Genomic DNA, 57,671 nt, shown 5'->3' with positions numbered 1-57,671 from the left:
CTTGCGGATCTTGCGGTCGTAGTTCCACAGGTAAATCGCCGGCGTGCTCAGCAGGGTCAGCAACTGCGATACGAGCAGGCCACCCACGATGGCCACGCCCAGCGGCTGACGCATTTCCGAACCGATACCGAAGCCGATGGCCAACGGCAGGGCTGCACCCATGGCCACCAGCGTCGTCATGGTGATGGGACGGAAGCGCACGAGTGCCGCTTCCCTGATCGCATCCGGCGGCGACAGCCCTCGCTCGCGTTGCGCCACGAGCGCGAAGTCCACCATCAGGATCGCGTTCTTCTTCACGATGCCGATCAACATCAGGATCGCGATGATGGCCATCAACGTAAGCTGCGTCTGCGTCACCAGCATGGCGAGGAACGCACCCATGCCGGCCGCGGGCAGCGTGGAGAGAATGGTCAGCGGATGACCCAGGCTCTCGTAGAGAATGCCCAGCACGATATACATGGCCACGATGGCGCCGATAAGCAGCACCATGCCATTGCTCTTGGCCTGCTGCAGGCGCTGGTTCTGGCCGGTCCACTCGATGCGCACGCCCTCGGGCAGGCCCACGATGATGCCCGCGTTCTCCACCAGCTTGGTGCCGATGTCCTGCGACACATCCTTGGCCAGGTTGTAGTTGATGGTGGAGGCTTCGAGCTGGTTGTGGTGGCGGATGCGCGTGGGGCTCATGTTGGGCTCGATGCGCGCGATGGCCGAGAGCGGAATCATCTCGCCCTGCGCATTGCGCACGCGCACGTTCAGCAGCGCGCCGGGACTCAGCGACGTGGCCGAGCTGGAGGTCAGCACCACCCAGTACTGGTTGATGTCCGAATAGATCACCGATACCTGGCGCTGGCCGAAGGAGTTGAGCAGCGCGGTGTCCACGTCGCCCATGGTGACGTTGAGGCGACCGGCGGCGTTGCGGTCCACCTTCAGTTGCTGCTGCTTGCCGACCAGGTCGAAGTTGCTGCCGACGTCGCGGAACTCCTTCATCTTGCGCATCTGCTGCACCATCTTCAGCGTCCACGGCTGCAGGTCTTCGCCGTTGCTGCCGATCAGCTGGAATTCGTAGGCGCCGCCCTTGTCGCCGCTGCCGCCGCCGCCGAGGAACTGCACCAGGCTCAGCGAGACGCGGATGCCGGGCAATGCGTCGTATTGCTTGGACAATCGGTCCATCACCACCTTGGCGCTCTCGTGGCGATCGTTGGGGCCGCTGCCCTTGGGCTTGAGGTCCACGAACATGGTGCCTGCGTTGCCCACCGCGCCGGTGCCGTCGTTGCCGCCCAGCGTGGTGAGCACGTCGAGCACGGCGGGGTCGGCCTTCATGATGTCCGCCGCGCGCTGCGCCTGCGTGGCCATCAGCGTGGGCGAGATGTTGGCGTCGGCGCGGATGTCGCCCTGGAGCATGCCGATGTCTTCTTCCGGCATGAAGTTGCCACCCGCGGTCGCCACCACCGCCCAGCCGAGCACGAAGGTGCCGATCAACAGCACCAGCGGCTGCCAACGCATGATGCGGCGATGGTGCATCGCCCAGTCCAGCGCGCGCTCGTAGACGCGGTGGAAGCCCTTGTCGAAGCGTTCCAGTGCCTGTTCGATGCGGCCCGGCGTGCGCTCGCCGGGCTCCTCGTGCTTGAGCAGCTTGCCGCACAGCGCGGGCGTGAGCGTGAGCGACACGATGGCCGAGATCACCACCGCCGCTGCCAGCGTCACCGAGAATTCGCGCAGCAGCATGATCAGCATGTTGTTGCCGAACAGCAGCGGCGCGAACACCGCCACCAGCGACAGCGTGATCGACACCACCGTGAAGCCGATCTCGCGCACGCCGATCAAGGCGGCCTGCAGCGGCGCTTCGCCCTTTTCCATATGGCGAACGATGTTCTCGATCACCACGATGGCATCGTCCACCACGAAGCCGATGCACAGCACCAGCGCCACCAGCGACAAGGTGTTGAGCGTGTAGCCCAGCGCCAGCATCACTACGAAGGCGCCCGCCAGCGACAGCGGCACGCTGAGCGAGGCGATCAGCGTGGGACGCATGCGGCGCAGGAACACCAGCATCACCAGCACCACCATCACGATACTGATCAGCAGCGCCACCTGCACTTCATGCAGCGCCGACTTGGTAGTGGTGGTGAGGTCGAAGATCGGCGTGATCTGCACGTCCGCCGGCATCCACTGGCGGAACTCCGGCAGGCGGCGGCGAATCTCGTCCACCGTTTCCACCGCATTCGCCTCGGGACGTTTGCTGATCTGCATCGCCACGGTCGACTGGCCGTTGAACCAGGCGCCCTGGTAGATGTCCTGCTGGCCGCTGGTCACCTTCGCCACGTCGGACAGGCGCACGGGCGAGCCGTTCTTGGAGGCGATGAGCACGTTGGCGAAATCGCTGGCCTCGCTCAGGCCGTCGTTCGCCGTCACCGTCATTTGCGTGCGGCCGTCGGTGAGGATGCCCTGCGGCGAGGTCACGTTCGCCGCGATCAGCGCGTTGCGCACGTCATTCGCAGTGAGGTTCTTCGCGGCCAGCGCATTGATGTCCAGCTCCACGCGCACCGCGTGCGGCGTACCGCCGAACACCTGCACCTGCGCCACGCCGGGGATCTGCGCCACGGCGGGCTTCAGCAGGGTATCGGTGAGGTCGTACAGCTTGTCCTGCGGCAGGCCCGTGGAAGTGAGTGACACCAGCAGGATCGGAATCTGCGACGTATCGAACTTGAAGTACTGCGGCGGGCTGGGCAGCGCCGGCAGGTCGGCCTGCGCGGCGTTGATGGCGGCCTGCACGTCGCGCGCGGCCTTGTCAGCCGTGCGGTCGAAGGTGAAGCGCACCTGGATCGACGCCGAACCCTCGGACGCATTGCCGTACATGTCGTCGATGCCGGGAATGCGGCCGATATGGCGCTCCAGCGGCGCCAGCACGGTAGACGCCATGGTCTGGGCACTCGCACCCGGCATCGACGCCACGATGTACACGCCGGGGAATTCCAGCGACGGCAGCGCGGCCACGCCCAGCAGGCGATACGCAAAAGCGCCCGCCAGCAGCAAGCCAAGCGCCAGCAGCGAGGTGCCCACGGGTCGACGAATCAGGGGGGCGAAAATATTCACAAGGTTTCCATACCGGTTAGGGCGCGTGCCCGGCACCCAGGCAGACCATCAGCGAGGGCGCGCGTTCACGTAAGCAGGGCGAAAAGCCTGCACATAGTGCCATTTATGCCTGCGGGGAAGGGTTCGGCGAATGTGCCTGAAGTCGGTCCGTGCCGGAAGGCAGGGGGTGGGATGTGTCATGGCTGACGTAATTGGTGGCGATGCGCGCATTTTTGCGTGAGACGCACTGGGGTTCTTGCTCGTCGTTCCTGTGCGCTTCCAAAGGGGAAAGAGTAGGAGGCGCCCTTCAACAGCCGGAGGTCTGCTAGCTCGTCATTCCTGCGAAGGCAGGAGGCGCTTTTCAACAGCCGAAGGCTGGTCATCCAGTGGCTTTGCTCTTGGTTGTCGCGACATCGCGGTCTGTTCTTTTGGGACGCTGCCGATGGCGTGCCGCCTGCGCGGCGGGCGTTTCGATCGGCTGCCGCCGCTCGAGTCACTTTTCTTTTGCTGGCCCAAAAGAAAAGTAACCCAAAGAAAATGGCCTTCAGAGCAATAGGCTCATAGCGTTCTGCAGGATACGAGCCTTGACGGTTTTTGGAGCCCGGAACGTCACGATCTCTCTATTCAGCGGTACGGCTACACCGCCACGCGTCGATGCGAAGAGGACTTAAAGCGGAGCCTCGCTTCGCATCGCATCGGCCTTTGCTCTGGCTTCGCTCTTCAAGGTCATACGCGATGCATCGCACTTCTCCCTCTCCCCTTGTGGGAGAGGGTCGGGGTGAGGGGCGGGTGCTCGCGGCAGCGTCGCGAAGGCGAGCTTTTGCTCTTGGCTCTTCGGGGTCCCCGTATGACAGCGGCGGGCGGGTGGAGGAAAGCCCGCAGGGTGGCCGCAGGGATGCGGCCAGTTTTTCGACAGGACAGGGATGTCCTGTCGAAAAACCCCGTAACCCGCACGCGAACCTTTCGTCCACAGGACGGAAGGCGCGTCATCCGGGGGCCTTTCTCTTTGGCATTGCCACCATCTCGGTGGTTACTTTCTCTTGGGCAAGCAAGAGAAAGTGACCCGGCCTCCGGCAGGAGGACGGAAGCCCGCCGCAGGCGAGCCAGATCGCGACCACGCGACAATGGAGCGAACGGAAACTGGATGACCAGCCTTCGGCTGTTGAAAGGCGCCTCCGGCCTCGCCCCCTTTTGGAGTGCACCGGGATGACGACAATAAAAACTAGCGCGTCGTCGCGGCAGCGCCCTGCACCTTCAACCCCCGCTTCGCCGCCCGCTTAGCGCGCCGCGCCTCCTTCCTCACCTTCCGGTCGTAGTTCCACAAATAAATCGCCGGCGTACTCAACAGCGTCAGCAGTTGTGAGACGAGCAGCCCGCCCACGATGGCGACGCCCAGCGGCTGTCGCAGTTCCGAGCCGATGCCGAAGCCGATGGCCAGCGGCAGCGCGGCGCCCATGGCTACCAGCGTCGTCATGGTGATGGGGCGGAAGCGCACCAGGGCGGCTTCGCGAATGGCTTCCGGTGGCGACAGGCCGTGTTCCCGCTGCGCCACGAGGGCGAAATCCACCATCAGGATGGCGTTCTTCTTCACGATGCCGATCAGCATGAGGATCGCGATGATCGCCATCAGCGACATCGGCGTGCCGGTCACCAGCATCGCCAGGAACGCGCCCGCGCCCGCGGCCGGCAGTGTGGAGAGAATGGTCAACGGATGGCCCAGGCTCTCGTAGAGAATGCCCAGCACGATGTACATCGCCAGGATCGAACCCAGCAGCAACACGTTGGCGTTGGAGCGTGTTTCCTCCAGGTTCTTTGCCTCGCCCGAATAGCCCAGCTGGATACCCGGCGGCGGGCGCGCATCGGCCACGATCTGCTCGATCAGCGCGGTGGCCTTGTCCTGCGGAAAACCCTGCTCGGTGTTGTAGTAGATCTGCGTGGCTTCGAGCTGGTTGGTGTGGATGACGAACGATGGCGTCACATTCGGCTCGATGCGCGCCACCGCAGACAGCGGCACCATGCTGCCGGTGTCGCTGCGCACATAGGTATTGAGCAGCGTGTCCGGGCTCAGCGAACGCTCGGAGGCCGAGGTGAGCACCACCCAGTACTGGTTGATGTTCGAATAGATGATCGACACCTGCCGCTGGCCGAAGGCGTTGTACAGCGCCGAATCGATATTGCCCATGCTCAGGTGCAGCCGCCCCGCCGCTTCGCGATTCACCGTGAGCATCTGCTGTTTGTCGATGTTGTCGTAGTCGCTGCTGATGTCGCGGAATTCCTTGTGTTTGCGCATCAGCTGCGTGACCTTGTACGACCACGGCTGCAGGTCCACGTTGTCGCTGCTGATGAGCTGGAAGCTCTGGCTGCCGCGATTGCTGTCGTTGTTGTCGTTGAAGAAGCCGATGGAATTGAGCGCCACGTGCAGCTCGGGCAGTTTCTCGTAGGCCTTGTTGAGCCGCGTGATGGTGTCCTTGATCGATTCGGCGCGCATGCCTGGGCCATGGCCGCGCGGCTTCAGGTCCACGAACATGGTGGCCTGGTTGCCCACCGCGCCGCCGGCGTTGTCGCTGCCCAGGAAGGTGGTGACGTCGAGCACCGCCGGGTCGGCGAGCATGATGGCGGCGGCCTTCTTCGCGCGCTCGGCCATCAGGGTGGGCGAGATATTGGTATCTGCACGCACGTCGCCCTGGATCATGCCGATGTCTTCGGACGGCATGAAGTTGAAGCCATACAACTTCACCACCGCCATCGCCATGCCGATGGTGAGCGCGAGCAGGATGAAGGGCTGCCAGCGCATCAGGCGCCGGTGATGCATGGCCCAGTCGAGCGCACGCGCATAGATGCGCTGGAAGCCCGAATCGAAGCGGGCCAGCGCCTGTTCCATCCGGTTCGGCTGGCGTCCGCCCGCATTCTCCAGCGAGAGATAGCGACCGCACAGCGCGGGCGTGAGCGTCAGCGAGATCACCGCCGAGATCACCACGGCGGCGGTCAAGGTGACGGAGAACTCGCGCAACAACATGGTGAACTGGTTGTTGCCGAACAGCAGCGGCGCGAACACCGCGATCAGCGACAGCGTGATCGACACCACCGTGAAGCCGATTTCCTTGACGCCATCGAGCGATGCCTGCAACGGGGGCGAGCCGTGTTCCATGTGGCGCACGATGTTCTCGATCACCACGATCGCATCGTCCACCACGAAGCCGATGCACAGCACCAGCGCCACCAGCGACAGCGTGTTGAGCGTGAAGCCCAGTATCCACATCACGGTGAACGCACCGGCCAGCGACAACGGCACGCTGAGCATGGCGATCAGCGTGGGGCCGATGCGGCGCAGGAACACCAGCATCACCAGTGCCACCAGCAGCACGCTGAGCAGCAGCGCCACTTCCACTTCATGCAGCGCCGACTTGGTGGTCTGGGTGAGGTCGAAGATCGGCGTGATCTGCAGGTCGGCCGGCAGCCACGCGCGCATCTGCGGCAGCTTGGCGCGTACCGCGTCGGCGGTGGCCACCGCGTTGGCTTCGGGGCGCTTGCTGATGCGGATGGCCACGGCGCGGTGGTTGTTGAACCACGCGGCCTGGTATTCGTCCTGCTGGCCGGTGCTCACTTTGGCCACGTCCGACAGGCGCACCTGCGAACCCTTCTGGATGGCGATGAGCAGGTTGCCGAATTCCTGCGGCGTGCTGAGCGCATCCGTCGCCGCCACGGTCATCTGCGTGCGTCCGTCGCTGAGCGCACCCTCCGGCGAGGTGACGTTGGCGGCGCGCAGCGTATTGGCCACGTCGTTGGCGGTGAGGCCCTTGGCCGCCAGTGCGGCCGTGTTGAGTTCCACGCGCACCGCACGCGGGCGTCCGCCGATCACGCGCACCTGCGCCACGCCGGGAATCTGCGAGATCGCCGGGTTGATCAGCGTGTCGGCGAGGTCATAAAGCCGGTCCGGCGGCAGCGAGTTGGAGGTGAGCGAGAGCAGCAGCACCGGGATGTTGGCGGTGTTGAACTTGTAGTAGCGCGGCGGTATCGGGATGTTGGCCGGCAGGTCGGCCATGCTCGCGTTGATCGCCGCCTGCACGTCGCGCGCCAGCTTGTCGGTGTTGTTGCCGAAGTTGAAGATGATGCGCACCGAGGTGGAGCCGTCGTTGCTCTCCGAGTGCATTTCCTTGATGCCGGGAATGCGGCCGAGGTGGCGCTCCAGCGGCGCGGCCACGGTGGACGCCATGGTCTGCGCGTTCGCGCCCGGCAATTCCGTATAGACCACCATGCCCGGGAATTCGAGCGACGGCAGCGCCGCCACGCCCAGCAGCAGGTACGCCCAGAAACCCGCCAGCGCGAGTCCGAAGGCCAGCACCGAAGTGCCGATGGGACGACGTATGAAGGGCGCGAACAGATTCACGGCATGCGTACCGTTGACGGCGGCGCGTCCCCGTCCGCGCCCCAGGACACGGGATGCTACCGATGCCAGCCATCCCGATGATCTTTATGCACGCAAAGCGTCGCCGACGAATGTGCCGTAAGTGCGTATGCCGAGGGACACATGCGTCTCGGCGCGCGGTGATCGTTCACGGCGCCGTGACTTCAGCGTCACGCAAGTGAGCGGCGATCAGTCCGTCTGCAGTTCCGCCACGAAGTCGTAGATGTCGCCGCGATACCACGAGGTGGTGAACTCCACCACGCGGCCGTCATCGAGAAAACTGCGTCGCTCGATGTTGAGGCCCGCACTGCCGGCCGGCACGTGCAGCAGGCGCGCCTGTTGCGCGCCCAGCGACACCGCGCGCAGGCGCTGCAATGCGCGGCGCGGGCGTGCACCCAACGTCTCCAGCACCTGGTACAGCGAGTCCTGCACGATGGTCGGGTCGGGCAGGATGCTGGCGGGCACCACGCTGCGCTCGATCGCCAACGGTTCTTCCTTCGCGTAGCGCACGCGATGCAGGCGCGCCACCAGCGCGCCCGGCGAGAGGTTCAGCGCCATCGATTCTTCCGGCGTCACTTCGCCGATGATGCGTTCGGAAAACTCGGAGCGCGGATTCAGGCCGCGCGCACGCAAGTCCTCGGTGAAACTGGTGAGGCGCGACATCGGCTTGATGATGCGCTCCGCCACGAAGGTGCCCGCGCCGTGGCGCTGGTTGAGCAGGCCTTCTTCCACCAGGCCGGAGATGGCCTTGCGCACCGTCACACGCGACAGCTGCAGCAGGCGCGAAAGATCGCGCTCGCTGGGCAGGGCCTGTCCCGGTTCGATATCGCGATGCTCCACCACGTTGCGAATCGCGCGACGCAGGCGCAGATACGCCAGCGGCTGGCTGGTGGCGGGGTCGCGGCTGAGCCGGCGATATTCGTTGACGAGGGCGGTTTCCATACCTTCACGATACCAATGACCATACCAGTCTGGCAATCAGTCGTTTTTTCGCGGCCTTGCGGGTGGTACCAATTTTGCTGGTGAATCCTTGCCCAGCGCGGGCTCGCCGGGTCTCTTCGGGGAACTGGTGTTGTCTGGTATGTCACTGGTACGATCAGCGGGCCGGGTGCGTGGTATGCATGCCACGCGCCCGTTCCCCGCATCGCCTCGAGGTGACTGAAGTGACTGCTTCTTCCCAGCCGGTCGAGACTTTCGACCTGGTGATTTTCGGCGGCACCGGCGATCTTGCCCTGCGCAAGCTCCTGCCAGCGCTGTACCACCGTTACGCGGACGGCCAGATTCCCGACGACAGCCGCATCATCGGCATCGCCCGCGAAGGCCTGGACGACGAAGGCTACCGGGACAACCTGCGTGCCGTGCTCAAGAAGAACGGCAACGGCAAGGTCGAAGACTTCCTCAAGCTGGTCGGCTACCGCTCGCTCGATGCGCGCAAGGACGATGGCTGGGACGATTTCGCCACGCTGATGGGCAAGGACGCGGAACGCATCCGCGTGTTCTACCTGTCCACCTCGCCCGACCTGTTCGTCGACATCTGCAACCGCCTGGGCAAGTACGAGCTCAACAAGGGCAAGTCGCGCGTGGTGCTGGAAAAGCCCATCGGCCACGACCTGAAGAGTGCCAACCAGATCAACGACGACGTCGGCCGCTTCTTCGACGAATCGCAGACCTTCCGCATCGACCATTACCTCGGCAAGGAAACGGTGCAGAACCTGCTGGCGCTGCGCTTCGGCAACGCGCTGTTCGAACCGTTGTGGAATGCCGAGCACATCGACCACGTGCAGGTCACCGTGGCCGAAACCCTCGGCGTGGGTCAGCGCGCGGGTTACTACGACCATGCCGGCGCGTTGCGCGACATGGTGCAGAACCACATCCTGCAGCTGGTGTGCATGCTCGCGATGGAGCCGCCCTCCTCGCTCGCGCCCGACGCGGTGCGCGACGAGAAGCTCAAGGTGCTGCGTTCGCTCAAGCCCATCACCGAAGCCAATGCGGCGCAGCTCACCGTGCGCGGCCAGTACCGCGCCGGCTCGGCCGAAGGCCAGGCGGTGCCGGGCTATCTCGACGAATTGAAGGACCACAAGTCCAACACCGAGACCTTCGTGGCGGTGAAGGCCGAGATCGCCAACTGGCGCTGGGCCGGCGTGCCGTTCTATCTGCGCACGGGCAAGCGATTGCCGGAACGCGTGTCGGAAATCACGGTGGTGTTCAAGGCCGTGCCGCATTCCATCTTCGATGCCTCGGCCGGTCCGCTCGCGCAGAACCGACTGGTGCTGCGCCTGCAGCCGGACGAAGACATCAAGCTGTGGCTCACCATCAAGCATCCGGGCCCGGGCGGCCTGCGCCTGCGCCACGTGCCGCTAGACATGAGTTTTGCCGAAGCGTTCGGCGTGCAGCAGCCCGATGCGTACGAGCGCCTGCTGCTCGACGTGGTGCGCGGCAATCCCACACTGTTCATGCGTCGCGATGAAGTGGAAGCGGCATGGCGCTGGGCCGATCCCATCCTCGCCGCGTGGGCGGACAGTGGCGAGGCGCCGCGTCCCTACACGTCGGGCACCTGGGGCCCGAGTGCTGCCGTGGCGCTGATCGAGCGCGATGGCCGCACCTGGAACGAGGATAGTGAGTAAGCCCGCGTCCGGTTTGGTGCAAGACGATGCACGGGCACTTCACCCGTGCATCGCGACTCGGTTCCTAGACTGCTCGTCTGTTCCTTCTTTTTGCGACGCGTGTGCTATCGCCACGCTTCCGTTGCACATTGGTCATGCCTGACACCCTCAACGTCACCACTCACAGTTTCACCGACTGCCATGCGCTGGCCGTCGCCTTCGCCGAACGCATCGCCGAGCGCCTGCGCGATGCCATCGCCGAGCGCGGCCATGCGCTGCTCGCCGTCTCCGGCGGCAGCACGCCGAAGCACTTCTTCGAAAAATTGTCGCGCCAGGCGCTGGACTGGTCGAAGGTGCAGGTGACGCTGGTGGACGAGCGCTGGGTGCCGGAGAGCAACGAGCGTTCCAACGCCGCCATGGTCAAGGCCATGCTGTTGCAACACGACGCAACCGATGCGCAGTTCGTGCCGCTCTACAGCGATGCGCCGACGCCCGAAGCGGGCCTTGCCGCGGTGCGCGCACGCGTCGCATCGCTGGAGCTGCCGTTCGATGCGGTGATCCTGGGCATGGGCAACGATGGACACACGGCCTCGTTCTTTCCGGGCGGCGATCGCCTGCCCGAAGCGCTCGACATCCACAACGCCACGCGCGTGCTGCCGATGCGCGCCGCCGGCGCGGGCGAGCCACGCATCACCTTCACCTTGTCGGCCCTGCTCGACACGCGCGCGCTGTACCTGCACATCGAAGGCGAGGCCAAGCGCCAGCTGCTGGCCGATGCGCGACTGGGCCTGGGCGAGGCTGCGAATTTCCCCGTGCGCTCGGTGCTGACCCAGCAACGCGTGCCGGTTGCCGTCTACTGGTGCCCGTAAGGCACCGACGGCTTCACCGATGAATCGATGCGCTGACCCGCGCATCGCCTGATGCTTCCGGAGTTCGAACATGACTGTGCTGCACCCCGTCCTCGTCGAAGTCACCGAACGCCTGCGCGAGCGCAGCCGCGAGTCGCGTGCCGAGTACCTGCGACGCATCGATGGCGCGAAAGGCAATGGCGTGCATCGCGAGCGCCTCTCGTGCGGCAACCTCGCGCATGGCTTCGCCGCCTGCGGCACGACGGACAAGGAACGCCTGCGCGAAGGCCACACGCCCAACCTCGCCATCATCAATGCGTACAACGACATGCTCTCGGCGCACCAGCCGTACGAGCGCTATCCGGAATTGATTCGCAACGTGGCCCGCGAAGCGGGCATCACCGCGCAGATGGCCGGTGGCGTGCCGGCGATGTGCGACGGCATCACGCAGGGTCGTGCCGGCATGGAGATGTCGCTGTTCTCGCGCGACCTCATCGCCATGGCCACGGCCATCTCGCTCTCGCACGACATGTTCGACGGCGCGATGTACCTGGGCATCTGCGACAAGATCGTGCCGGGCCTGCTGATTGGCGCGCTGAGCTTCGGCCACCTGCCCGGCATCTTCGTGCCCAGCGGCCCGATGCCCAGCGGCATCAGTAACGAGCAGAAATCCAAGGTGCGCCAGGCGTATGCCGAGGGCAAGGCGACCAAGGCCGAATTGCTGGAAGCGGAAGCCGCCTCGTATCACACGGCCGGCACCTGCACCTTCTACGGCACCGCCAACTCCAACCAGATGCTGATGGAGATCATGGGCCTGCATCTGCCGGGCTCGAGCTTCGTGGCGCCGGAAACGCCGCTGCGCGACGCGCTTACGCGCGAAGCCGTGCATCGCGTGGCTGAATTGAGCGCGCCGGGCTCGTCGTATCTGCCGCTGGGCCACATCATCGACGAACGCGCCATCATCAACGGCGTGATCGGCTTGCATGCCACCGGTGGTTCCACCAATCACCTGCTGCACCTGGTGGCCATCGCGCGTGCGGCGGGCATCGAGTTGCGCTGGGATGATTTCGATGCGCTGTCTTCGGTGATTCCGCTGCTGGCGCGCGTGTATCCGAACGGCTACGCCGACGTGAACCAGTTCCACGACGCGGGCGGCATGGGTTTCCTGATCGACCAGCTGCTGAGCGCCGGCCTGCTGCACGCCGATGTGCGCACCGTGTTCGGCACCGGTATGGACGGCTATACGCAGGTGCCGCACCTGGACGATCACGGCGCACTCGCATGGTCGCCGGTATCGAAGGAAAGCGGCAACCGCGGCGTGCTGCGCGGCGTGGCCGAGCCGTTCCGTGCCGACGGCGGCCTGCGCATGCTGGATGGCAACCTCGGTCGTGCGGTGATCAAGGTGTCGTCGGTGCCCGATGACCGTCTGGTGATCGAAGCGCCGGCCATCGTGTTCCACGACCAGGACGACGTGCGCAAGGCGTTCGAGCGCGGCGAACTCAATCGCGACTTCATCGCCGTGGTGCGCTTCCAGGGTCCGCAGGCCATCGGCATGCCGGAACTGCACAAGCTCACGCCCACGCTCTCGGTGCTGCAGGATCGCGGCCATCGCATCGCCCTGCTCACCGACGGCCGCATGTCGGGTGCATCCGGACGCGTGCCGGCCGCCATCCACGTGACGCCGGAAGCGCAGGACAACGGCCCCATCTCGCGCATTCGCGACGGCGACATCGTGCGCCTGGACGCGGTGCACGGCCGCCTGGACGTACTGGTGGACGCCGCCGATTTCGCCGCGCGCGTGCCGGCGACAGCGGATCTGTCCGCGCATCAGTTCGGTCTGGGCCGCGAGCTGTTCGGCATGTTCCGTCGCAACGCCACCACCGCCGATCTCGGCGCGGGTGTGTTCTGACCGCGCGCCTCATCCACATCGACTTTCACGGAACGCCATGAGCATCGAAAACAAGCAGAAGCAGGTCGAGTCCACGCTGCGCCTCGCGCCGGTGGTACCGGTGGTGATCATCGACGACGCCCGTCACGCCGTGCCGATGGCGCGCGCACTGGTCGCCGGCGGCATTCCCGCCATCGAAGTGACGCTGCGCACGCCGGCCGCACTCGATGCGATCAAGGCGATTGCCGAGGAAGTGGAAGGCGCCGTGGTGGGCGTGGGCACCGTGCTCAGCGCGAAGGATCTGCGCGCCGCGCACAAGGCCGGTGCGAAGTTCGCCGTATCGCCGGGCATATCGCCGGGCTTGCTCGATGCGGCCGACGACAGCGAACTGCCGTTGCTGCCGGGTGCCGCCACCGCGAGCGAAGTGATGACGCTACTCGAACGCGGCTATCGTTTCCTCAAGCTGTTCCCGGCGGTGCCGGCCGGCGGCCACAAGCTGCTCGGTGCGTGGGCCAGCCCGCTGCCGCAGGTGAAGTTCTGCCCCACGGGTGGCATCAGCCTGAGCAGCGCACCGGATTTCCTCTCGCTGCCCAACGTGGTCTGCGTGGGCGGTTCGTGGCTCACGCCTGCCGACAAGCTGCAGAGCGGCGACTGGGCGGGCATCGAGTTGCTGGCGCGCGAGGCGGCTGCCTTGCGCTGAGTACCACCAGCGCCTGGCGCAGCTCAGGCACCCATGGCACAGTGCGCGCACTCTCTATCGCGGAGGCGCGCAGTGCGTATCGGCAAAGCAGTTGGTTGGTTATTGTTCGGCGCGCTGGCCTCTTTCGCTGCCAGCTCGCAAGCAGCGGTTCCCGACGATGCCATCACGGCGTGTCCTGTGCGAAAACTTGACATAGACATCGAACGGTTGAAGTCCGCCGCCGATGTGCAGTCCGTCATACTTGACCCCGCTGGCTTGCGGCTCACCGTGTTGTACCGCAATGGCGATGTGCTCCGGGCCGGTACGATTGGCTGCATGACACCGATGATTGCGGCCCGTCTTTGGGTGGTGAACGACGAGGGCCGCACCGATCAAGGGTGGATTGCGCGGGCGCGTGAGCTCGCACAAATCGTGCTTACGGATAGTCAATTCTCGCGAGTTGATTCCGCACTGCAAAGCGATCGGAGCGTCACTCCCACGGACACTGGTTTTAAGGTCGAACACGCGCTGGCCGGCGGCGCCGGATACTCCGTCGCGGTGATACGCGCACCGCGCGACAGCCTCGGATTATCGCTATCTATCGTTTTCCGTAATCTTTGACGCACTGTGGCCCGCGCAAGGCGGGCCCTTTTGTAGCGCGCGCTTACGGCGCGGGAGCCGGCGTCTTGTCGACGCATTCCTGCACCTGCTGGAAGTACCAGGTGTCGTCTTCGTCGAAGTTCGAGTAATACGTGGCCACGGTGTGGTCGCTTACCGGCTTCACGTCCACCAGCGCCACGGCGGGACCATTTTCGGTCTGGTGGATCTCGATGGTGGTGCCGGTGTAGAGCACGTACGACTCCAGGTGCACGGGCTTGCTGCCCCACGCACCGGAAATGCACGAGGCGATGTCGCCTGCGCTGCCCGGCCCCGCATAGGAAGCCGTGGGCTTGGAATTGCGCAGGCTGCCTGCGCTGGAACAACCGGCGAGCAGCGTGGCTGCCATGGCAAGAACCACATATCGTTTCATCGAGCGTTTTCCGTCGGCGGGTGGGGGCTGTGCGGTCCATGGTACGAGGGCATCGCGTGGATGCGCACCTGGGCAGGGAACGTCCCGCACCCGTATTGCGCTGACGCGGCCGTAACGGCGCGAGGTGTTGAATGCCGGCACCTGACGGAGGGACACACATGAACAAGCGCATCGGCAGCATCGGTACGGCCTGCGTGGCCATCGGCCTGGCCCTGGCTTGCAGCACGACGGGCGCGCAGGACCTGGGCAAACTCGGCGGCATGATCCCCGGCGGCGGCTCCATGACATCCGGCAGCATGGGCAATGTGGCGGGCCTGCTCGAGTACTGCGTGAAGAATAATTACCTCGGCGGCGACTCCGGCGCTTCGGGCATCCAGAATCAGCTGATGGGCAAGCTCGGCGGCGGCAGCGCGGGTTCCAACTCGTCGAGCAACAGCGCCGGTTCCATCCCCAGCGACATGCTCGGCCAGCTCACCGGCAGCAAGAAGAAATCATCGGACAGCCACGCGGCCGGCACGGGCGGCGCCACCAACGACCCGGGCTATCTCAGCGGCGCCAAGGGCATCCTGCAGGGGAGCAACGGCCAGAGCATGGATCTGGCCAGCGTGGGCGGCGGTTCCAGCGACATGAAATCGCAGATCACCACCAAGGTATGCGACACCGTGCTGAAGCAGGGCAAGTCGTTCCTGAAGATGTAATGCGATGCATGGCGACGACGCGCCATGCATCGTGGCGCGTCGTTACTGCCCGCGTCGCAACCGCCTTTCATCGCGCGCCACATAGATGCCCGCCGCCAGCACCATCAACGCCAGCACGTACCACGTGATCAGGTAACTGAGGTGGTTGTTGGGAAACGCGATGACGGTGAGTCCGCCCTGCGGCCACGCGGGCTTGCCGGCATCGAGCGTGCCGGGCGCAGCATCTTCGTCCACGAAATACGGCGCGACATGGCTGAGCCCGCGTGCGGCAGCGATGGCCGCGACGTCGCGCGTGTACCAGCTGTTGCGCGAGGGATCGTTGTGGCGGAACGGTCGCGGTGATTCGCTGATGCGCAGCAGGCCCGTCACCGTGGTGTCGCCGATGGGCGCGGGCGCGCAGCTGCCCTTGATGCCGCACCAGTCGGTCGGCACGAAGCCGCGATTGATCAGCACCACCGAGCCGTCGGCTTCCTGCATCGGTGTGATCAACCAGTAGCCGCTGCCCAGATCGGTGGCGGCCCACACCAGCGTCTGGCGATCGTGCAGGAAGGTGCCGCGCAGTTCCACATGGCGATATTCCGAAGACGATGCGTTGACGCCGCTCCACTGGTCCGGCCCCGGCGCGGCCACCGGCGGCGCATGTACGCGCGCATCCACGCGCGCAATCAGGTCGCGCTTCCAGCCGAGTCGATAGACCTGCCAGGTGCCCAGCGCCACGAAACCGGCGAACAACACCACGCCCAGCAGGGTCAGCAAGGCCAGCGCCACGGGGCCGCGCGGCGGGCGGCCCGGTTCTTCAGCAACACTCATCGGGAATCACGTATCGGAGGTTGGGCGCGGATCGTCAGGGCAGGTTCGACGGATCCATCATCGTGGGCATCATGTTGCTGTTGAGGTGATACATGATCCAGATCGACCCGCTCAACGTGATGACCACCAGCACGATGGTAAACACCAGCGCCAACATGTTCCAGCCACCTTCCGATTTCGCGTTCATGTGCAGGAAGTAGATCATGTGCACCACGATCTGCACGGCCGCCAGCGCGAGGATGATCACCGCCGCCGTGCTCGACTTGGTGATCACGTGCGCCATCACCAGCCAGAACGGAATGACGGTGAGGATCACCGACAACACGAAACCCGTCATGTAGCCGCGGAACGTGGCGTGGATGCCAAGGTCGTCGTCGTGACCGTGATCGTCGTGGGCGTGCGGTTCATCGTGCGCGCTCATGGCAGCACTCCCATCAGATAGACGAAGCTGAAGACGCCCACCCACACCACGTCCAGGAAGTGCCAGAACATCGACAGGCACAACAGGCGCCGCTTGTTCGCGGTGACCAAGCCCTTCCTCAGCACCTGCGTGATCAGCACCACCAGCCAGATCAGGCCGCAGGTCACGTGCAGGCCGTGCGTGCCCACCAGGGTGAAGAACGAGGAAAGGAACGCGCTGCGCTGCGGCCCCGCGCCGATGGAAATCAGATGCGCGAACTCGCGCAGTTCCAGCGTGATGAATCCCGCGCCCAGCAGGCCCGTGATCACCAGCCACACCAGCATCGGGTTGCGTCGGTCGCGCTGCATGTCCAGCACGGCAAAGCCGTAGGTGATGGAGGAAAGCAGCAGCAGCGTGGTGTTCACCGCGACCGCCGGCAGTTCCAGCACTTCCTGCGCCGTGGGGCCGCCGGCGTATTCGCGACCCAGCACGCCATAGGCGGCGAACAGGCAGGCGAATACGAGGCAATCGCTCATCAGGTACACCCAGAACCCCAGCAAGGTGCCGTTGACCGGGTGATGTTCCGCAGTGTCGAGGAAGACCAGCGGCTGCTTGGGCCCGCTGCCGGGCAGAGTGGTCGATATGTCAGACATGGCTGGCCAGCAGCTCCGTTCGGGATGCTTCGGTGCGGGTCACTTCATCCGCGCCCAGGTAGTAGTCGCGGTGATAGTTGAAGGTGTGCCCGATGGCGACCACCAGCAGCGCCACGAAGGCCACTGCCGCCACCAGCCACATGTACCAGATCATGGCGAAGCCGAAGACGAAACTCAGGCCGGCCATGATGATGCCCGCGCCCGTATTGAGCGGCATGTGGATGGGCACGAAATTGGCGAGCGGCCGCTGGAAGCCGTACTTCTTCATCATCCACCACGCGTCGTGATCGTGGATCACCGGCGTGAAAGCGAAGTTGTACTTCGGCGGCGGCGACGAGGTAGACCATTCCAGCGTGCGGCCATTCCACGGATCGCCGGTGACGTCGCGCAGCTGTTCGCGATGCTTGAAGCTCACCACGAACTGGATGATGTTGCAGGCGATGCCCAGCGCCACCAGGAACGCACCGAACGCGGCGATCTGGAACCAGATCTGCAGCGACGGATCGTCGAAGTGGCTCAGTCGACGCGTCACGCCCATGAAGCCAAGCACGTACAGCGGCATGAAGGCGAAATAGAAGCCGCTCACCCAGAACCAGAACGAGCACTTGCCCCAGAACGGATCGAGTTTGAAACCGAACGCCTTGGGGAACCAGTACGTGATGCCGGCGAACAAGCCGAACAACACGCCGCCGATGATCACGTTGTGGAAGTGCGCCACCAGGAACAGGCTGTTGTGCAGCGAGAAATCCGCGGGCGGCACCGCCAGCATCACGCCCGTCATGCCGCCAAGCACGAAGGTGACCATGAAGGCCACCGTCCACATCATCGGCAGTTCGAATTCCACGCGCCCGCGGTACATGGTGAACAGCCAGTTGAAGATCTTCGCGCCCGTGGGGATCGAGATGATCATCGTGGTGATGCCGAAGAACGAATTGACGCTGGCGCCCGAGCCCATGGTGAAGAAGTGGTGCAGCCACACCAGGTACGAAAGCACCGTGATCACCACCGTCGCGTACACCATCGAGGCATAGCCGAACAGCGGCTTGCGGCTGAAGGTGGCAGTGACTTCCGAGAAGATGCCGAACGCCGGCAGGATCAGGATGTAGACCTCCGGATGGCCCCAGATCCAGATCAGGTTCACGTACATCATGGCGTTGCCGCCAAGCTCGGTGGTGAAGAAGTTGGTGCCCGCGTAGCGGTCCAGCGCCAGCATGGCGAGCACGGCCGTGAGCACCGGGAACGCGGCGACGATCAGCACGTTGGTGCACAGCGAGGTCCACACGAACACCGGCATCTTCATCAGGGTCATGCCGGGTGCGCGCATCTTGATGATGGTCACCAGCAGGTTGATGCCCGATAGCAAGGTTCCCACGCCCGCTATCTGCAAGGCCCATATGTAGTAGTCGACGCCGGCATCGGGGCTGGACACGATGTCCGACAGCGGCGGATACGCGAGCCAGCCGGTGCGCGCGAACTCGCCGATGAAGAGCGAGGACATCACCAGCATCGCGCCGGCCACCGTCATCCAGAAACTGAAGTTGTTGAGGAAGGGAAAGGCCACGTCGCGCGCGCCGATCTGCAGCGGCATCACGAAGTTCATCAATCCCGTCACCATGGGCATGGCGACGAAGAAGATCATGATCACGCCGTGCGCCGTAAAGATCTGGTCGTAGTGCTCCGGCGGCAGGTAGCCGTGCGAATCGCCGAAGGAAAGCGCCTGCTGGCCGCGCATCATGATCGCGTCCGAGAAGCCGCGCAGCAGCATCACGAAGCCCAGGATCATGTACATGATGCCGATCTTCTTGTGGTCGATGCTGGTGAACCATTCGCGCCACAGGTAGCCCCACAACTTGTAGTACGTCACGGCGCCGAGCAGCGCGATCGCACCGATGGCCACCGCCACGAAGGTGTACACCACGATGGGCTCGTGCAGCGGCAACGAATCCAGCGTCAGTCGACCGAAGATCAGCTTGGCAAGGTCGGGATGGGAAAGCATCGTGGACACCACCGGATCAGTCGGAGTGGGGATGGGTTGCCATGGCAGCCATGCCGCTGGCCTGGCCCGATCGAAGCATGGCGCCGGAGTCTCCCGATTCATGTGGGCTCAGGTCCACGCGCGTCATGCACGACGGGTTCTCCGGATCCACGCAGCGCGTGAGGATGGCGCGGTACAGCCCCGGCTCCACCGTGGCGTAGTAAGTCACCGGGTCGTTCTCGCTGGGCGCGGCCAGCTTCACATAGGCATCACGATTGAGATCGCCGCCGCTGGCCTTGGCCTTCTGCACCCACTGCGCGAAACCTTCCTCGCTTACGCCGTGGAAAAGGAAATGCATGCCCGAGAAACCGTGGCCGCTGTAGTTGGCTGAGAAGCCCTGGAACTCGCCCGGCGCGTTGATCACCGCCTGCAGCTGCGTCTCCATGCCGGGCATGGCGTAGATCTGGCCGGCCAGCGCGGGGATGAAGAACGAGTTCATCACCGTGGAGGCCGTAATCTTGAACTGGATCGGGCGATCCACCGGCGCGGCCAGTTCGTTCACGGTGGCAATGCCTTGCTCCGGGTATATGAACAGCCACTTCCAGTCGAGCGCGACCACGTTCACCTGCAAGGGCCGTACGCCGGCGGGCACCGGACGATTGGCGCTGATGCGTTCGAGCTGGCGATACGGATCGAGCTTGTGCGTGCTGACCCAGGTGATGGCGCCGAGCGCAATGATGATGAGCAGCGGTGCGGCCCAGATCAGCAGTTCGAGGATGGTCGAGTGATCCCAGTCGGGATCGTAGTGAGCCTTCTTGTTGGATGCGCGGAAATGCCAGGCGAAGAACAGCGTGAGCACGATCACCGGCACGATGATCAACAGCATCAACAGCGTCGAAGTGATGATCAGGTCGCGCTGCTGTACCGCAAGGTCGCCGGAGGGCGACATCAATACGGATTGGCAACCCGCAAGCGGGACAACGGCGATACAGGCGAGCAGTCCACGACAAGGCTTCATAGACATGACCGACGACGCAACCAATGTGGAAAACGGTACGCCGTTCGGCGCGAAACGGGAACAGGAAAATCATTCCCCGTGACGCGAGAGGCGTGGCGGTGCCATAGTGTGGCCGCGACATACTCCTTCTTTCTGAGTAATGACTATGTCAAGCACCTTCCCTGAGCAAGGCTCCGCGCCGGTCACGTCCGCCGAAGACATCGGCCGCCTGCATGCGCAGGCCAAGGTGGCGCCAGGCGAGATCGCCATTGGCGTCATCATCGGCCGCACCTCCGAACAGTTCGACTTCTTCGTGTTCGGTATTTCTTGCGTGCTGGTGTTCCCCGCGGTGTTGTTCCCGTTTGCCAGCGCACTGGATGGCATTCTTTACGCCTTCACGGTCTTTTCACTGGCCTTCATCGCGCGACCGTTCGGCACTGCGTTGTTCATGGCCTTCCAGCGGCGATGGAGCCGCGGCACCAAGCTCACCATTGCGTTGTTCCTGTTGGGTAGCGCGACCGCAGGCATCGCCTTCCTGCCGGGCTACAAGCAGATCGGCAACTGGGCGATTGGACTGCTGATCCTGTTCCGCCTGCTGCAAGGCATTGCGCAAGGCGGCTCGTGGGATGGCCTGCCCTCGCTGCTCGCGCTCAACACGCCGCCCGAGCGGCGTGGCTGGTACGCCATGCTCGGCCAGTTGAGCGCGCCGATCGGTTTCATCGTGGCCAGCGCGCTGTTCCTGTTCCTGCATTCGAGCCTCGACGAAAACGACTTCATCGACTGGGGTTGGCGCTATCCGTTCTTCGTGGCGTTCGCCATCAACGTGGTGGCGTTGTTCGCGCGCCTGCGACTGGTGGTGACGGAGGAATACACCGTCGCCATGGAAGAGCGCGAACTGGAGCCCACCCCCATCACTGAGATCCTGCGCACGCAGGGCTACAACATCTTCATCGGTGCGTTCGCCGCATTGGCGAGCTACGCGCTGTTCCACCTGGTGACGATCTTCCCGCTGTCGTGGATCGTGCTGAAGTCCACGCAAGCGGTGGATTCGGTGCTGTTGATCCAGATCTTCGGCGGCGTGGCGGGCATCTTCGGCATCGTGATGTCGGGCTACGTGGCCGATCACATCGGCCGGCGCACCACCTTGGGTGTGGCAGCCGGGCTTATCGGCCTGTTCGCGCTGGCGGCACCGTGGATGCTCGATGGCGGCAAGGAATTGCAGGACGCCTTCATCATCGTCGGGTTCCTGTTGCTCGGCTTCTCGTACGGCCAGGCGGCCGGCAGCGTGACGTCGAACTTCGAGATCCGCCTGCGCTACGCCGGCGCCGCCTTGACCACCGATGTTGCATGGCTGATCGGCGCGGCCTTTGCGCCGCTGGTGGCGCTGGGTCTGTCGATGCGCTTCGGCCTGGCGGCGGTGAGCGCCTATCTGCTCTCCGGCGTGGTGTGCACCTTGCTGGCGTTGCGCGTGAATCGCGCACTGGCCACGCGCGAATAGCCATCAGACGCCCGTGACGGAAAGTTCATAGCACGCTCTTCCGCGCTCCTTGGCGCGGTAGAGCGCTTCGTCGGCGCGCTGCATCAAGGCGTCGACCGAGCCCGCATCGCGGCACAGCGCGGCGCCCACGCTCAAGGTCACCTTGAGCACGTGCGGGCCGACGATGATGGAGGTGTCCATCGCGCGGGTGATCTTCTCGGCCAGCGTCTCGGCGATCTCGTGGCTGGCGATGTCGTCGCACAGCACTACGAATTCATCGCCGCCCAGGCGCGCGAGCAGGTCGGTCTTGCGGATCGACGCTTTCAGCCGCGAGGCAATCTCCAACAGCACCGCATCGCCGGTGGCGTGGCCGTAGGTATCGTTGATGTGCTTGAAGTGGTCGATGTCGATCAGCATTACCAGCAGGGGCGAGTTGGCGATCGAGGCATGACGCATGGCGATGTTGATGCCTTCGCTGAAGAAGCGGCGATTGGCGATGCCGGTGAGCACGTCGTAGTGGGCAAGATAGCTGAGCTGCTGCTCGGCCTGCTTGATGCGCGTGATCTCGGTGGTGAGCGCGTAGAAGCCGCTCGGCTGTCCGTTGCCGGTGGTGGCCGGAAGATAGGTGGTCTGGAAATAACGATGACGGCCACCGTATTCCGCTTCGTATTCGAAGGTATCGCTTTCGCCACGCAAGGCGCGTTCGATGTGGGGCTTGAGCGTGACGTAGAGCACGTGGCCACGAATCTCCTGGACCGTCTTGCCGATCATGTCCTCGGGTGCCTGCCCGGCCACTTCGCGTACGTAGCCATTGACGAAGGTGTAGCGCTCGTTGGCATCGATATGCGCGATCACGGCGGGTACGTTATCGGTGATGGTGCGCAGGCGTTTCTCGCTGTCGGCCAGCGCCTGTTCGGCTTCCATGGCTTCGGTGATGTCGCGCCCGGTGTAGATCAGCTCCATCTCGCCGGGGCGATCCGGGCTGGGTGCCATGCGTACAAGGGCTTCGATCCAGATGTAGTCGCCGCTGCGGCGCTGCAGGCGGTACTGCGTGAGCGAGGGCTTGCCGCTGTTCCACAGTTCCTGCACGGCGGTGGCGACGCGCTCGCGATCTTCGGGATGGATCAGCTCCGGGCGGTAATCCAGGAACTCGCGTACGTCCCAGCCGAGCATGTCCTTCACCGACGGCGATACGTAGCGTCGCGTGCCGTCGCGTGCGATGCGCATCACCAGGTCGCTGGCGTAGTCGGCCAGCAGGCGGTAGCGGCTTTCGCTCTCGGTGACGCGGCGGGCCAGTCGGCGGCGGTCGGCGAGCGCAAGCGCGACCGGCAGCGCGGTGATGCAAAGCACGCCGAGGAAGATCTGGGCCAGCATGGCCTGGTGCGCCGGCGTGGCCGGCACGATCAACTGGAACGGGCCGGCGCCCAGCGCCGTGGCGACGCTCGTGACCAGCGCGATGATGGCAATGCCAAACACCAGTCCCGGAAAGCGGTGCTGAAACACGACGTAGAGCAAGGGTCCGAACACCACGAACAGCAGCGGATAGCGCGACTGCGCGAACACGCCGACGGTAACCAGCGTCAGCACAGTGACGTCGCGCAACAGCAGCAGCCGGCGTCCCGGTTGGCCGAGCATGCGGCGGCGCTGCAGCAGTGCCACCAACGTCAGCGTGGCCACGATGACCATGCCCAGCAGATGCGAGCGGAACCACCAGTCCGTCGTGGTCCAGAATGGCAGTCCATTCGCCGCGCGCTGCACCGTGGCGGCAAGCAGCGACGAAGCCACGCATGCCACCAGGGTCGAGCCCAGGGCGATGCGGCCAAGCAGGAGGAAGCGTGTGTCCTTGGCGATGCGCGGGAACCCGTGCCGCACCACGGTGGCCACGATCAGGATCTCCACGCCATTGCACAGGCCCAGCGCCAGCGACACGGCCACCCCGTTGCCGAGCAGGCCGCCATGGCCGAGAACCCGCCCGGCCAGGAAGCTCAGGAAGCCGGCGGCGAGGTAATGCGGCCACTTGCGTCGCGGCACGCTGAGCAGGGCGCCGACCACGACACCGTTGGGTACCCAGATGGTGAGCACGCTGCCGGTATGGCGCGCAAGCAGCAGCGAGTAGCTGACGGTGACGAGCACCGCAGCAAAAAGCCCGGCCATCTCGATGGAGAGGGCCAGAAAAACTTGGCGCCGCTGTTGTGGCTGGTGCATGACCATGGCGATGGGGAACGTGCCAACGGTAAGCACGCGCCGTGCCATCTTTAGGGCGGGCCACGTCAACGATGTGTCGTTCCGGCAAAAATCGCCCGGATCAACGCTCCGCGGGGGCGCGTCCCCCGACTCGTGCCACCAGGGACGCATGGACGGCCATATCCACGGGCTTGTGGATGGCCTGCGTGGCGGCGGGATAGCGCGACAAGCTGTTCTGGTTCTTCCAGTCGTGCGCCGGCCGCACCGGGCGCGGCGTGAAACCGCCGCCGCAGTTGGGGCAGACGTCCTGTAGCAACGCGACGCAATCCCGGCAAAAGGTGCATTCGAAGGAACAGATCATCGCCTCCGTCGAGGCCGGCGGCAGCGGCTTGTTGCAATGTTCGCAGGTCGGTCGAAGTTGCAGCATGGGTGCCTCCGCCGTGATTCGTGACGATGATGACACCGCGCCACCATGCGGCGTCATGCGCCGCTCAGCGGCAACACATAACGCAGCTTGGCAGATTCGCTTGCGCCAAGCCTTCGATAGAAGCGCGCCGCGCCGTCGTTCCATGAGGGTGTCTGCCATTGGACGGCCGAGCAGCCAAGGGCGGTGGCCAGCCCGAGCACGCGCTCCCATAACCGCTGGCCGATGGCCCGGCCGCGCCACGCGCTGCGCACGTACAGGCAGTCCATATGCAGGTACGCGGCCCGATCCAGGGTGGAGAAGTCCAGCGTGGCGCTGGCATAACCGACGATGGCGCCGTCGATGCTCGCCAGCCAGGCGTAGAGCCGCGGCGGGGAACCGTGCAGCGCATCGGCGAGCACGTCGGCGCGACTATCGGGAACATGCGGCAATCGTTCGAATGCCGCATGTTCGGCACAGATCGCCATCAGCTCGGCCACATGGTCGCGCGTGGCCGGATGGATCGCGACGTCGTGCGGCATCTCAGCGCTCCAGGCCGAAGCCCTCGTCGATCCAGCCGGTCAGCCCGCCGATCATCTCCTTCACTGGCCGCCCGAGCTGGGCGAGTTTCACCGCCGCCTTGTTGGCGCCGTTGCAGTGCGGGCCGGCGCAGTACACGACGAACAGCGTGTCGGCCGGGTATTCGGCCAGGCGCTGCTCGCTGATCGTGCGCGTGGGTAGGTTGAGCGCGCCGGGCACATGGCCTGCCGCGTAGAGCGTCGGCGTACGCACGTCGAGCAGGATGAAGTCCTTCGCCTCATGGTTCGTCGCGTAATAGACGTCCGCACAATCGGTTTCGAAACCCAGGCGTGCCTGGAAATGCGCCAGCGCGTCATCGCTGCTGGCGGCGGAAACACGTTGCACCACACTGCTCATGGGTTCACTCCGGTGGAAGGGCGCGCCCAGTATCGGCACTGGCGCTGGGCGCGGACATTGGCAAGAATGACAGTCACCATGAAGAAACCGCCAAAACGATCCAGACGTCCATCCGGTCCGCCGAATCGCCAGGTGGCGGCCCTGGTCTACGACGGCCTGTGCACGTTCGAGTTCGGTATTGCCGTGGAAATGTTTGGCCTGCCACGGCCCGAACTGGACCCGTGGTACGACTTCACGCTGTGCGCGGTCGACCGCGGACCCATGCGCGCAGCCGGTGGCATGCGCGTGATCGCCGAGGGTGGGCTTGAGCGGCTCGCTTCCGCCGGCACCATCGTCGTGCCCGGTTGGCGAGGCATCGATGCGGCGCCGCCCGAGGCGCTGCTGCAGGCGCTGCGCGCCGCGCATGCGCGCGGTGCGCGTTTGCTGTCGTATTGCTCGGGCGTGTTCGTGCTCGCCGCCACCGGACTGCTGGATGGCCATCGCGCCACCACGCATTGGCGCTACGCGGATGCGTTGGCCCAGCGCTATCCGCGCATCCATATCGAGCCGGACGTGCTCTACGTCGACGAAGGCCAGCTGCTCACCTCGGCGGGCAGCGCGGCGGCACTCGATCTGTCACTGCATTTGATTCGCCGCGACTACGGCCCGGAGGTGGCCAACAGCGTGGCGCGGCGTGCCGTGGTGCCAGCGCACCGCGATGGCGGGCAGGCGCAATTCATCCAGTCGCCGCTGCCCGCGCAAGGCGATGGGCTGGGCAAACTGCTGGACTGGATGCGTCGCCACCTGGACCAGCCCATGCCGGTGTCCGTGCTGGCCGAGCACGCGCGGATGAGCGAGCGCACGTTGTTGCGACGCTTCGAAGAGGCCACGGGTTGCTCGCCCAAGCAATGGCTGACCCACGAACGCCTGGGCCGTGCGCGCGAGCTGCTGGAAGGCAGCGACATGGGCGTGGATCGCGTGGCGGAGGTGTGCGGATTCGGCAGTACGGATACGCTACGGCACCATTTCCGCCAGCATCTGCAGCTGAGCCCGGCGCGTTACCGCGAGCGATTCGCCCTCCAGCGGTGAACGCTGCGGCGGCCGTCGCAGCGCAGGAAAGCTGACATCAAGGCCCGGTATATCGGCGGAGCGGAAACGCGTCGCCATCCACGAGGATTCCTCATGATTTACGTGTTGCTGAGCGTTGTCTGCAGCGTGCTGGTGTCGGTGCTGCTCAAGCTCGCCCGCCGGCTGTCGGTCGACGTGGGGCAGGCCATCGCGTGGAACTACGTGGCGACCAGCGTGCTGACGGCGATGGTGTTTCATCCTTCGTTATCGGTGTTGTCGAGCACACAGGCGCCGTGGCTTGGTTTCATCGGTTTGGGCCTGCTGCTGCCGCTGATCTTCCTCGCGCTCGCCGCTTCGGTGAGCAGCGCCGGCATCGTGCGCACCGACGCGGCGCAGCGTCTGTCGCTCTTGATCTCCTTGCTGGGGGCGTTCCTGCTGTTTGGCGAAACGCCGAGCGTCGGCAAGGGCGCGGGCATTGCACTGGGCCTTGTGGCGCTGGCGTGCATGGTGTGGCGCGTGGCGCCGGCGACGCATGGCAACGGCGAACGTGGCTGGCTGTGGCCGCTGGTGGTGTTCGCAGGTTTTGGCGCCATCGACATCCTGTTCAAGCGTGTGGCGGCGGCGGGCACGCCGTTCGCGGCATCGTTGCAGGCGATGTTTGCGCTGGCCTTGGTGGTGTCGCTGGTGATCCTGCTGTGGCGCCGCTGGCACGACCGCACGTTCTTCACCTTGCGCGATGCGGTAGCGGGTTTGCTGCTGGGCCTGGCGAACTTCGGCAACATCGTGTTCTACGTGCGCGGGCATCAGGCGTTGCCGGATCATCCGTCGTTGGTGTTTGCGAGCATGAATCTGGGCGTGGTGGCGTTGGGGGCGGTGGTGGGTACGGTGGGGTTTCGGGAGCGGTTGAGTTGGGTGAATGGGGTGGGGGTGGTGTTGGCGTTGGGGGCGATTGGGGTGATTGCCTGGGGGTGATTTCCTGTTCGTTATTCCTGTGGAAGCAGGAGCGCTTTCCAATTGCCGAAAGCTATTTTTGCTCGTCATTCCGGCGCAGGCCGGAATCCAGCGCCTCGGTTGTAGGTTGTCGCGATCACTTTGGTCGCGCTTTTGTGTCGCTGCCGCGACCGGGCCGCTTACGCAGCGGGCGTTTCGACTGCCTGCCGGCAGCCGAGTCACTTTTCTTTTGCTGGCCCAAAAGAAAAGTAACCCAAAGAAAATGGCCTCAAAAGATTCAGGCTCGTAGCGTTCTGTGGGATACGAGCCTTGCAGCTTTCGGAGCCCGGATCGTCTCGATCTCCCTCATGAGCGGTACGGCTACACCGCAACGCGCCCCAGCGAAGAGGACTTAAAGCGGGGCTTGCTCCGCATTGCCCTAGGTTCGCTGTGCAGATGACTTCTGCCTTCCTGGGATGGGCTTCAATGACTTCTGGCGTATGAAACCGACCCGCCTCGCCACCTAAGCTGGAGCGTCGCGCTCTCGCGTCTGTCCAGAGGTTCACCTTCATGCGCAAGCTTCCCCTCGCCGTGGCACTCGCCACGTTGCTGCTCGGTACGGCGGTCCATGCGGCCGACAAGAAAGACGACAAGGACAAGCCGGACGACAAGCCCGATGCCGTGCTGCTCAAGCCGCAGGCGTCGGAGACGTCGGGGTCGGTGAAGGTGGAAGGCAAAAGCATCGACTACAAGGCGGTGGCGGGCACGCTGGTGCTTCATGGCAGCGGCGACAAGGAGAGCGAGCCGCAGATCAGCATGTTCTACGCCGCCTACTTCAAGAAGGGCGTGGAGCCGGGCAAGCGGCCGATCACCTTTGTGTACAATGGCGGCCCGGGTTCGGCCACGGTGTGGCTGCACATGGGCGCGTTCGGGCCCAAGCGCGTGGTGACCAGCGATGATTCGCATACGCCCGCCGCGCCGTATGGCTTGGTGAACAACGATTACAGCCTGCTCGATGCCACCGATCTGGTGTTCATCGACGCGCCTGGCGCGGGTTTCAGCCGTCTGATTGCGGACGACGCCGACAAGGGCAAGCGCGACGAGCAGATGAAGGATCGCAAGAAGACCGTCTACAGCGTGGACGGCGACGGCCACGCCTTCGCGCAGTTCATCACGCAGTTCCTCTCCAAGTACAACCGCTGGAACTCGCCCAAGTACCTGTTCGGCGAAAGCTACGGCACCACGCGTTCGGCGGTGGTCGCCAACATTCTGGAGAACGAGAGCAGCGTCGACCTCAACGGCGTGATCCTGCTGTCGCAGATCCTCAGCTTCGATACGAGCATCGACGGCGCGAGCAACAACCCCGGCGTGGACCTGCCGTACGTGGTGGGTCTGCCCACGTTTGCGGCCACTGCGTTCTATCACCACAAGCTGCCGCAGCAGCCCGCGGCGCTCGAGCCGTTCCTGCACGAAGTGGAACAGTACGCCATTGGTGACTATGCCTCCGCGCTGATGGCCGGCTCGCGACTGGACGACTCGCGCAAGCAGGCCGTGGCGCAGAAGCTGCACCAGTACACCGGCCTGCCGGTGGCGTATCTGCTCAAGGCGAACCTGCGCGTCGACGGCGGCATGTTCGAGCACGAGTTGCAGGCCGACAGCGATATCACCACCGGACGCCTGGACAGCCGCTTCTCCGGGCCGTCGATTGATCCGCTGAGCAAGTCGTCCGATTACGATCCGCAATCCTCGGCCATCAGCTCAGCGTACGTCGCCGCGTTCAACGACTACGTGCGCCGCCAGCTGAAGTTCGGCGAGAACCAGACCTATCGCCTGTTCGCGGACATCGATCACTGGGATTTCGCGCACAAGGCGCCGGGCGCCACCGAAGCACTGCAGCAGTCCACCAACGTGATGGCCGACCTGGCCACCGCCATGAAGACCAATCCGAACCTGCGCGTGTCGCTCAACGGCGGTTACTACGACCTGGCCACGCCCTACTTCGCGGCCGATTACGAGATGCACCACATGCCGATTCCCGCGAATCTGGAGAAGAACATCTCCTATGCGTGGTATCCGTCGGGCCACATGGTCTACGCGCACGAGGATTCGTTGAAGAAGCTGCACGACAACGTGGCGAGCTTCATCGAGCAGACCGACAACGTCGGCAAGCATTGATGCGTGCATGAAGGTGCGCCGTAACGGCGCACCTTCACATCCGGCTTCCGCGCGCGGCGCTACGCTCGCGGGCCTCGCCAGCCGGAGATTCACCCATGAGTACTGAATCCGTTGCCAAGCGCCTGGTGGCCATGTGCCGCCACGGCCAGTTCGAGGAAGCGCAGCACGAGCTGTACGCCAAGGATGCCGTGAGCATCGAGCCCGAGGGCATGGCGCAGGGACCGCTGGGCAACGTGAAAGGCCTGGACGCCATCCTCGAGAAGGGCAAGCGGTTCCAGGCGGGCGTCACCGAGATGCATGGCATCGAAGTCAGCGAGCCGCTGGTGGCCGGCAATTGGTTCAGCATCGCCATGACGCTGGACGTGACCATGAAGGAATACGGCCGCGTGACCATGCAGGAGATCTGCGTGTATCACGTGAAGGACGACAAGGTGGTGCAGGAGCAGTTCTTCTACGATGCGGGTGGTTGAGTCGCGGTCTTCTCAGCGGCAACGCAAACAAAAAGCCCCGCTTTCGCGGGGCTCTCTGCAACTTGCACCAGCGTGTGCTCAGTCGATGTCGAGGAACGAGCGCAGCGGCTCTGAGCGGCTCGGGCGCGGCTTGCCCAATGCCTTGATCTGGCTCCGTACTCGCCAGGTCGATCAAATCAAGCAGCACAGATTGATCTTGTTGCCGTCCAGGTCGCGAAAGTAAGCGCAATAGAACGAAGATCCCCTTGGGCCGGCGGCTCCTTCATCGGAACCGCCCAGCTTAAGCGCCTGCAGGTGCGTGACATCAATTTCCGCGGGATTCTTCATCAGGAGCGCAATCATGGTGCCATTGCCGACCGTTGCACGGTTTCCGTCAAAGGGCTTGGTGGCGAAGAACAAGGGATACTCCGCTCCCCAGCCGATCTTGTCGCCATCTTCAAACAGGCGCTTGTAGCCAAGAGGGTCGAAAAGAGCGTCATAGAATGCGCCGGCGCGGGACAAATCGTTGGTACCAAGCATGGTGTAAGCAATCATTGCGCTTCCTCATTTTATGGATCGGTCAAACCAGTCTTGGCGAACTGCATTGGTTCTGCTGCTGCGTTGTTCGCGTGAATGGCTTTTGCGAGTTTTGCCTGTCCTGGGGAATGCGCCTATCAGATAAATCAAAGAACGCGAACGATTGTTCGTGGGCAAATACCCAAACAAAAAGCCCCGCTTTCGCGGGGCTCTCTGCAACTTGCACCAGCGTGTGCTCAGTCGATGTCGAGGAACGAGCGCAGCTGCTCCGAGCGGCTCGGGTGGCGCAGCTTGCGCAGCGCCTTGGCCTCGATCTGGCGGATGCGTTCACGCGTCACGTCGAACTGCTTGCCGACTTCTTCCAGCGTGTGATCCGTGTTCATGTCGATGCCGAAACGCATGCGCAGCACCTTCGCTTCGCGCGGCGTCAGGCCGGCGAGCACGTCGCGCACGGTTTCCATCAGGCCCGTTTCGGTGGCCGACTCAATCGGCGAGGACGCGTTGGTGTCCTCGATGAAGTCGCCGAGATGGGAATCCTCGTCGTCGCCGATCGGGGTTTCCATCGAGATCGGTTCCTTCGCGATCTTCAGCACCTTGCGGATCTTGTCCTCGGGCATGTCCATTTCCTTGGCCAGCTCCTCCGGCGTCGGCTCGCGGCCGAACTGCTGCAGCATCTGGCGGGAAATGCGGTTCAACTTGTTGATCGTCTCGATCATGTGCACCGGGATGCGGATGGTGCGAGCCTGGTCGGCGATCGAGCGCGTGATGGCCTGGCGGATCCACCACGTGGCGTACGTGGAGAACTTGTAGCCGCGGCGGTATTCGAACTTGTCCACGGCCTTCATCAGGCCGATGTTGCCTTCCTGGATCAGGTCGAGGAACTGCAGGCCGCGGTTGGTGTACTTCTTGGCGATGGAGATGACCAGGCGCAGGTTGGCCTCGACCATTTCCTTCTTCGCGCGGCGGGCCTTGGCCTCGCCGATCGACATCGTGCGGTTGATTTCCTTGATGTCGGTCAGCGGCAGGAACAGCTTGCGCTCGATGGAGGCGAGCTTTTCCTGCTCGGCGTCGATCGATTCCTTGTAACCCTTGATGTTCGGCGACCACTTCTGGCGCTTGCGGCCCAGCTCGTTCGCCCACTCGAGGTTGCCCTCGTTGCTGGGGAACGCCTTGAGGAACTCGGCCTTGGGCATCTTCACGTGCTTGACGAAGATGTCCATCAGCACGCGCTCGTGGTGACGGATGTCGTTCACCACTTCGCGCAGCTTGCGCACGAAGCTGTCGATCAGCGCGGACGGCAGCTTGAGCTTGAGGAATTCCTCAGCCATCTGGTCGCGCAGCTTGGTGACCTTCTTGTCGTTGATGTCGGTGGCCTTGGGAGCCGCCTTCTGGAACTTGCCGTAGTAGTCGCGCAGCAGTTCCATGCGGCGCTTGACCTCTTCCGGATCCGGACCGGTGGGGCCGGCTTCCTCTTCCTCGGCACCTTCGACGTCGTCGTCTTCTTCCTCGACTTCGGACTCGTCCACTTCGGCATCGGCCGCAGCGGCCTGCGCGGCGTCGGCGGCTTCTTCCAGGTCGGCGAAGCCGGCCAGGATTTCGCTCAGGCGGCGCTTGCCGTCCAGGTGCTGGTCGTATTCCTCGAGCAGCAGCTCGATGGTGAGCGGGAAGCTGGCGAGTGCGGTTTGCACCTGGCCCAGGCCTTCCTCGATGCGCTTGGCGATGGCGATTTCGCCTTCGCGCGTCAGCAGCTCGACCGTGCCCATCTCGCGCATGTACATGCGCACCGGGTCGGTGGTGCGGCCCACTTCGGAGTCGACGGCCGACAGCAACGCGACCGCTTCTTCGGCGGCAGCTTCATCGTCGGTGGACGCGCCAGGCGCGTTGTCCGACAGCGGATCGGAATCCGGCGCGGCGTCGTGCACTTCAATGCCGACGCCCTTGAGCACCGCCATGATGTCTTCGATCTGCTCCGGATCGACGATGTCGTCGGGCAGGTGGTCGTTGATCTCGGCGTAAGTCAGGTAGCCCTGCTCCAGACCCTTGGAGATGAGCGCCTTGATTTCAGACTGTTGCTCAGGAGCTTTGCTATTCATACCTACCGCCGCGTATGCAGGAACCGATCAGTATACCTATGTGATGCTTTTTTGACCAGTTTTCAAGGAAGAAAATCGGCAGGGCCGACACGCAAAAATCGCGCCAAATCGGCATCTTCCGAGGATTTTTGTCTAGGGTCGAGATGCGCCGGGGTGGTGGCGATCATGGGGTCTCCAGCCAGAAGGTGACTGGGCCGTCGTTGACCAGATGTACCTGCATATGGGCGCCGAACTGCCCGATTTCCACCCTGGGGTGCGCGGCGCGGGCCAGTTCGACCAGGCGATCGAACCAGCGACGGCCTTCCTCTGGCGTTGCGGCGGTGGTGAAGCTGGGGCGCATGCCGGAACGCGTGTCGGCGGCCAGGGTGAACTGGCTGACCAGCAGGAGCTCGCCGCCGGTGTCGGCCAGCGAGCGGTTCATACGGCCTTGTTCGTCGGCGAACACGCGGTAGCCGAGCAGGCGTTCGAGCATGCGTTTGGTGCGCGGCTCGTCGTCGCCCGGCTGCACGGCCACGAGCGCGAGCAACCCCGGCCCGATGGCCCCGACGGTGGTGTTTTCGACATCGACACGAGCTGACAGGACGCGCTGGATCAGGGCGATCATCGAAGGGGTCATGGCCGGAGACGGCGGAAGCTTAGAGCCTCGCCATCGCTGGCGGTAGCCTCGTTGCCGAGAACGTAACCAGGCGTCCTGTGGTTGACCCGTGAACCGATGGCGCGGCCGGTTACACTGCGTCGCCCATGCGATTCGACATTACACTTCTCTATCTCCTCCTGCGCCTGTTCGGAAAGCTGCCGTTGCGCACGCTGCACGGCATCGGCGCGGGCATCGGCCGCCTCTCGCTGGCGCTGCGCACGCGTACGTCGCACAACACGTCGGTGAACCTGCGCTTGACCCGTCCCCATCTGGACGAACGCGCGCACGCCGCCCTGTTGCGCGAGGTGATGGAAGATGCCGGCCGCTCGGCCACCGAGATCACCAAGATCTGGGGCAACGATCCCGAACGTGCGCTCGACATGGTGCGCGAGGTGCGCGGCGAGGCGCTGTTCGATGCCGCCCTCGCTTCGGGCAAGGGCGTGATCATCGCGGCGCCGCACCTGGGCTGCTGGGAGCTGCTCAACTACTGGCTGTGTCGCAAGACGCCGATGGCCATCCTGTATCGCCCGCCACGCATCGCCGCGATCGAAGGCCTGCTGCGCAAGGTACGCGGCGCGCTGGCGCCGGAGCAGGTGCGCGCTGAAGGCGCGGGCGTGCGCACGCTGTACAAGCGTTTGGCGGCCGGCGGCACGGTGGGCATCCTGCCCGACCAGAAGCCCCGCGCTGGCGAAGGCGAGGTAGCGCCGTTCTTCGGCCAGGACGCGCTCACCATGGTGCTGTTGCCGCGCCTGGCCGCGCGCACCGGTGCCACCGTGCTGTTCGCCTTTGCCGAGCGCCTGCCCAAGGGCGAGGGTTATCGCATCCACCTGTTGCCGGCACCCGAAGGGCTGGCCGATACGGATCTCGCAGTCGGCTGCCGGGCCTTGAACCGGGGTGTGGAGAACTGCGTGGAGTTGGCGTTCTCGCAGTATCAGTGGCAGTACAAGCGCTTCTCGGCCGATACCTGGAAAAGTCCGTACGACTGAAGGCGGAAGAGCGTAAGGGCGGAAGTGAGTGGAGAGGAGTGAGAAGTGAGAGAAGGGCCGGCAGCTCGCGCTCTCACTTCTCACTCATCCTCACTTACTCCTGCTTTTCCAGCCGCCGCAGGAACACCGTCATTTCCTTTTCGGCCTGCTTGTCGCCTCGCGTCTGGGCCACGCCGATGCCTTGGCGCCACGCGTCGGCGGCGCCATTGTGATCGTCGATAGCCAGGCACGCCTTGCCCAGCAGTTTCCACGCGGCGGAATAGCCGGCGTCGAAGGCGAGGGCCTGACGGAACTCGGGAATCGCCCCGGCCGCATCGCCTGCCGCGAGCAGTGCATTGCCGAGCGAGAAGCGCAACAAGGCACCATCGCGCGGACCGCCGCACTGCGCACGCAGGTTGGCGATCAGGGCGTCGTTCATTGCAGCGCGCGGAAGCGCCATTCGTCGACCTGGTAGACACGGGTCGGATGCGGCGGCTCGGGCGGCACGCGGCCGGCGCGCAGGTCGGCCAACGACTTGGCCGGCCAGATCACCACCCAGCCGGAGCGGAACGGCTGCACCAGCAGCGCATAACGCAGCGCTTCGTTGGTCAGCTTTTCCGGATGCTCCACGATCACGCCATCGGGGTGCTCCTGCGCAAACGCCTGCAGCGACTTGCCTTCGTACAGGCGTTCGATGGCGTGGGTCAGTCGGCCGGCGAAATGGAACTGGCCTTCGTAGTTGCCCAGCAGGCCGATGGGACGTTGCTCCGCATCGGCCGCGCCCAGCAGTTGCGCCGAGGGACGCAGGTCGAAGTTCTGCCACATGGTCAGCGTGAACAACGTATTGAGCGCCAACGTTCCCACCAGGCCGGCGAAGGCCAGGCGGCGCATCTCGCCGCGACCGCGCAGCAACAGCAGGATGCCCAGCAGCACGAACACCACGCTGAAGAAGCGGCTGTAGCGCTGCGTGCTGTCGAACCATTCGCCGTGCAGGTCGTTGTGCGACACCAGCACCGGCAGCACGAACAGGAAGATGCCGAACAGGATGCCGCCTACGCCGAGCGGCCAGGTGCCCAGCCAAGGGTTGTTGGCGAGTGCCGGGCGCTGGTCGCGCAGTGCCGCGATGGCACCCGCGATAAGCAGTGCCGCGCCGGCGAATTCCGGCAGCGGGTAATACAGCTGCTTGCCGCTGATGAAGGAGAACACCAGCATCACCGGCACCAGCCAGCACAGCGCGAAGCGCATGCCGCTGTCGAGCGGGCGGCGCAGGGTGATGAGCGCCGCCCACGCGCGCGGCCAGCCGCTGAAGGGGAACAGCAGCGCCGGGATCGCCGGTATGTACCACCAGAACGGACGCGCATGATCGAACGCGTTCACCACGCGGCCGGCGGTCTGGGTGAAGAACAGGCGCTGGCGATACGCCTCGCCGCCGGCGAAGCCGGCCGGCAACGCCCACGCCAGCAGCAGCGCGCCACCGAGCAGCAGCGCGAGCACGCCGCGCGAGTACCAGCGCACGCGGTTGTCGCGCGCCCAGTCGTTCCACAGCGGGCCGAGCAGGAACGGGAAGGCCACGTGCAGGAACATCACCGGGCCCTTGGTGAGCAGGCCGGCGCCCACGCACAGGCCAAACAGCACCCACCGCGGCTCGGCGCGCTGCGGCTTGGGCGTCAGGCACAGCAGCGCCGCCAGCACCCAGACGGCCAGCAGCACTTCGTACATGATCTGCAGGCCGAACAGGAACGCGTAGCCCAGCGCCAGCAGGATCCACGGTGCGCCCTTGGCCACCCACGAACGGTTGGGGAACAGCCGCTGCGCCAGCAGCGAGACCAGCACCAACTGCGCGCCGCCGAAGATCACTTCGAGCACGCGCGGCCAGATGTCGTTCACGCCAAACACCAGCCAGCCGGCATGGATCATCCAGAACAGCAGCGGCACCTTTTCGCTGTAGGGCGCGCCGTTGATGTGCGGCACCAGCCAGTCGTGGTGGTTCCACATTTCCCAGGCCACCGCGAGGGTGCGGGTGGAATACAGCGGCATCGGACCATGCGAGAAGATCGCCAGCAGGGCGGCCAGCGCCCACAGCGGAAGCCATGGCCAGAGGGAGCGCAGGTGTTCGGTGCGGCTATAGCTGCTGGATGCCACGGGCAGTCTTCTTGATGGGAATGAAACAATTCTAGCCCGAGCCGCCCCCGCTCCACGCTGACCGGGCCGCGCGTGCGGCCCACGGGCATCTCAGTACCCGGCCGGTCCCCAGTAGCCGATGCGGCGACGGATCTTCAGTTTTCGCCAGAGATTCCAAGGCTTACGGCGGCGGTTGCGCCCGCCGGCAGCGATGAAGCCATCGATGGCTTTAAGGATGCGCTCGGCCGAATGGCCGTCGCGGTACGGATGGATGGCATCGCCGTATTCGCGGATGGCCTGCATCAGTTCGGGCGGTCGCGACAGCGCGCGCTCGATCGCCGGCTCGAACTGGGAGGCCTCGTCGATGTCGATCAGCTGCGGTCCCGGGCGCCGGTTCTTGAACGTCACCACCGGCTTGCCGGTGAGCAGGAACTCGTTGAGCGCGGACGAGGTGTCCGAGCACATCATGTCCACCTGCGGGAACAACTCCAGGATGTTGTCGTTCTCGGCAAAGGTGAGGTACTCGTTCTGCAGCGCCTTGTACTTGGCCGTGGTCTCCGGGTTCATCTTCGGATGGAAGGTGACGATCCAGCGCCAGCGGCCGTCGCGCGACAGGCGTTTCACTTCCTCGTACAGCGTTTCGGCGGCGCTCCAGGACGGCGAGAAGGTGGAGTGGTAGAGGATCACCGGCGGCTGGCGCACGGCCGGCAACGGGCCGCTGATTTCGCGCATGAACGGGTCGAGCTTGGGAAAGCCCGTTTCCACCACGGCGAAATGGCCCACGCGATCGGCGATGGCCTTGAACTGCGCCGTGTCGCGTGGGCCGGTGGTGCAATACAGATCAAAGAAACCGCGCACGTAGATGTGTCGCGGCTTGCCGGCGTCGAAACCGTGGAAGGTTTCCACCTTCACGCCCGGAAAGAAATGCGGCACCGCGTTGCTGGAGGTGATCACCGCACGCGGCTTCCATGCGCGCACTTCCTGCACGGTGAGCAGCCGCTCGCCTTCCACCAGATCCTCGGCACCGGGGCCATCGAAGAACCAGGCCGCCTCGTCGCCGCGCGCGCGGATGGCGTCCTGAATGGGGCGAAGGATGGCCAGCGCGTAACGCTCGGAACCGTACAGGAGGTAATGCTCGGGCTTGCTCATCGATCGATGCCATGGCGAATCAGGGCGTCCGCTGCGGTCTGCAGCGACGCGGGGTTGCGGCGCATTTCGTAGTAGCGCATGCGCTTATAGGCGGCGTACGAGGCGGCGGTCTGCGCGATCACGAAGCCGCGCCAGCCGTCGAGGAAGGCCAGCCGGAAAAAATAATCCTTGATGAAGGCCAGCAGGTAAACGAACGGCGTCTGCCACATACGCACCGGCTTGTTCTTCTGCAGCCAGTCGCGGCACTTCAGTTCGGCGTAGCGCAGCACCTTGATCTGCTTCTCGGGCAGGCTCGGGTTGTTCTCGTGGTTGAAGGCGGCCTTCAACGTGACCGAGGCGCCGTCGAAGCGCAGCGACTCGTGCACGCGGGCATCGGTCCAGCGCGCGCGGTCGCGGTGATAAAGGCGGGCCATCTTCTCGCCCATGGCGGGCAGGTACCAGCGCATGCGCGCGCCCATGAAGATGGTGGATCGGCGCAGGAAGGCTGCGCTGATGTCGCTGGCCATCAACTCGGGCAGCCGCTGTTCCAGCTCGGCCGCCAGTTCGGGCGACAGGTACTCATCGGCATCGAGTGCCAGGATCCACGCATTGCTGCACTGCGTCGTGGCGAAATTGCGCTGCGGCCCGAAGCCAAGCCACGTCTGTTCCACCACCCGCGCCCCATGCGCCTGCGCGATGGCGATGGTGTTGTCCGTGCTTCCGCTGTCGATCACCAGCTTTTCACCGGCAAAGGGGACGCTATCCAGACAGCGCGCAATACTCTTCGCCTCGTTGTAGGTCATCACGACGAGGGTGAGGGGAAAGGTAGGCATGAGGCGAATTCTAGCCGTAATCGGCTGGAGCCTCGTGTCCCCCGGCTTGCACGCCTGTGCGTTCGCTGAGTGGCGATGGTCGGCTCAGTTTCAGCTGGGGCGCTGCACTATCCTGCTGACTTTGGGCCAGACAAACCTGAAAATGGGACGGTTTCGGGTGCGCCCCGACAGCAGTGACGATCAGGCAAGCAGGCAGTATGAGAAGCAGGACGATTCCATTGACCACGGACATTCAGCCAAAGAGCCGGGCCATCGGGCGCACGATTCTTGGCATCGGCATCGTCTGGATGATGCTGGGCATGGTCATCATGCCGGCCGGCGTGTCGTTCAATCCGGGCAAGGCTTACCAAACCAGCCTGATCCTGCTGCTGTATCTCCCTGCCCTGGTGCTGGCCTTTTCGCGGCGCGCGCGGGTATGGCGCGAACTCTGGCCGCTGCCGGTGTTCCGGGTGTTTCTTGTGCTGTTGCTCTGGGCGCTGGCGTCGCTGAGCTGGGGACATGTGCCTCGCCCATCCAATGAGGTGGGACGGCTGATCAGCGTGTTCGCCTTCGTCATGGGCTGGCATGCGTATACGTCGGGCGAAACCCCGCGCATCCGCGACCTGCTGTTGGCTGCCGGCCTGGGCATCGGGGCCTGCGCGGTCTACTACTGCATCAGCTTCGTGATCACCCCAGTGCAGGACGGCCGCATCGTCGGCGAGGGCACCATCGCCACGGCGAACTACGCCGCGGCCCTGATGGGCGTGGTGGCGCTGTGGCTGAGCCAGTTGGATCTGGCCGACCGTCGCTGGTCGATCGCGCGCTATATGGCCATGGCCGTGCTGCTGCTCTTCGTGGGGCTCACCCAGACGCGCAGCGTGTGGCTGGCCCTGGCCCTGACCATCATGCTGATGCCGTTGTGGCAACGTGCCCGTGCCCATCGCTGGCTGGCCGTGACCATGGCGGTGCTGGCGGCCGTCATGCTGCTGTGGCCGGCCTCCATGTTGACCGAGCGCGGCACCTCCTTGCGTCCGGAGCTGGCGGCGCAGTCGATGCACCTGATCGCGCAGCATCCGCTGCTGGGCTTGGGTCAGGGCGCGCCCATCAGCCTGCTCGTGAATGGCGCGGCCTATACGCACACCCACAACCTGTTGACCCAGGTGACGGTGGAACTGGGCCTGCCCGGCCTGCTGCTGACCGTCGCCATGTGGCTCATGATCGGCTGGCAGGGCTGGCGTCATCGCGCCAGCCTGGCCGGTCGCCTGGTGCTGACCCTGTGGGTCTATGCGTCGGTGGTGTTGCAGTTCGACATGCCGCAGATGCTCGACAGCCCCCGCCCGGCCTGGCTGCTGATCTGGCTGCCGCTGGGCCTGGTGCTGGGACTGATGGCGCACGATCGGCAGAAGCCGGCAAACTCCACCCATTGAAACTAAAGTACCCCGACGTGTTTGGGGATTCGGGGCGATCGATGAACAAGGTGCTGGTAACCGGTGGCGCGGGCTTTCTGGGCTCGCATTTGTGCGACCGACTGCTGCGCGACGGCCATGATGTGCTGTGCGTGGACAATTTCTTCACCGGCAGCAAGCAGAACATCGCGCACCTGCTCGATCATCCGTACTTCGAGATGATGCGTCACGACGTCACCTTCCCGCTCTACGTGGAAGTGGACCGCATCTTCAACTTCGCCTGCCCTGCCTCGCCGGTGCATTACCAGCACGACCCGGTGCAGACCACCAAGACCAGCGTGCACGGCGCGATCAACATGCTGGGCCTGGCCAAGCGCACGCACGCGCGCATCCTGCAGGCGTCCACCAGCGAAGTGTATGGCGACCCGGAAGTTCACCCGCAGCGCGAGGAGTACTGGGGCCGCGTCAATCCCATCGGCTTCCGCAGCTGCTACGACGAAGGCAAGCGCTGCGCCGAAACGCTGTTCTTCGACTACCACCGCCAGCACAACCTCGACATCAAGGTGGTGCGCATCTTCAACACCTATGGCCCGCGCATGCACCCCAACGACGGGCGCGTGGTGAGCAATTTCATCGTGCAGGCACTGCGCGGCGAGGACATCACCATCTACGGCGACGGCAGCCAGACGCGCAGCTTCTGCTACGTGGACGACCTGATCGAAGTGATCATCCGCATGATGAACAGCGAGGCCGGCTTCACCGGCCCGGTGAACATCGGCAACCCCGTCGAGCACACCATGCTGCAGCTGGCCGAGCGCGTGATTGCGCTCGTCGGCGGCACATCCAAGCTGGTGTTCCGCCCGTTGCCCTCGGATGATCCGCGCCAGCGCCAGCCGGACATTGCACTCGCCAAGGAAAAGCTCGGCTGGGAGCCGCGCGTGAGCCTGGATGACGGCCTGCGCGAAACCATTGCCTACTTCCGCAAGCTGCTGAAGGGAGAGGTGGCTGCATGAAGGCTCTGACCTTCAGCGTCATCATCACCAACTACAACTACCGCGACTACGTCGGCGAGGCGATCGACAGCGTGCTGGCGCAAACGCGCGCCGCCGCCCAGGTGATCGTGATGGACGACGGTTCCACCGACGGCTCCGCCGCGTGGCTGGCCGAACGTTACGGCAACGACGAGCGCATCACCTTGCGTTGCGTGAGCAACGGCGGCCAGCTGTCCGCCTTCGTGAAGGGCATGGAAGGCGTCACCGGCGACATCGTGTGCTTTCTCGACGCCGATGATCGCTGGGACAAGGACTATCTGGCGCGCCTCGGCGAGGTGTACGACAGCCGCCGCGACATCGATTTCGTCTTCACCGACGTCAACCTGTTCGGCAACGAACAGGGCATCATCGGTTATGCCGACCGCGCGACCGATCTTGGCTACACCGCCATCAGCACCTGGGTGACTGCCTACTGGTACGGCGCGGCGACGTCGGCGTTGTCGATGCGCCGGATGTGGGCGCAGCGCACGCTCGATCTTCCGCACGTGTTCCTGACCACCTGGCGCATCTCGGCGGACAACTGCCTGGTGTTCGGCACCAGCGTGCTCGGCGCGCGCAAGTATTTCCTGCCCACCGGCATGGTCCACTACCGCGTGCATGGCGCCAACGGCTGGTGGCATGCGCGCGAACGCGAAAACCAGTTCGCCAACCTGTTCCGTTCGCGCACACTGATCAATCATTACGCCGAACGCATGCATATGGACGTCCATACGCTGGACCTGGCCAAGGCGGAATTCCGCAGCAAGCCGGAACCGGGCATGGACGAAGCATGGCGTTACGCCGGCATCGCGTTCCGTCGCGGTACGGCCGGTTGGCTCAAGCGCGTCGAGCGTGCGGTGTCCATCCTGCGGCACGGCCGCAAAAGCCGTGGCAAGGCGGAGGCGTGATGTCCAAGGGGGCTCGCGGCACATGAGCACCGGACTCGATCTCAAGGTCAGCGTGGTCCTGCTGACCTACAACTGGCCGCAGGCGCTCGAACGCATGCTGGAAGGGCTGGCGCGCCAGACGCAGCTGCCTTACGAAGTGATCGTCGCCGACGACGGTTCGACCGAAGAGACCGCCGCGCTGGTGAAGCGCATGGCCGCGACCTTCCCCGTGCCGTTGCGTCATATGTGGCAGGAAGATCGTGGTTTCCGCGCGGCGCGTGCACGCAATCGCGGCATCGCGGCCAGCCGTGGCGATTATGTGATCCTGCTCGACGGCGACATGCTGATCCACCCGCACTTCATCGCCGATCATCTGATGCTGGCCGAGCGTGGCTTCTTCCTGCAGGGCGGCCGCATCAAGGCGACGCCGGAAGCGTCGCAGCGCCTGCTGGCCGGCGAGGCGCCGGTGTTTGCGCCATGGTCCGAGGCGAACTTCGATGAATTCGACGGCACGAAACGGCTCTATGCGTTCCGTGCGCCGCCGTTGGCGCGCTGGAAGTCGCGCTCGCGCAACGGCGGCCGGGTGATGAGCTGCAACATGAGTTTCTGGCGTGACGATCTGCTGCGCGTGAACGGTTTCGATGAGCGCATGGAAGGCTACGGCGCGGAAGATCGTGAACTGGCGGCACGCCTGGAGAACACCGGGTTGAAGCGGCGCGCACTCAAGTGGGCGGCACTCGCCGTACACCTGTGGCACAACTCGCGTTCGCCGCCGGACGTCGACGACATGAGCCTGCCGAACAACCGCCTGTTCCACGAAACGCGTACCCAGGGCATCACCTGGTGCGAACGTGGCATCAGCCAGCATGCCGATCTGCTCGGTGAAAGCGACCACGCGGCATGAAGCTGCTCTACACCAACTTCCACAGTGGCGACGGTGGCGGGCACACCACCTATATCCGCGAGCTGGCCGCCGCGCTCGCCTCGCGCCATGAAGTCCACGTAGCCGCCCCACCGGGCAGTCGCCTCAACCGCGAAGCGCGCGCGCTGCCCGGCGTGTTCGTGCTTGATCAGCCGTTTCCCAACGGCATCAACAAGTGGAAAGCGCGCCGACGTGCGCGCGCACAGCTCGCCGCGTACCTGCGCGAGCAGGCGTTCGACCTTATTCACGTCAACGGGTCGGCCGATCATCGATTGGTGTTGTCGGCCATGCCGTCCACGCGCCCGGCCCTGGTATGGACCAAGCACAACTCCAAGCCCGTGAGCGGCATAGGCGCTGCACTGCGTGCGCGCCGCACCGACATGGTCATTGCGGTATGCGAGTACACGCGGCGCGAATTGATGCGCACCGCCTATCGTCGCTGCCGGCTGGAAACGGTCTACAACGGCGTCGACATCGAGCGCTGGTCGCCGTGGTCCGCTGATGAGGCAAAGCCCGAGCGCGCTCGCTGGAGCGGCGGTGACGACAGCGTGTTGCTACTGGGCAGCAACGCGGGCACCGCCAGCTACAAGGGCTGGATGGATCTGATGGAAGCCTTGCCGCTGCTTCCCGTCGAGATTCGTCAACGCGTGCGCGTGCTGATCGCCGGCGTGCCGCCTAAGCCCGTCGAGCTTGAGCGCGTGGCGGCACTGGGCTTATCCGATCAGGTGATGTTCCCCGGCGTGTTGAGCGATCCGCGCGGCATGGTCGCATCGCTCGATGCCGGCTTCGTCCTCTCCTACGACGTAGAGACGATCTCCTTCGCCTGCCGCGAAATGATGGCGATGGGCAAGCCGGTCTTGGTCACGCGTTATGCGGGCTTGCCGGAAAACATCCACGAGGACAAGGATGGCTGGCTCGTGCCCGTGCGTGATCGCGAGGCAATCGCCGTAGCCGTAAAGCGACTGGTTGAACAGCGCGATGTATTGCCCGCCATGGGCATTGCGGCACGCGAACATGCGGAGCGGGAATTCGGTCTCCCCTTGTTCGTCGGTCGGACGGAAGAGGCCTACGAAACGTTGCTTGGCTCACGACGACCGTAATCGCCTGACGCTATGAAAGCTTCTTCGACGTCAGTGAAGCGAGCCTCGCTTTAAGCCCTCTTCGCTAGGGCGCGTTGCGGTGTAGCCGTACCGCTGATTAGAGAGATCGTGACGACCCGGGCTCCAAAACCTTCAAGGCTCGTATCCAGCAGAACGCTATGAGCCTATTGCTCTGAAGGCCATTTTCTTTGGGTTACTTTTCTTTTGGGCCAGCAAAAGAAAAGTGACTCGAGCGGCGGCAGCCGATCGAAACGCCCGCTGCGCAGGCGGCCCGATCGCCACATCGCGACAATCGAGTCACGCCGCTACTGGATGACCAGCCATTCGCTGTTGAAAAGCGCTTCCGGCTTTCGCCGGGATGACAGACAAAAACGCGTATCCGACCAAGCACCGTCGCTGCCTTTAGGCAGCCGCCTCACTCCTCCAACGCCGCCGCCGGAACCCGATCCACATCCTCACTCGGCATGCACCCGGGCACCACCGCGTCCGCTTTGAACATCCACCACTCGCGCCGATTCGCGTGCCCCAGGCTCACCGCCTTGCTGCGATCCACGCACTGGGCCATCACGCCATCCAACGCAAACAGCCAGCGATGCTCGGGATCGGCAGCCTGCCATTTCACCGCAGCGGCGTACTGCTCATGCCAAGGACGGGTGAAGCCAAAGTCGGTGGCAGGATGATCGAACATCAGCAGGTTCTGCTCCTTCCACGCCACCATGCCGATCTGGTCACCTGCCGGCAGGCGTTCGCGTACGTCCTGCATGAGGCCCGCTGCCGAGCTGGAATCGTTGAGGATGGGATAGGCCCACAAGCTCCACACCAGCCACATCGCCGCCATGCCGCCCGCGACAGCGGCCACGGCGCGACGCACGCGCAGCGTGGCAATCAACAGCAGCTGGATCGCACCAATGGTGACAAACATCCACCACAACGCATGGCCGCCATCATCGAACCCGCGTGCGGTGGCGAACTCGCTGGCAAACCTCGGGTGCATCAACAGCGCAGTGGCGCCCACGCCAAGCATGGCCGCGCCCATGATGCCAATGAAGGCAAGCCCGGCGATGCGCAGCCAGCGCTTGTGCAGCAGTTCGTCGAGATACGGTGCGCTGACCAGCGCCAGCATCGGCAGCGCAGGCATGATGTAGACGTCGCGCTTGCCCTTGGGAATCGAGAAGAACACCAGCAGCAGCACGATCCAGCCCAGCGGCAGCAGGATGCGCGCGTCCTTGGCCTTCAGCGAACGCCACCAGCGCGGCAGCGTGCCGGGATAGGTAAGCGACAATGGCAGCCAGGTGAACAGCACGATGGGCACGTAATACAGCGCGTTGTGGTGGTGATCCCACGACTTGCTGTAACGGCCGGCCGTCTGATGGAACAGGATGTCGTTGACGTAAGTGGCGTAGGCCGGGTCGCCCGCATGCGCCTTGGCGCCCAGCAGCATCGGCACCAGCCACAGCGCCATGGCCAGCAACAGCGCGACCAGGCCAAGCGCCCAGCGCCACCACGCACCCTCGCCCATGCGGGCAACGCCATTCCACTGGCCGAACGCGGCGACCAGATACGGCACGAACATGAAGAGCGCGAGCACGCCCACGCCCTTGGTGATCACGCCCAGGCCCGCGCAGAAGCAGCCGAACCAGAACGCACGCCAGTTCGGCCCCTTGAGCATGTGCACCAGCAGGCCCCAGTTCGCCGCGGTGATGTAGAACATCACCAACGGATCGATCTGCGCGCGCTTGGTCTGGTAGACGAACTGGAAGGTGATCAGCAGCGCCGACGCCGCATAGATGCCGACCTGTCGATTCCACAGGCGACGGCCAAGGTCATACACCAGCGCCAGGCAGCCCAGCGCCGCCAGCAACGACGGCAGCAGGAAGGCGATGCGCCAGCTGCGAAGCACCGTGTAGCTCGCCGCTTCCAGCCAGAACAGCATCGGCGGCTTGTCCGAATACAGCTCGCTGCCGCGATGCGGGAACAGCCAGTCGCCGCTCTCCACCATCTGCTTGGCCGCCAGCGCGAAGCGCGGTTCGTCGGAAGGCCACGGATCGCGCAGGCCCATGCCGGCGCCGATCACCACCAGCGCGATCAGCAGCAGCAGCCAGAAGCGGCGGCGTTCCAGGGGAGTGGCTTCAGAAAAAACAGACATGCATGGATTCCGGAGATGCGGCGATGCCGCGTCGCTGATCGAATAGCTTAACGGCCTTGCCTTGTCCCTGGCTTAGATGCGGCACGTGGCCGCCAAGCGGCTTCAGGCCTTCTCAAGCACGGCATAGTACATGCCGTCGAGGTCGCCATCGCCCGGCAGCACCTGCCAGCCGACCGTGGCGGGCTGGCCTACCGGCAGCGTGAACTCGACGACGCGGGCATCCGTCTGGGTCTTCAGCCATTCGCCGACCACGGCGTCGTTCTCGGCGCGCAGCATCGAGCAGGTGATGTAGACCAGCCGCCCGCCCGGCGCCAACAGCGGCCACAGCGCGGCAAGGATGCGGCGCTGTTGTGCGGCGAGCGGCGGCAGATCGCTCTCACGGCGATGCAGACGCACGTCCGGTCGACGGCGCAGCACGCCGGTGGCCGAACACGGCGCATCGATCAGGATGCGATCGAACGGTTTGCCGTCCCACCAGCCGCTGGGCTCGCCGGCATCGCCAAGGACAATATTGGCCTCAAGGCCGAGACGCTCCAGGTTCTGACTGATCCGTTGCGTGCGCTTGGCATCGAATTCGAGCGCGGTCAGCGCGACCTTGGCGCGCTCCAGCACATGACAGGCCTTGCCACCCGGTGCGGCACAGGCATCGAGCACGCGCTGGCCGTCCTGCACATCGGCAAGATCGGCGGCAATCTGCGCCGCGCCGTCCTGCACGGCGAAATCGCCGTGGGCAAAGCCGGGAAGGCGGGTGACGTCGGTGCTGTGCGGCAACACGATGCCATCGGGGAGCCACGAATGGGCTTCGGCCGTATAGCCGTCCGAACGCAGTCGCTCGATCAGCGCGTCGCGTTCGGCCCGACGATGGTTGACGCGCAACATCAGCGGCGGCTCGATATTGTCCGCCGCCATCACGGTATCGGCCTGTTCCGGCCAGTCGCGTGCCAGCGTCTTGGCCAGCCACAGGGGATGCGCGTGGCGCGTCTGCGGCTTGGCATCGAGTTCCGCGAGCAAGGTCTCGCGCTCGCGCTGCCAGCGGCGAAGCACCGCGTTCACCAGGCCGGCCATGCGCGGGCGCTGCAAGGCACGCGTGGCCTGCACGGTGGCGGCGACGGCGGCGTAGGCCGGCATTTCCAGGATTTCCAGCTGTACCAATCCGAGCACCAGCAGCGCGTGCACCACCGGCTCCTTCTGGCGCAGCGGCTTTTCCAGCAGTCGGTCGAGCACCGGATCGAAGCGTAGCCACCAGCGCGCGCCATCGCTCAACAAGGCCATCAACAACGCTCGGTCACGACCGTCGGCGAGCTTGGGCGCGTGGCGCTCCATGGCATCGCGCAGTGACGCACCACGCAAGGCGACATCGGCAAGGGCTTGGGCGGCGAGGGCGCGGGTGTCGGTCATGAGAGGAAAGGTAGGGAGTTGAGGGAGAAGCGAAGGTCAACGACACGCCGCTTTTTGCTCGTCATTCCGGCGCAGGCCGGAATCCAGCAGCGCCAGTCATCGATTCTCGCGCCCCGTTGAAAAGCCTTTGCGGGGCTACGCGAATATTGGAGGTGACCGTTGCTGGATTCCGGCCTGCGCCGGAATGACGGCTTGGGTGGTTTGCGCCGAAATGGCGAGCACCTGCACGGATGGTACCGTCAGCCGCCGCGCGTCTTCATGGCGTTGAAGTAATCGGCAGCCGTAATTCGCTTGCCGCCCGCCCGCTGAAGAGCGGTCACACGCAAGACGCCTTCACCGCAGGCCATGTCGATGCCCTCGCGGCTCATGCCCAAGACCGAGCCCGGCGCGCCGCTGCCTTCGATGGCGCGCGCGGCCCAGATCCGCAGCGTCTCGCCGTTGACCTCGCCCTCGGCCACCGGCCACGGATCGAAGGCGCGCACCTGGCGTTCCAGTTCGATGGCCGGCCGCGTGAAGTCGAGTCGTGCTTCGGCCTTGTCCAGCTTGTGCGCGTAGGTGACGCCTTCGTCCGGCTGCGCGCGCGGAGCGAGCGTTTCGCCGGCCATCACGCGCGATAGGCCTTCGGCGAGCACATCGGCGCCCAGCACGGCGAGGCGATCGTGCAGCGTTCCGCCGGTGTCGTCACCGCTGATGGGCGTACGGCGCTCCAGCAATACCGGGCCGGTATCCAGGCCTGCCTCCATCTGCATCAGGTCGACGCCGCTCTCGGCATCGCCAGCCAGGATGGCACGCTGGATCGGCGCCGCGCCGCGCCAGCGAGGCAGCAAGCTCGCGTGCACGTTCCAGCAACCCAGGCGCGGAATGGCCAGCACCTTGCGCGGGAGGATCAGCCCGTACGCCACGACCACCATCAAGTCAGGCGCGTACGCGGCCAGCGTGGCGCGCGCCTCTTCCGACTTGAGCGATTCGGGTTGTTCGACGGGAATGCCGGCGGCCAGTGCCGCCTGCTTCACCGGGCTGGGCGTCAGCTTGCGGCCGCGGCCGGCGGGACGATCCGGCTGCGTGTACACAGCCACCACGTCCGCGCCGCTGGCGCGGCACGCTTCAAGGCAGGGAACGGAAAATTCGGGAGTGCCCGCGAAGACGACGCGGAGCTTCAAGCGGTGGCCGCCTGCTTGCGCTGCTTTTCCATGCGCTTGAGCAGCATGGAGCGCTTGAGTGGCGACAGGTAGTCCACGAACACCTTGCCGGCGAGGTGGTCCATCTCGTGCTGGATGCATACGGCCAGCGGGCCCTCGAACTCGCGCTCGATCTCGTTGCCGTCCACGTCGTTCGCCTTCACCTTCACCTTGAGGGCGCGGGTAACGTCGGCATAGATGCCGGGGAACGAGAGGCAGCCTTCCTGATAGACCTGTGCGCCGTCCTTCTCGACCACGCGCGGATTGATCAGCGCCAGCGGCTGGTTGCGCTCGTCGCTCATGTCGGCGACCAGCACCTGCTTGTGCACATTCACCTGAGTGGCAGCCAGGCCGACACCATTGGCGTCATACATGGTCTCGAACATGTCGGTCACGAACTGCTTGAGTTCAGCGTCGAACACGGTCACGGGTTCGGCCTTCGTGCGCAGGCGGGGATCGGGAAATTCGAGAATGGTCAGGACGGACATGGCTTTTACCTCAGCGCCGAAAGTGCGGGCGAATCGGTGAAAACCAAGTCCCGGGCGCATCTAGAATGGCCCTTATTGTACGCCGCCAAGCCCGTGTCTGGCATGCCGTTTTGCCAACTGGTCACGGTTGCGTGAACAAGTTGTTCGGTTACACTCGCCCGAGCGTTGGGGGATGGGGGATTCCCGTTTATGATCAGAAAGTCCATTGGACTGCTGGCCGGCATGCTGGTCACGGTCGCTGTATACGCTGCGGGCGCGCAACTGCGTGCCGATCACCCCGATACCTACACGGTTCGAAAGGGCGACACCCTTTGGGCGATTTCCGCACGCTTCCTTTCCAAGCCGTGGCTGTGGCCGGAAATCTGGCAGGCCAACCCCCAAGTGCAGAATCCGCACCTCATCTATCCGGGTGACGTGCTGAACCTGTCGTTTGCCAACGGTCCGCGCCTGGGCTTGCAGCCTCGCGTGCGCGCCGAGGGCGATGCGGTTCCCGCCATTCCGCTGGATCAGCTGCAGACCTTCCTCAAGGAAATGCGCGTTCTCAAGAGCGAGGACGTGGAGAACCTGCCCTATGTCGTGGGCTTCGAGGAAGCGGACCTGCGCGGCACGGTGGGCAGGAACGTCTACGTTCGCAACCTGCAGTCCACGCCGGGCGAGCGCTTCGCGATCGTGCGTCCCACCCAGACCTTCCGTGACTTCGACAGCAAGAAGGGTCGCGACGGCGGTTCGGACCTGGTGGCGCACCCACTGGACAGCAACGTGTCGCTCGTTCGCACGCCGTGGAAGGAAGATTTCCGCGCCGACGGCCACTACGGCCATGGCGAAGACATCGGCACCGAGGTGATGGTGATCGGCACCGCCGAGGTGCTGCGCACCGGCGATCCGACCACCATGCTCCTGCTGAACTCCACCATGGAGATCAGCAAAGGCGACCGCCTGCTGCCGATCGACGACAAGCCGTATGACGCCTACTACTACCCGCATGCGCCCAAGTCGCTGCCGGGCAACGCGCGCGTGATCGCCTTCGCCGACGCCTACGATGCGGTGGGTCCGCACCAGGTGGTGGCGTTGAACATCGGTGCGCAGGATGGCGTGGACAACGGCCAGACCTATTCGATCTACCAGCCGGGCGAAACCATTCCGGACGACGTGGCCAGCAACAGCTGGAACCGCGGTACCGGCAAGGAAGTGACGCTGCCGCAGGAGTTCGTGGGCCACGTGATGGTGTTCCGCACCTTCGACCGCGTGAGCTACGGCCTGATCATGGACGGCCTGCGTCCGGTGCATAAGCACGACAAGCTCGAATTGCCGGAATAAACCACCGGCGGTTGGGGACGACAGAACGGCGCGGTCATCACCGCGCCGTTTCTTTTTGCGCCGTCCCTAGGCTGGGCGGCCATGAACGACACCGCACATTTCCGCACCTGGCTCACCCTCCTGCGCACGCCGCGCTTCGCCGCCGTCAGCCTTCGCGAACAGCTGACGCTCCACGATGGGATCGAGGCCGTGCACGCCGCGTTGCTGCAGCGCCTGGCCGAGTTGCCAGCGGACACGCGGCGCTGGCTCGAATGCCCCGACGACCGCCGCCTCGACGCCGACCTGGCCTGGCTCGACCAGCCCGGCCATCGCCTGCTGCTGTGCACCGACGAAGATTTCCCTCCGCTGCTCGACGCCATTCCCCAGCCGCCGGTGGCGCTGTTCGTGGCCGGTGACGCGAGCCTGCTGTTGCGCCCGCAGCTGGCCATCGTCGGTGCCCGCGCGGCGACCTTGAGCGGGCGCACCCTGGCGCGAGCCTTCGGCCAGGCCCTGGGTCACGCCGGCTTCGTGATCACCAGCGGCATGGCCGAAGGCATCGACGGTGCGGCCCACCTCGCCGCACTCGATGCGGGACTGCCTACCGTGGCCGTGGTGGGCACCGGACTGGACCGGGTATACCCACGCCAGCATCACGCGCTGGCGCGGCGGCTGGCGGCCGAAGGGGCGCTGGTGAGCGAGTTCCCGCTCGGCACCCCGGCGCGTGTGGATCACTTTCCCCGCCGCAACCGCCTGATCTCGGGTTTGTCGCTGGGCACCCTGGTGATCGAGGCCGGGCTGCAGTCCGGTTCGCTGATCACGGCGCGGCTTGCCGCCGAACAGGGACGCGAGGTGTTCGCTTTGCCCGGTTCCATCCATAATCCGCTCGCTCACGGTTGCCATCGATTGATTCGCGATGGCGCACGGCTGGTCGAAACGGCAGCTGAAATCGTGGAAGCGCTTGCTCCTGCTGCTGTCGCACTGGGTCGTGAGTTGGCTGGTCGGCTGGACGGGCCGGCCGTCGCGACGCCCGGAGAGACAGCGTCCGAAGCCGATCCATCCCGTCAGGCGTTGTTCGAGGCGCTCGGTTACGGGCCGGTGGCGCTTGAGGATTTGGTGGGCTTCACCGGCAAAGCTGTCTCGGAACTTACATCTGAGCTGCTGATGCTGGAACTGGAAGGCAAGGTCGAAGCGCTGCCGGGCAATCGCTACCAACGGTTGCCGGGCTAGCGAAAGCCGACGTGCAGCGCGCTTTCACATGGTTCAGCTTGACGGCGTCGAGCCGCCATGCCTTTAACTAAATATAGGAAGCCGGCCCGGACAGGTCGGCTATAGATGGCGGATAGCAAGCTTCATGGCAAAAAACCTGCTCATCGTCGAGTCGCCGGCTAAGGCGAAGACGATCAACAAATACCTCGGCAAGGACTTCCAGGTCCTGGCCTCTTACGGCCACGTCCGTGACCTGCGCCCGAAGGAAGGCGCGGTCGACCCGGACAACAACTTCGCCATGGCCTATGAGGTCATTGATCGCAACGAGAAACACGTCGATGCCATCGCCAAGGCGGCCAAGGTAGCCGACGACATCTATCTGGCGACCGACTTGGATCGCGAAGGCGAAGCCATCTCCTGGCACATCAGCGAGATCCTCAAGGAGCGCGGTCTCACCAAGGGCAAGCATTTGCACCGTGTGGTGTTCTCCGAGATCACGCCCAAGGCGATCAAGGCAGCCGTTGCCGCGCCTCGCCAGCTGTCGCTGGACATGGTGGATGCGCAGCAGGCGCGCCGCGCACTGGACTACCTGGTGGGCTTCAACCTTTCGCCGGTGCTGTGGCGCAAGGTGCAGCGCGGTCTTTCCGCCGGTCGCGTGCAATCGCCCGCGCTGCGCATGATCGTGGAGCGCGAGGAGGAGATCGAAGCCTTCGTCGCTCGCGAGTACTGGACCATCGAAGCGGCGCTGCGCCATCCCGAAGGCGATTTCACCGCGCGCCTCACCAAGCTCAACGGCAAGAAGTTCGAGCAGTTCGACCTCACCAACGAACACGATGCGCTCGCCGCGCGCCACGCGTTGAAGCAGGCCGCGCACGGCCATCTCACCGTCAGCGACGTGGGCAGCAAGGAACGCAAGCGCCGCCCGGCGCCGCCATTCACCACCTCTACCCTGCAGCAGGAGGCCGCGCGCAAGCTTGGCTTCTCCACCAGCCGCACCATGAAGGTGGCGCAAGGCCTGTACGAGGGCGTGTCGATCGGTACGGAAGGCAACGTCGGCCTCATCACCTACATGCGTACCGACTCGGTGGCGCTGTCGGAAGATGCCGTGGGCGAGCTGCGCCAGCTGATCACGCGTGACTTTGGCGCCAAGGCGCTGCCGGACCACGCGCAGGTCTACAAGTCCAAGTCCAAGAACGCGCAGGAAGCGCATGAAGCCGTCCGCCCCACCTCGGCCATGCGTACGCCGCGCGAAGTCGCTTCGTACCTCAACGACGAGCAGCGCAAGCTCTACGAACTGATCTGGAAGCGCACTGTGGCGTGCCAGATGATCCATGCCACGCTCAACACGGTGTCAGTGGATTTCGCCGTGCCGCACGTGCACGGCGGCGATGCCGCGTTCCGTTCCACCGGCACCACCGTGGTCGATCCGGGCTTCCTCGCCGTGTACGAGGAAGGCCGCGACCAGAAGACCGCCGAGGACGACGACGAAGGCCGCCGCCTGCCCAAGCTCGACGTGGGCGAGCGCGTGGCGCTGCAGGACATCCTGGCCGACCAGCATTTCACCGAGCCGCCGCCGCGCTATTCCGAAGCGAGCCTGGTGAAGACGCTGGAAGAACATGGCATCGGCCGTCCGTCGACCTATGCCAGCATCATCCAGGTGCTGCTCAACCGCGAATACGTGTTCCTCGACAGCCGGCGCTTCAAGCCGACCGACGTGGGCCGCGCGGTCAGCAAGTTCCTCACGGCGCATTTCACCCGCTACGTCGACTACGACTTCACCGCCAAGCTCGAGGATGAGCTGGACGCCGTGAGCCGTGGCGAGGAAGCCTGGGTGCCGCTGATGGAGCGCTTCTGGCAGCCGTTCAAGCAGCAGGTGGACGAGAAGACCGAATCGGTCGATCGCAGCGAAGCCACCGGTGCGCGCGAACTGGGCGTCGATCCCAAGAGCGGCAAGCCGGTGTCGGTGCGCCTGGGCCGCTACGGGCCGTACGCGCAGATCGGCGACAAGGACACGGACGAAAAGCTGCAGTTCGCGTCCTTGCGTCCAGGCCAGAGCATGCACACCATCACGCTGGAAGAGTCGCTGGAGCTGTTCAAGCTGCCGCGCAAGCTCGGCCAGGCGGAGAACGGTGATGAAGTGAGTGTGGGCGTGGGCCGCTTCGGTCCGTTCGTGAAGCAGGGCAACACCTATGCCTCGCTCAAGCCCGAGGACGATCCGTACACCATCGAGCTGCCGCGCGCCCTGCAGATCGTGCAGGAAAAGCTGGAAATGCTCGCCAACCGGATCATCAAGGATTTCGGCAACGGCGTGCAGGTGCTCAACGGCCGCTACGGCGCGTACATCACCGACGGCGAGAAGAACGCGCGCATTCCCAAGGACCAGGAACCGAAGGACCTGACCGAAGCGCAGTGCGCGGAATTGCTTGCCGCCGCGCCGGTGAAGAAGGGCCGCGGCGCGTTCAAGAAGACCGCTGCCAAGAAGGCTGCCGCGAAGAAGGAGCCGGCGGCCAAGAAGGCAGCGGCCAAGGCCACCACCAAGACAGCCACCAAGAAGACGACGGCCAAGAAGGCGGCGACCAAGAAAACCGCCGCGAAGAAGACCGCCGCCAAGAAAGCCACGTCCAAGACCGCCACCAAGAAGGCCGCTGGCAAGAAGATCTCGGCGGACGCCTGAGTGACGGCACGCTTCGCCCTGGCTGATGTCGATGCCGCCGCCGCGCTGTTGCGCCGTGGCGGTGTGCTGGCCTATCCCACCGAGGCCGTGTTCGGCCTCGGTTGCGATCCGCACGACCAGGCCGCCTTCGAGCGGCTGTTCGCGCTCAAGCAGCGGCCGCCCACGCAGGGCGTGCTGCTGATCGCGGCGGATTTCGCCCAGGTCGAGCGCTACATCGACCTGGCCGCCGTGCCGGCCGACGTGCTGGCGCAGGTACGCGAGAGCTGGCCCGGCCCCTACACCTGGATCTTTCCCCGCTCCCCGGCCGTCCCCGCTTGGGTGGCCGGCTCGCACGCCGGCATCGCCCTGCGCGTGACGGCGCATGAACCTGCTGCCGCACTGTGCCGGGCGTTCGGCGCCGCCCTCGTCTCCACCAGCGCCAATCCGCATGGCGAGCCGCCCGCGCGCAGTGCCGACGTGGCCGCCGACTACTTCGGGCCCGCGCTGGATGGCGTGCTGGATGCGCCCGTCGGCGAGCAGTTGCGCCCGACCCTGATACGCGACGCGCTTTCGGGCGCTATTATCCGTTCCTGATCGGGACCGTAAGGACTTGCCGTGCCTTCGGCGAGGATGAATGGCTTCCGCACGCCACGAGCTCTCAGTAGGGAGTGATTCAGTGGCTACCGCGAGGATGGGGATCATCGCGGGCACTCCTTTCCGTCCGCTCGTCGGGCCGGCGTGAGCCGGACCGAAAGGGCTGACTGCCGTCGTTGGAGAACACCTTGTCCATCGTTTTGGAAAACGTCCAGCTCGAACGGTCCGACCTTGAGCTGCCCTTGCTGGTCGCCGGTGCGGCCCACCGCCCGGTCGTATGGCGCCACGCAGGGCCGGTGAGCGCCGAGCGCTTCATGGCGCATGTGCAGGCGGTCGCCGAACAGCTTCCCGTGGCCACGGCCGCCGTGAACCTGTGCGAAGACCGCTACGCGTTCCTGGTGGCGTTCTGCGCCATCGCGTTGCGTGGCCAGACCAACCTGCTGCCGTCGTCCCGTGCCCCGCAGGCCGTCGCCGAGGTCATGGCCGCACATCCGGGCAGCTACGCGCTGGGTGAGCTGGCGCTGGATGCGCCGCCGGCGCACTACCGTCACCTTCCCAGCCTGATGGATCCGCCGACCGAAGGTGCCTCGTCGACGCCGTCACTGCCGGCCGACCAGGTGGTCGCCATCGGCTACACCTCCGGCTCCACCGGCACGCCCAAGGCCAACCCCAAGACCTGGGCCAGCTTCAACGCCAGCAATGCGGGCAACCTGCGCATGCTGCACGACTCGGTGGGCAAGCATTTCCACGTGGTCGCCACGGTGCCGCCGCAGCACATGTACGGCATGGAGATGTCGGTGCTGCTGCCCTTGCTCGACGACGTCGCCGTCCACGCCGGACGCCCCTTGCTGCCGGCCGACGTGGCGGCCGCGCTGGCCGAAGTGCCGGCGCCGCGCGTGCTGGTGACCACGCCGGTGCATCTGCGCGCCCTGCTGGAATCGGGCGTCGAGCTGCCGCCGATCGACGCCATGGTGTCGGCCACGGCGCCGATGCCGGTGGAACTCGCGAAGGCGGCCGAAGCGCGCTTTGGCGCCCCGCTGCTGGAAGTGTTCGGCTCCACCGAAACTTGCGTGTTCGCCAGCCGCCGCTCTGCCCACGACGAACCCTGGCTGCTGTACGACGACGTGCAACTGCACCCGCAGCCGGATGGCACGCAGGTCCGCGCACCGCAGCTGGACCAGCCGATGACGCTGGCGGACATCGTCACGCTGCACGACGGCGGCCGTCGCTTCCGCCTGTGCGGTCGCCATTCCGATCTGCTCGACATCGCCGGCAAGCGCGCCTCGCTGGGTGATCTGACGCGCCGACTGCAGGCCATTCCCGGCGTGCAGGATGGCGTGGTGTTCCAGCTGGAAAACGGCGATGCGCTGGGTGTGCATCGCATTGCCGCGCTGGCGGTGGCGCCGGGCATGGACGAGCAGACCATCCTCGATGCGTTTCGCCAGTCGGTGGATCCGGTGTTTCTGCCGCGGCCGCTGAAGTTGGTGGGGGCGTTGCCGAGGAACGAGACCGGCAAGTTGCCACGAGCGGCCCTCTTAGCGCTGCTCTGATTTCGCTTCCGACGGCTCATATAAGGCCGATGTCATCGCCTTCTTTCGACCAACGAACTGGTCATGGGCGCCTGAACGCATGCTGGCGAAAAGCGACCGGACCAACGCCACGGTTGGCCCGGTCGAGAGTTAGGTTGACTAAGCGCGCTTGACGAGCCGCGTGGCAAACAGCACCAACAGCGCTCCCCCTGTGGCGGTGATCAACGAGCCCAGCCAGCCCTCGCCGATGTGGATGCCGAGCACGCCGGCCAGCCACCCGCCGATGAAGGCACCAGCCACGCCCAGGACAATGTCCATCAGCAGACCGAAACCGCCGCCCTTCATCAACGTGCCGGCGAGCCAGCCCGCGACGGCACCGATAAGAACCCAGAAAACGAAACCATGCTGCATAAACAATCACTCCCATCCTTGTGATGAGAGGCCATGGTCACAGGCGCGAAGATTGCCGCCCATCGGACGAATCTGACGTCAGGGCGCCGCGGCAGGCAGGCCCTTGCCCCCGACCATGCCAGCGGAAGGCCCCGCAATCCTTGTCGCTACGCGCCCGGGCGGCCTCGGCGAACGGCGCACGCGCTTCTCGAGCGGAGGCGCGTTGCGCCGAGTACTCACCCACGACCATGCCTGTCAGTGGCCGGTTCCTGGCCGCGCGTTCGTGTCGAGGTTGGGCGCGTGTTGCGCTGCGAAATGGCGGGCCAACCCTTACAATGTGCCGTTGCGCCGGTCATGGTGCGTTCCCTTGGCAGTTGGAGTCCCCATGAAAGTCCTGGTCATCGGCAGCGGCGGGCGTGAACACGCGCTGGCGTGGAAGCTCAAGCAGTCGCCGCGCGTGAGCGAAGTGATCGTGGCGCCCGGCAACGCGGGCACTGCGCGCGAGAAGGGCGTGCGCAACGCCGATATCGCGGTGACGGACCTGGACGGTCTGTTCAAGCTGGCGAAGGACGAAAAAATCGCGCTGACCGTGGTGGGCCCGGAAGTGCCGCTGGTGGCGGGCGTGGTCGACAAGTTCCGCGCGGCGGGTCTGCGCTGCTTTGGCCCGCGCGCCGTCGCTGCGCAGCTGGAGGGTTCCAAGGCCTTCGCCAAGGACTTCCTGCTACGCCACAACATTCCCACCGCGCGCTATGCGGTATTCACCGAGCTCAATCCCGCGCTGGCCTATGTGCGCCAGCACGGCGCGCCCATCGTCATCAAGGCCGATGGCCTGGCGGCGGGCAAGGGCGTGGTGGTAGCGCTGACGCTGGCGGATGCCGAGCAGGCGCTGCACGACATGCTGGGCGCGCACCAGTTCGGCGATGCGTCCGCGCGCGTGGTGATCGAGGAGTTCCTCGATGGCGAAGAGGCCAGCTACATCGTGATGAGCGATGGCCAGCACGCACTGCCGATGGCCAGCAGCCAGGACCACAAGCGTCGCGACGAAGGCGACCTGGGCCCGAACACCGGCGGCATGGGCGCGTACTCGCCCGCGCCGGTGGTCACGCCCGAAGTCGAGAAGCGCATCCTCAAGGAAGTGATCGAGCCCACGCTGCGCGGCATGGCGATGGAAGGCGCGCCGTTCATCGGCTTCCTCTACGCCGGCCTGATGATCGACAAGAGCGGTGCACCCAAAGTCATCGAATTCAACGTGCGCTTCGGCGATCCGGAAACGCAGCCGATCATGCTGCGCCTGAAGTCGGATCTAGTGGACTTGATCGAGGCGGCGCTCGACGGCGAGCTGCACCACACCCACGTGCAGTGGGATGCGCGTCCCTCGCTCGGTGTGGTGATGGCCGCGGGTGGCTACCCGGGCAAGGTGCGCAGCGGCGACGTCATCACCGGCCTGGACAGCGACTTTGGTCCCGACGTGAAAGTGTTCCACGCGGGCACGCAG

Annotated in this window: 48 protein-coding genes (2 of these 48 running past the window's edge); 23 read left to right on the top strand and 25 right to left on the bottom strand. The window is 65.0% G+C overall.

The window, feature by feature from the left end; genetic code table 11:
- The 3 genes from ABIC75_RS17555 to ABIC75_RS17545 all read right to left on the bottom strand — a co-directional run.
- Positions 1 to 3,093 carry the 5' portion of an efflux RND transporter permease subunit gene (locus ABIC75_RS17555; RefSeq protein ID WP_354015184.1) on the bottom strand. It extends 63 nt beyond the left edge of the window, so the window shows 3,093 of its 3,156 coding nt (coding positions 1–3,093); the start codon lies at positions 3,091 to 3,093; the stop codon falls past the left edge of the window.
- A gap of 1,201 nt (positions 3,094 to 4,294) precedes the next feature.
- A complete protein-coding gene (locus ABIC75_RS17550) occupies positions 4,295 to 7,459 on the bottom strand; it encodes an efflux RND transporter permease subunit (protein ID WP_354015183.1) in 3,165 nt (1,054 codons plus the stop codon).
- 207 nt (positions 7,460 to 7,666) lie between these two features.
- Complete coding sequence (locus ABIC75_RS17545; RefSeq protein ID WP_354015182.1) at positions 7,667 to 8,419, bottom strand: GntR family transcriptional regulator; 753 nt, start codon at positions 8,417 to 8,419, stop codon at positions 7,667 to 7,669.
- A 221-nt stretch (positions 8,420 to 8,640) separates the two neighbouring features.
- On the opposite strand from ABIC75_RS17545, the gene zwf reads away from it, so the two are divergent.
- The 5 genes from zwf to ABIC75_RS17520 all read left to right on the top strand — a co-directional run bounded on the left by zwf (position 8,641) and on the right by ABIC75_RS17520 (position 14,116).
- A complete protein-coding gene (zwf, locus tag ABIC75_RS17540; RefSeq protein ID WP_354015181.1) occupies positions 8,641 to 10,101 on the top strand; it encodes a glucose-6-phosphate dehydrogenase in 1,461 nt (486 codons plus the stop codon).
- A gap of 134 nt (positions 10,102 to 10,235) precedes the next feature.
- On the top strand, positions 10,236 to 10,949 hold the full coding sequence (gene pgl / locus ABIC75_RS17535) for a 6-phosphogluconolactonase (protein WP_354015180.1): 714 nt from the start codon (positions 10,236 to 10,238) through the stop codon (positions 10,947 to 10,949).
- Between the two features lie 70 nt (positions 10,950 to 11,019).
- Complete coding sequence (gene edd / locus ABIC75_RS17530) at positions 11,020 to 12,837, top strand: phosphogluconate dehydratase (RefSeq protein ID WP_354015179.1); 1,818 nt, start codon at positions 11,020 to 11,022, stop codon at positions 12,835 to 12,837.
- 37 nt (positions 12,838 to 12,874) lie between these two features.
- Positions 12,875 to 13,516, top strand: a complete 642-nt coding sequence (locus tag ABIC75_RS17525) for a bifunctional 4-hydroxy-2-oxoglutarate aldolase/2-dehydro-3-deoxy-phosphogluconate aldolase (protein WP_354015178.1) — start codon at positions 12,875 to 12,877, stop codon at positions 13,514 to 13,516.
- 72 nt (positions 13,517 to 13,588) lie between these two features.
- Positions 13,589 to 14,116 (top strand): hypothetical protein, encoded by a 528-nt coding sequence (locus ABIC75_RS17520; RefSeq protein WP_354015177.1) that lies wholly within the window; start codon positions 13,589 to 13,591, stop codon positions 14,114 to 14,116.
- Between the two features lie 43 nt (positions 14,117 to 14,159).
- Here ABIC75_RS17520 and ABIC75_RS17515 read toward each other — a convergent pair whose 3' ends face one another.
- Positions 14,160 to 14,525: a hypothetical protein gene (locus tag ABIC75_RS17515; RefSeq protein ID WP_354015176.1), complete on the bottom strand. Its 366-nt coding sequence runs from the start codon at positions 14,523 to 14,525 to the stop codon at positions 14,160 to 14,162.
- Between the two features lie 158 nt (positions 14,526 to 14,683).
- On the opposite strand from ABIC75_RS17515, the gene ABIC75_RS17510 reads away from it, so the two are divergent.
- A complete protein-coding gene (locus ABIC75_RS17510; protein WP_354015175.1) occupies positions 14,684 to 15,223 on the top strand; it encodes a DUF2501 domain-containing protein in 540 nt (179 codons plus the stop codon).
- 42 nt (positions 15,224 to 15,265) lie between these two features.
- Here the strand turns inward: ABIC75_RS17510 and ABIC75_RS17505 are convergent, their stop codons facing one another.
- The 5 genes from ABIC75_RS17505 to cyoA are packed head-to-tail and all read right to left on the bottom strand — an operon-like array spanning position 15,266 to position 20,079.
- The gene (locus ABIC75_RS17505; protein ID WP_354015174.1) at positions 15,266 to 16,033 is read right to left on the bottom strand and encodes an SURF1 family protein; all 768 of its coding nucleotides are present in this window, start codon (positions 16,031 to 16,033) and stop codon (positions 15,266 to 15,268) included.
- A 34-nt stretch (positions 16,034 to 16,067) separates the two neighbouring features.
- A complete protein-coding gene (cyoD, locus tag ABIC75_RS17500) occupies positions 16,068 to 16,454 on the bottom strand; it encodes a cytochrome o ubiquinol oxidase subunit IV (protein ID WP_354015173.1) in 387 nt (128 codons plus the stop codon).
- Positions 16,451 to 17,086 carry a cytochrome o ubiquinol oxidase subunit III gene (gene cyoC / locus ABIC75_RS17495; protein ID WP_354015172.1) on the bottom strand — a complete coding sequence of 212 codons (636 nt, stop codon included), beginning with the start codon at positions 17,084 to 17,086 and terminating at the stop codon, positions 16,451 to 16,453. The genes cyoD and cyoC overlap by 4 nt, the downstream gene beginning before the upstream one ends.
- On the bottom strand, positions 17,079 to 19,052 hold the full coding sequence (gene cyoB, locus ABIC75_RS17490; protein ID WP_354015301.1) for a cytochrome o ubiquinol oxidase subunit I: 1,974 nt from the start codon (positions 19,050 to 19,052) through the stop codon (positions 17,079 to 17,081). The genes cyoC and cyoB overlap by 8 nt, the downstream gene beginning before the upstream one ends.
- Before the next feature lie 46 nt (positions 19,053 to 19,098).
- The gene (cyoA, locus tag ABIC75_RS17485; RefSeq protein ID WP_354015171.1) at positions 19,099 to 20,079 is read right to left on the bottom strand and encodes a ubiquinol oxidase subunit II; all 981 of its coding nucleotides are present in this window, start codon (positions 20,077 to 20,079) and stop codon (positions 19,099 to 19,101) included.
- Positions 20,080 to 20,224: 145 nt separating this feature from the next.
- Between cyoA and ABIC75_RS17480 the strand changes: the two genes are divergently transcribed.
- On the top strand, positions 20,225 to 21,556 hold the full coding sequence (locus ABIC75_RS17480) for an MFS transporter (protein ID WP_354015170.1): 1,332 nt from the start codon (positions 20,225 to 20,227) through the stop codon (positions 21,554 to 21,556).
- 3 nt (positions 21,557 to 21,559) lie between these two features.
- On the opposite strand, the gene ABIC75_RS17475 is transcribed toward ABIC75_RS17480, so the two are convergent.
- The 4 genes from ABIC75_RS17475 to ABIC75_RS17460 all read right to left on the bottom strand — a co-directional run bounded on the left by ABIC75_RS17475 (position 21,560) and on the right by ABIC75_RS17460 (position 25,058).
- Complete coding sequence (locus ABIC75_RS17475) at positions 21,560 to 23,776, bottom strand: diguanylate cyclase domain-containing protein (protein WP_354015169.1); 2,217 nt, start codon at positions 23,774 to 23,776, stop codon at positions 21,560 to 21,562.
- Between the two features lie 64 nt (positions 23,777 to 23,840).
- On the bottom strand, positions 23,841 to 24,146 hold the full coding sequence (locus ABIC75_RS17470) for a DUF1272 domain-containing protein (RefSeq protein WP_354015168.1): 306 nt from the start codon (positions 24,144 to 24,146) through the stop codon (positions 23,841 to 23,843).
- A gap of 53 nt (positions 24,147 to 24,199) precedes the next feature.
- The gene (locus tag ABIC75_RS17465) at positions 24,200 to 24,664 is read right to left on the bottom strand and encodes a GNAT family N-acetyltransferase (protein ID WP_354015167.1); all 465 of its coding nucleotides are present in this window, start codon (positions 24,662 to 24,664) and stop codon (positions 24,200 to 24,202) included.
- A gap of 1 nt (position 24,665) precedes the next feature.
- Entirely contained in the window at positions 24,666 to 25,058 is a 393-nt protein-coding gene (locus ABIC75_RS17460; protein WP_354015166.1) for a rhodanese-like domain-containing protein, read from the bottom strand.
- A gap of 78 nt (positions 25,059 to 25,136) precedes the next feature.
- Here ABIC75_RS17460 and ftrA point away from each other — a divergent pair, with 78 nt between their 5' ends.
- The 4 genes from ftrA to ABIC75_RS17440 all read left to right on the top strand — a co-directional run bounded on the left by ftrA (position 25,137) and on the right by ABIC75_RS17440 (position 29,680).
- Positions 25,137 to 26,126, top strand: coding sequence for a transcriptional regulator FtrA (gene ftrA / locus ABIC75_RS17455; RefSeq protein WP_354015165.1), 990 nt, complete (start codon positions 25,137 to 25,139; stop codon positions 26,124 to 26,126).
- A 93-nt stretch (positions 26,127 to 26,219) separates the two neighbouring features.
- Positions 26,220 to 27,077 carry an EamA/RhaT family transporter gene (locus ABIC75_RS17450; RefSeq protein WP_354015164.1) on the top strand — a complete coding sequence of 286 codons (858 nt, stop codon included), beginning with the start codon at positions 26,220 to 26,222 and terminating at the stop codon, positions 27,075 to 27,077.
- A 528-nt stretch (positions 27,078 to 27,605) separates the two neighbouring features.
- Positions 27,606 to 29,210, top strand: coding sequence for a S10 family peptidase (locus ABIC75_RS17445; RefSeq protein ID WP_354015163.1), 1,605 nt, complete (start codon positions 27,606 to 27,608; stop codon positions 29,208 to 29,210).
- 95 nt (positions 29,211 to 29,305) lie between these two features.
- The gene (locus ABIC75_RS17440; RefSeq protein WP_354015162.1) at positions 29,306 to 29,680 is read left to right on the top strand and encodes a nuclear transport factor 2 family protein; all 375 of its coding nucleotides are present in this window, start codon (positions 29,306 to 29,308) and stop codon (positions 29,678 to 29,680) included.
- 171 nt (positions 29,681 to 29,851) lie between these two features.
- On the opposite strand, the gene ABIC75_RS17435 is transcribed toward ABIC75_RS17440, so the two are convergent.
- The 3 genes from ABIC75_RS17435 to dtd all read right to left on the bottom strand — a co-directional run bounded on the left by ABIC75_RS17435 (position 29,852) and on the right by dtd (position 32,893).
- On the bottom strand, positions 29,852 to 30,214 hold the full coding sequence (locus ABIC75_RS17435; protein ID WP_354015161.1) for a VOC family protein: 363 nt from the start codon (positions 30,212 to 30,214) through the stop codon (positions 29,852 to 29,854).
- A gap of 218 nt (positions 30,215 to 30,432) precedes the next feature.
- Positions 30,433 to 32,289 carry an RNA polymerase sigma factor RpoD gene (rpoD, locus tag ABIC75_RS17430; protein WP_354015160.1) on the bottom strand — a complete coding sequence of 619 codons (1,857 nt, stop codon included), beginning with the start codon at positions 32,287 to 32,289 and terminating at the stop codon, positions 30,433 to 30,435.
- Between the two features lie 163 nt (positions 32,290 to 32,452).
- Positions 32,453 to 32,893 carry a D-aminoacyl-tRNA deacylase gene (dtd, locus tag ABIC75_RS17425; protein ID WP_354015159.1) on the bottom strand — a complete coding sequence of 147 codons (441 nt, stop codon included), beginning with the start codon at positions 32,891 to 32,893 and terminating at the stop codon, positions 32,453 to 32,455.
- Between the two features lie 137 nt (positions 32,894 to 33,030).
- Between dtd and ABIC75_RS17420 the strand changes: the two genes are divergently transcribed.
- On the top strand, positions 33,031 to 33,912 hold the full coding sequence (locus tag ABIC75_RS17420; RefSeq protein ID WP_354015158.1) for an LpxL/LpxP family acyltransferase: 882 nt from the start codon (positions 33,031 to 33,033) through the stop codon (positions 33,910 to 33,912).
- 94 nt (positions 33,913 to 34,006) lie between these two features.
- Here the strand turns inward: ABIC75_RS17420 and ABIC75_RS17415 are convergent, their stop codons facing one another.
- From ABIC75_RS17415 to ABIC75_RS17400, 4 genes are all read right to left on the bottom strand, one after another.
- Entirely contained in the window at positions 34,007 to 34,330 is a 324-nt protein-coding gene (locus ABIC75_RS17415) for a tetratricopeptide repeat protein (protein ID WP_354015157.1), read from the bottom strand.
- Positions 34,327 to 36,033 carry an ArnT family glycosyltransferase gene (locus ABIC75_RS17410; RefSeq protein ID WP_354015156.1) on the bottom strand — a complete coding sequence of 569 codons (1,707 nt, stop codon included), beginning with the start codon at positions 36,031 to 36,033 and terminating at the stop codon, positions 34,327 to 34,329. Before ABIC75_RS17410 ends, ABIC75_RS17415 begins: the two co-directional genes overlap by 4 nt.
- 90 nt (positions 36,034 to 36,123) lie before the next feature.
- On the bottom strand, positions 36,124 to 37,161 hold the full coding sequence (locus ABIC75_RS17405) for a CDP-glycerol glycerophosphotransferase family protein (protein WP_354015155.1): 1,038 nt from the start codon (positions 37,159 to 37,161) through the stop codon (positions 36,124 to 36,126).
- Positions 37,158 to 37,973: a glycosyltransferase family 2 protein gene (locus tag ABIC75_RS17400; protein WP_354015154.1), complete on the bottom strand. Its 816-nt coding sequence runs from the start codon at positions 37,971 to 37,973 to the stop codon at positions 37,158 to 37,160. Before ABIC75_RS17400 ends, ABIC75_RS17405 begins: the two co-directional genes overlap by 4 nt.
- Positions 37,974 to 38,191: 218 nt before the next feature.
- Between ABIC75_RS17400 and ABIC75_RS17395 the strand changes: the two genes are divergently transcribed.
- Genes ABIC75_RS17395 through ABIC75_RS17375 form a run of 5 tightly spaced genes read left to right on the top strand, consistent with a single transcriptional unit; the run spans position 38,192 to position 43,298 of the window.
- On the top strand, positions 38,192 to 39,379 hold the full coding sequence (locus ABIC75_RS17395) for an O-antigen ligase family protein (protein WP_354015153.1): 1,188 nt from the start codon (positions 38,192 to 38,194) through the stop codon (positions 39,377 to 39,379).
- Between the two features lie 41 nt (positions 39,380 to 39,420).
- Positions 39,421 to 40,371, top strand: a complete 951-nt coding sequence (locus ABIC75_RS17390) for a UDP-glucuronic acid decarboxylase family protein (protein WP_354015152.1) — start codon at positions 39,421 to 39,423, stop codon at positions 40,369 to 40,371.
- Positions 40,368 to 41,297, top strand: a complete 930-nt coding sequence (locus ABIC75_RS17385; RefSeq protein WP_354015151.1) for a glycosyltransferase family 2 protein — start codon at positions 40,368 to 40,370, stop codon at positions 41,295 to 41,297. The genes ABIC75_RS17390 and ABIC75_RS17385 overlap by 4 nt, the downstream gene beginning before the upstream one ends.
- A 22-nt stretch (positions 41,298 to 41,319) precedes the next feature.
- Complete coding sequence (locus ABIC75_RS17380) at positions 41,320 to 42,180, top strand: glycosyltransferase family 2 protein (protein ID WP_354015150.1); 861 nt, start codon at positions 41,320 to 41,322, stop codon at positions 42,178 to 42,180.
- Entirely contained in the window at positions 42,177 to 43,298 is a 1,122-nt protein-coding gene (locus ABIC75_RS17375) for a glycosyltransferase family 4 protein (protein ID WP_354015149.1), read from the top strand. The genes ABIC75_RS17380 and ABIC75_RS17375 overlap by 4 nt, the downstream gene beginning before the upstream one ends.
- A gap of 415 nt (positions 43,299 to 43,713) precedes the next feature.
- Here the strand turns inward: ABIC75_RS17375 and ABIC75_RS17370 are convergent, their stop codons facing one another.
- The 4 genes from ABIC75_RS17370 to def form a co-directional block, all read right to left on the bottom strand.
- Positions 43,714 to 45,444 carry an ArnT family glycosyltransferase gene (locus tag ABIC75_RS17370; protein ID WP_354015148.1) on the bottom strand — a complete coding sequence of 577 codons (1,731 nt, stop codon included), beginning with the start codon at positions 45,442 to 45,444 and terminating at the stop codon, positions 43,714 to 43,716.
- Between the two features lie 102 nt (positions 45,445 to 45,546).
- Entirely contained in the window at positions 45,547 to 46,842 is a 1,296-nt protein-coding gene (gene rsmB, locus ABIC75_RS17365; RefSeq protein ID WP_354015147.1) for a 16S rRNA (cytosine(967)-C(5))-methyltransferase RsmB, read from the bottom strand.
- 239 nt (positions 46,843 to 47,081) lie between these two features.
- On the bottom strand, positions 47,082 to 48,002 hold the full coding sequence (gene fmt / locus ABIC75_RS17360) for a methionyl-tRNA formyltransferase (protein WP_354015146.1): 921 nt from the start codon (positions 48,000 to 48,002) through the stop codon (positions 47,082 to 47,084).
- Positions 47,999 to 48,508 (bottom strand): peptide deformylase, encoded by a 510-nt coding sequence (def, locus tag ABIC75_RS17355; RefSeq protein WP_354015145.1) that lies wholly within the window; start codon positions 48,506 to 48,508, stop codon positions 47,999 to 48,001. The genes fmt and def overlap by 4 nt, the downstream gene beginning before the upstream one ends.
- Before the next feature lie 189 nt (positions 48,509 to 48,697).
- On the opposite strand from def, the gene ABIC75_RS17350 reads away from it, so the two are divergent.
- The 5 genes from ABIC75_RS17350 (at position 48,698) to ABIC75_RS17330 (ending at position 55,807) form a co-directional block, all read left to right on the top strand.
- Complete coding sequence (locus ABIC75_RS17350; RefSeq protein WP_354015144.1) at positions 48,698 to 49,825, top strand: LysM peptidoglycan-binding domain-containing protein; 1,128 nt, start codon at positions 48,698 to 48,700, stop codon at positions 49,823 to 49,825.
- A gap of 81 nt (positions 49,826 to 49,906) precedes the next feature.
- The gene (gene dprA, locus ABIC75_RS17345; protein WP_354015143.1) at positions 49,907 to 51,031 is read left to right on the top strand and encodes a DNA-processing protein DprA; all 1,125 of its coding nucleotides are present in this window, start codon (positions 49,907 to 49,909) and stop codon (positions 51,029 to 51,031) included.
- Positions 51,032 to 51,155: 124 nt separating this feature from the next.
- The gene (locus tag ABIC75_RS17340; RefSeq protein WP_354015142.1) at positions 51,156 to 53,684 is read left to right on the top strand and encodes a DNA topoisomerase I; all 2,529 of its coding nucleotides are present in this window, start codon (positions 51,156 to 51,158) and stop codon (positions 53,682 to 53,684) included.
- Positions 53,685 to 54,257, top strand: coding sequence for an L-threonylcarbamoyladenylate synthase (locus tag ABIC75_RS17335; RefSeq protein WP_354015141.1), 573 nt, complete (start codon positions 53,685 to 53,687; stop codon positions 54,255 to 54,257).
- Positions 54,258 to 54,445: 188 nt separating this feature from the next.
- Positions 54,446 to 55,807 (top strand): AMP-binding protein, encoded by a 1,362-nt coding sequence (locus ABIC75_RS17330; protein WP_354015140.1) that lies wholly within the window; start codon positions 54,446 to 54,448, stop codon positions 55,805 to 55,807.
- Positions 55,808 to 55,945: 138 nt separating this feature from the next.
- On the opposite strand, the gene ABIC75_RS17325 is transcribed toward ABIC75_RS17330, so the two are convergent.
- Entirely contained in the window at positions 55,946 to 56,197 is a 252-nt protein-coding gene (locus ABIC75_RS17325) for a GlsB/YeaQ/YmgE family stress response membrane protein (protein ID WP_354015139.1), read from the bottom strand.
- A gap of 364 nt (positions 56,198 to 56,561) precedes the next feature.
- On the opposite strand from ABIC75_RS17325, the gene purD reads away from it, so the two are divergent.
- Positions 56,562 to 57,671, top strand: partial view of a phosphoribosylamine--glycine ligase gene (gene purD / locus ABIC75_RS17320; RefSeq protein ID WP_354015138.1) — the 5' portion only. 174 nt of this gene lie beyond the right edge of the window; 1,110 of the gene's 1,284 nt are visible here — the first part of the coding sequence; the start codon lies at positions 56,562 to 56,564; the stop codon falls past the right edge of the window.

Origin of the sequence: Dyella japonica, assembly GCF_040545895.1 — a bacterium.
In the GTDB taxonomy this organism is placed as follows: Bacteria; Pseudomonadota; Gammaproteobacteria; order Xanthomonadales; family Rhodanobacteraceae; genus Dyella; species Dyella japonica_D.
This window is presented reverse-complemented; position numbering and strand designations above follow the sequence as displayed.

Bases quoted from the DNA above. Each gene is read 5' to 3' on its own strand.
- ABIC75_RS17545 (WP_354015182.1), bottom strand. From the start codon at position 8,419: ATGGAAACCGCCCTCGTCAACGAATATCGCCGGCTCAGCCGCGACCCC.
- pgl (WP_354015180.1), top strand. From the start codon at position 10,236: ATGCCTGACACCCTCAACGTCACCACTCACAGTTTCACCGACTGCCAT.
- edd (WP_354015179.1), top strand. From the start codon at position 11,020: ATGACTGTGCTGCACCCCGTCCTCGTCGAAGTCACCGAACGCCTGCGC.
- ABIC75_RS17525 (WP_354015178.1), top strand. From the start codon at position 12,875: ATGAGCATCGAAAACAAGCAGAAGCAGGTCGAGTCCACGCTGCGCCTC.
- ABIC75_RS17515 (WP_354015176.1), bottom strand. From the start codon at position 14,525: ATGAAACGATATGTGGTTCTTGCCATGGCAGCCACGCTGCTCGCCGGT.
- ABIC75_RS17510 (WP_354015175.1), top strand. From the start codon at position 14,684: ATGAACAAGCGCATCGGCAGCATCGGTACGGCCTGCGTGGCCATCGGC.
- ABIC75_RS17505 (WP_354015174.1), bottom strand. From the start codon at position 16,033: ATGAGTGTTGCTGAAGAACCGGGCCGCCCGCCGCGCGGCCCCGTGGCG.
- cyoD (WP_354015173.1), bottom strand. From the start codon at position 16,454: ATGAGCGCGCACGATGAACCGCACGCCCACGACGATCACGGTCACGAC.
- cyoC (WP_354015172.1), bottom strand. From the start codon at position 17,086: ATGTCTGACATATCGACCACTCTGCCCGGCAGCGGGCCCAAGCAGCCG.
- cyoA (WP_354015171.1), bottom strand. From the start codon at position 20,079: ATGAAGCCTTGTCGTGGACTGCTCGCCTGTATCGCCGTTGTCCCGCTT.
- ABIC75_RS17480 (WP_354015170.1), top strand. From the start codon at position 20,225: ATGTCAAGCACCTTCCCTGAGCAAGGCTCCGCGCCGGTCACGTCCGCC.
- ABIC75_RS17470 (WP_354015168.1), bottom strand. From the start codon at position 24,146: ATGCTGCAACTTCGACCGACCTGCGAACATTGCAACAAGCCGCTGCCG.
- ABIC75_RS17465 (WP_354015167.1), bottom strand. From the start codon at position 24,664: ATGCCGCACGACGTCGCGATCCATCCGGCCACGCGCGACCATGTGGCC.
- ABIC75_RS17460 (WP_354015166.1), bottom strand. From the start codon at position 25,058: ATGAGCAGTGTGGTGCAACGTGTTTCCGCCGCCAGCAGCGATGACGCG.
- ftrA (WP_354015165.1), top strand. From the start codon at position 25,137: ATGAAGAAACCGCCAAAACGATCCAGACGTCCATCCGGTCCGCCGAAT.
- ABIC75_RS17450 (WP_354015164.1), top strand. From the start codon at position 26,220: ATGATTTACGTGTTGCTGAGCGTTGTCTGCAGCGTGCTGGTGTCGGTG.
- ABIC75_RS17445 (WP_354015163.1), top strand. From the start codon at position 27,606: ATGCGCAAGCTTCCCCTCGCCGTGGCACTCGCCACGTTGCTGCTCGGT.
- ABIC75_RS17440 (WP_354015162.1), top strand. From the start codon at position 29,306: ATGAGTACTGAATCCGTTGCCAAGCGCCTGGTGGCCATGTGCCGCCAC.
- ABIC75_RS17435 (WP_354015161.1), bottom strand. From the start codon at position 30,214: ATGATTGCTTACACCATGCTTGGTACCAACGATTTGTCCCGCGCCGGC.
- rpoD (WP_354015160.1), bottom strand. From the start codon at position 32,289: ATGAATAGCAAAGCTCCTGAGCAACAGTCTGAAATCAAGGCGCTCATC.
- dtd (WP_354015159.1), bottom strand. From the start codon at position 32,893: ATGATCGCCCTGATCCAGCGCGTCCTGTCAGCTCGTGTCGATGTCGAA.
- ABIC75_RS17420 (WP_354015158.1), top strand. From the start codon at position 33,031: ATGCGATTCGACATTACACTTCTCTATCTCCTCCTGCGCCTGTTCGGA.
- ABIC75_RS17415 (WP_354015157.1), bottom strand. From the start codon at position 34,330: ATGAACGACGCCCTGATCGCCAACCTGCGTGCGCAGTGCGGCGGTCCG.
- ABIC75_RS17405 (WP_354015155.1), bottom strand. From the start codon at position 37,161: ATGAGCAAGCCCGAGCATTACCTCCTGTACGGTTCCGAGCGTTACGCG.
- ABIC75_RS17400 (WP_354015154.1), bottom strand. From the start codon at position 37,973: ATGCCTACCTTTCCCCTCACCCTCGTCGTGATGACCTACAACGAGGCG.
- ABIC75_RS17390 (WP_354015152.1), top strand. From the start codon at position 39,421: ATGAACAAGGTGCTGGTAACCGGTGGCGCGGGCTTTCTGGGCTCGCAT.
- ABIC75_RS17385 (WP_354015151.1), top strand. From the start codon at position 40,368: ATGAAGGCTCTGACCTTCAGCGTCATCATCACCAACTACAACTACCGC.
- ABIC75_RS17380 (WP_354015150.1), top strand. From the start codon at position 41,320: ATGAGCACCGGACTCGATCTCAAGGTCAGCGTGGTCCTGCTGACCTAC.
- ABIC75_RS17375 (WP_354015149.1), top strand. From the start codon at position 42,177: ATGAAGCTGCTCTACACCAACTTCCACAGTGGCGACGGTGGCGGGCAC.
- ABIC75_RS17370 (WP_354015148.1), bottom strand. From the start codon at position 45,444: ATGTCTGTTTTTTCTGAAGCCACTCCCCTGGAACGCCGCCGCTTCTGG.
- rsmB (WP_354015147.1), bottom strand. From the start codon at position 46,842: ATGACCGACACCCGCGCCCTCGCCGCCCAAGCCCTTGCCGATGTCGCC.
- def (WP_354015145.1), bottom strand. From the start codon at position 48,508: ATGTCCGTCCTGACCATTCTCGAATTTCCCGATCCCCGCCTGCGCACG.
- ABIC75_RS17350 (WP_354015144.1), top strand. From the start codon at position 48,698: ATGATCAGAAAGTCCATTGGACTGCTGGCCGGCATGCTGGTCACGGTC.
- dprA (WP_354015143.1), top strand. From the start codon at position 49,907: ATGAACGACACCGCACATTTCCGCACCTGGCTCACCCTCCTGCGCACG.
- ABIC75_RS17340 (WP_354015142.1), top strand. From the start codon at position 51,156: ATGGCAAAAAACCTGCTCATCGTCGAGTCGCCGGCTAAGGCGAAGACG.
- ABIC75_RS17325 (WP_354015139.1), bottom strand. From the start codon at position 56,197: ATGCAGCATGGTTTCGTTTTCTGGGTTCTTATCGGTGCCGTCGCGGGC.